The sequence below is a fragment of the Streptomyces sp. NPDC031670 genome, assembly GCF_055580545.1.
Genome location: NZ_JBVILC010000003.1, coordinates 451,598 through 509,268 on the forward strand (window position 1 = coordinate 451,598; position 57,671 = coordinate 509,268).

Annotated in this window: 41 protein-coding genes (1 of these 41 cut by a window edge); 24 read left to right on the top strand and 17 right to left on the bottom strand. The window is 73.5% G+C overall.

Annotated features, from left to right (window positions below):
* Positions 1–101 precede the first annotated feature (101 nt).
* From ACZ5ID_RS09160 to ACZ5ID_RS09175, 4 genes are read left to right on the top strand one after another with little or no spacing between them, the layout of a single operon-like run.
* The gene (locus ACZ5ID_RS09160) at positions 102–842 is read left to right on the top strand and encodes a nuclear transport factor 2 family protein (RefSeq protein WP_468894949.1); all 741 of its coding nucleotides are present in this window, start codon (positions 102–104) and stop codon (positions 840–842) included.
* Positions 843–847: 5 nt separating this feature from the next.
* On the top strand, positions 848–1,426 hold the full coding sequence (locus ACZ5ID_RS09165) for a hypothetical protein (RefSeq protein WP_468894951.1): 579 nt from the start codon (positions 848–850) through the stop codon (positions 1,424–1,426).
* The gene (locus ACZ5ID_RS09170; RefSeq protein WP_468894953.1) at positions 1,416–2,102 is read left to right on the top strand and encodes a DUF5819 family protein; all 687 of its coding nucleotides are present in this window, start codon (positions 1,416–1,418) and stop codon (positions 2,100–2,102) included. Before ACZ5ID_RS09165 ends, ACZ5ID_RS09170 begins: the two co-directional genes overlap by 11 nt.
* Positions 2,099–3,322, top strand: a complete 1,224-nt coding sequence (locus tag ACZ5ID_RS09175; protein WP_468894955.1) for an HTTM domain-containing protein — start codon at positions 2,099–2,101, stop codon at positions 3,320–3,322. The genes ACZ5ID_RS09170 and ACZ5ID_RS09175 overlap by 4 nt, the downstream gene beginning before the upstream one ends.
* Here ACZ5ID_RS09175 and ACZ5ID_RS09180 read toward each other — a convergent pair.
* The 3 genes from ACZ5ID_RS09180 to ACZ5ID_RS09190 all read right to left on the bottom strand — a co-directional run bounded on the left by ACZ5ID_RS09180 (position 3,294) and on the right by ACZ5ID_RS09190 (position 7,380).
* A complete protein-coding gene (locus tag ACZ5ID_RS09180; RefSeq protein WP_468894957.1) occupies positions 3,294–4,634 on the bottom strand; it encodes a DUF6801 domain-containing protein in 1,341 nt (446 codons plus the stop codon). The genes ACZ5ID_RS09175 and ACZ5ID_RS09180 overlap by 29 nt on opposite strands.
* 434 nt (positions 4,635–5,068) lie before the next feature.
* Positions 5,069–6,049: a COG1470 family protein gene (locus ACZ5ID_RS09185; RefSeq protein WP_468894959.1), complete on the bottom strand. Its 981-nt coding sequence runs from the start codon at positions 6,047–6,049 to the stop codon at positions 5,069–5,071.
* An 80-nt stretch (positions 6,050–6,129) separates the two neighbouring features.
* Entirely contained in the window at positions 6,130–7,380 is a 1,251-nt protein-coding gene (locus tag ACZ5ID_RS09190; protein ID WP_468894961.1) for a DUF6801 domain-containing protein, read from the bottom strand.
* An 830-nt stretch (positions 7,381–8,210) separates the two neighbouring features.
* Here ACZ5ID_RS09190 and ACZ5ID_RS09195 point away from each other — a divergent pair.
* From ACZ5ID_RS09195 to ACZ5ID_RS09220, 6 genes are read left to right on the top strand one after another with little or no spacing between them, the layout of a single operon-like run.
* Positions 8,211–15,005, top strand: a complete 6,795-nt coding sequence (locus tag ACZ5ID_RS09195; protein WP_468894963.1) for an SDR family NAD(P)-dependent oxidoreductase — start codon at positions 8,211–8,213, stop codon at positions 15,003–15,005.
* Between the two features lie 31 nt (positions 15,006–15,036).
* Positions 15,037–19,491 carry a beta-ketoacyl synthase N-terminal-like domain-containing protein gene (locus ACZ5ID_RS09200; protein ID WP_468894965.1) on the top strand — a complete coding sequence of 1,485 codons (4,455 nt, stop codon included), beginning with the start codon at positions 15,037–15,039 and terminating at the stop codon, positions 19,489–19,491.
* On the top strand, positions 19,488–19,841 hold the full coding sequence (locus tag ACZ5ID_RS09205; RefSeq protein WP_468894967.1) for an acyl carrier protein: 354 nt from the start codon (positions 19,488–19,490) through the stop codon (positions 19,839–19,841). Before ACZ5ID_RS09200 ends, ACZ5ID_RS09205 begins: the two co-directional genes overlap by 4 nt.
* Entirely contained in the window at positions 19,835–20,713 is an 879-nt protein-coding gene (locus ACZ5ID_RS09210) for an alpha/beta fold hydrolase (RefSeq protein WP_468894969.1), read from the top strand. The genes ACZ5ID_RS09205 and ACZ5ID_RS09210 overlap by 7 nt, the downstream gene beginning before the upstream one ends.
* The gene (locus ACZ5ID_RS09215; protein WP_468894971.1) at positions 20,710–21,894 is read left to right on the top strand and encodes a glycosyltransferase; all 1,185 of its coding nucleotides are present in this window, start codon (positions 20,710–20,712) and stop codon (positions 21,892–21,894) included. The genes ACZ5ID_RS09210 and ACZ5ID_RS09215 overlap by 4 nt, the downstream gene beginning before the upstream one ends.
* Positions 21,895–21,922: 28 nt before the next feature.
* Positions 21,923–22,981, top strand: coding sequence for a class I SAM-dependent methyltransferase (locus tag ACZ5ID_RS09220; protein WP_468894973.1), 1,059 nt, complete (start codon positions 21,923–21,925; stop codon positions 22,979–22,981).
* A gap of 9 nt (positions 22,982–22,990) precedes the next feature.
* On the opposite strand, the gene ACZ5ID_RS09225 is transcribed toward ACZ5ID_RS09220, so the two are convergent.
* Positions 22,991–24,061 (bottom strand): ATP-dependent DNA ligase, encoded by a 1,071-nt coding sequence (locus ACZ5ID_RS09225; protein ID WP_468894975.1) that lies wholly within the window; start codon positions 24,059–24,061, stop codon positions 22,991–22,993.
* Positions 24,062–24,126: 65 nt separating this feature from the next.
* Between ACZ5ID_RS09225 and ligD the strand changes: the two genes are divergently transcribed.
* Positions 24,127–25,152 carry a non-homologous end-joining DNA ligase gene (gene ligD, locus ACZ5ID_RS09230; RefSeq protein WP_468894977.1) on the top strand — a complete coding sequence of 342 codons (1,026 nt, stop codon included), beginning with the start codon at positions 24,127–24,129 and terminating at the stop codon, positions 25,150–25,152.
* Between the two features lie 16 nt (positions 25,153–25,168).
* Here ligD and ACZ5ID_RS09235 read toward each other — a convergent pair whose 3' ends face one another.
* Both ACZ5ID_RS09235 and ACZ5ID_RS09240 read right to left on the bottom strand, forming a co-directional pair.
* On the bottom strand, positions 25,169–26,821 hold the full coding sequence (locus tag ACZ5ID_RS09235) for a serine/threonine-protein kinase (protein WP_468894979.1): 1,653 nt from the start codon (positions 26,819–26,821) through the stop codon (positions 25,169–25,171).
* Between the two features lie 158 nt (positions 26,822–26,979).
* Positions 26,980–27,726 carry an IclR family transcriptional regulator gene (locus ACZ5ID_RS09240; RefSeq protein WP_468894981.1) on the bottom strand — a complete coding sequence of 249 codons (747 nt, stop codon included), beginning with the start codon at positions 27,724–27,726 and terminating at the stop codon, positions 26,980–26,982.
* A gap of 226 nt (positions 27,727–27,952) precedes the next feature.
* On the opposite strand from ACZ5ID_RS09240, the gene ACZ5ID_RS09245 reads away from it, so the two are divergent.
* Positions 27,953–28,219: a WhiB family transcriptional regulator gene (locus ACZ5ID_RS09245; RefSeq protein ID WP_406554872.1), complete on the top strand. Its 267-nt coding sequence runs from the start codon at positions 27,953–27,955 to the stop codon at positions 28,217–28,219.
* Between the two features lie 220 nt (positions 28,220–28,439).
* Positions 28,440–30,050, top strand: coding sequence for a GMC family oxidoreductase (locus ACZ5ID_RS09250; RefSeq protein WP_468894984.1), 1,611 nt, complete (start codon positions 28,440–28,442; stop codon positions 30,048–30,050).
* Positions 30,051–30,053: 3 nt separating this feature from the next.
* Here the strand turns inward: ACZ5ID_RS09250 and ACZ5ID_RS09255 are convergent, their stop codons facing one another.
* The 3 genes from ACZ5ID_RS09255 to ssgD all read right to left on the bottom strand — a co-directional run bounded on the left by ACZ5ID_RS09255 (position 30,054) and on the right by ssgD (position 33,550).
* Positions 30,054–31,028 (bottom strand): acyl-ACP desaturase, encoded by a 975-nt coding sequence (locus tag ACZ5ID_RS09255; RefSeq protein ID WP_468894986.1) that lies wholly within the window; start codon positions 31,026–31,028, stop codon positions 30,054–30,056.
* Positions 31,029–31,203: 175 nt separating this feature from the next.
* Positions 31,204–32,844 (bottom strand): ABC-F family ATP-binding cassette domain-containing protein, encoded by a 1,641-nt coding sequence (locus tag ACZ5ID_RS09260; protein ID WP_468894987.1) that lies wholly within the window; start codon positions 32,842–32,844, stop codon positions 31,204–31,206.
* A gap of 289 nt (positions 32,845–33,133) precedes the next feature.
* On the bottom strand, positions 33,134–33,550 hold the full coding sequence (gene ssgD / locus ACZ5ID_RS09265) for a spore wall synthesis regulator SsgD (RefSeq protein WP_468894989.1): 417 nt from the start codon (positions 33,548–33,550) through the stop codon (positions 33,134–33,136).
* A gap of 245 nt (positions 33,551–33,795) precedes the next feature.
* On the opposite strand from ssgD, the gene ACZ5ID_RS09270 reads away from it, so the two are divergent.
* A complete protein-coding gene (locus ACZ5ID_RS09270) occupies positions 33,796–34,890 on the top strand; it encodes a WD40/YVTN/BNR-like repeat-containing protein (RefSeq protein WP_468894991.1) in 1,095 nt (364 codons plus the stop codon).
* Between the two features lie 2 nt (positions 34,891–34,892).
* On the opposite strand, the gene ACZ5ID_RS09275 is transcribed toward ACZ5ID_RS09270, so the two are convergent.
* The gene (locus tag ACZ5ID_RS09275) at positions 34,893–35,192 is read right to left on the bottom strand and encodes a YciI family protein (RefSeq protein ID WP_468894992.1); all 300 of its coding nucleotides are present in this window, start codon (positions 35,190–35,192) and stop codon (positions 34,893–34,895) included.
* 54 nt (positions 35,193–35,246) lie between these two features.
* On the opposite strand from ACZ5ID_RS09275, the gene ACZ5ID_RS09280 reads away from it, so the two are divergent.
* Positions 35,247–35,960, top strand: coding sequence for an endonuclease V (locus ACZ5ID_RS09280; protein WP_468895093.1), 714 nt, complete (start codon positions 35,247–35,249; stop codon positions 35,958–35,960).
* Here ACZ5ID_RS09280 and ACZ5ID_RS09285 read toward each other — a convergent pair.
* Positions 35,957–37,180 (bottom strand): saccharopine dehydrogenase family protein, encoded by a 1,224-nt coding sequence (locus ACZ5ID_RS09285; RefSeq protein WP_468894994.1) that lies wholly within the window; start codon positions 37,178–37,180, stop codon positions 35,957–35,959. The genes ACZ5ID_RS09280 and ACZ5ID_RS09285 overlap by 4 nt on opposite strands.
* Before the next feature lie 211 nt (positions 37,181–37,391).
* Between ACZ5ID_RS09285 and ACZ5ID_RS09290 the strand changes: the two genes are divergently transcribed.
* The 4 genes from ACZ5ID_RS09290 to ACZ5ID_RS09305 are packed head-to-tail and all read left to right on the top strand — an operon-like array spanning position 37,392 to position 43,162.
* Complete coding sequence (locus tag ACZ5ID_RS09290; RefSeq protein ID WP_468894996.1) at positions 37,392–38,546, top strand: CaiB/BaiF CoA transferase family protein; 1,155 nt, start codon at positions 37,392–37,394, stop codon at positions 38,544–38,546.
* Positions 38,543–39,685 (top strand): acyl-CoA dehydrogenase family protein, encoded by a 1,143-nt coding sequence (locus tag ACZ5ID_RS09295; RefSeq protein ID WP_468894998.1) that lies wholly within the window; start codon positions 38,543–38,545, stop codon positions 39,683–39,685. The genes ACZ5ID_RS09290 and ACZ5ID_RS09295 overlap by 4 nt, the downstream gene beginning before the upstream one ends.
* A gap of 19 nt (positions 39,686–39,704) precedes the next feature.
* A complete protein-coding gene (locus ACZ5ID_RS09300) occupies positions 39,705–40,919 on the top strand; it encodes an acetyl-CoA C-acetyltransferase (RefSeq protein ID WP_468895000.1) in 1,215 nt (404 codons plus the stop codon).
* 50 nt (positions 40,920–40,969) lie between these two features.
* Complete coding sequence (locus ACZ5ID_RS09305; RefSeq protein ID WP_468895002.1) at positions 40,970–43,162, top strand: 3-hydroxyacyl-CoA dehydrogenase NAD-binding domain-containing protein; 2,193 nt, start codon at positions 40,970–40,972, stop codon at positions 43,160–43,162.
* 61 nt (positions 43,163–43,223) lie between these two features.
* Here the strand turns inward: ACZ5ID_RS09305 and ACZ5ID_RS09310 are convergent, their stop codons facing one another.
* Together ACZ5ID_RS09310 and sph are read right to left on the bottom strand one after the other, a co-directional pair.
* Positions 43,224–43,967, bottom strand: a complete 744-nt coding sequence (locus ACZ5ID_RS09310) for a MerR family transcriptional regulator (protein WP_468895004.1) — start codon at positions 43,965–43,967, stop codon at positions 43,224–43,226.
* A gap of 109 nt (positions 43,968–44,076) precedes the next feature.
* Entirely contained in the window at positions 44,077–45,060 is a 984-nt protein-coding gene (gene sph, locus ACZ5ID_RS09315; protein WP_468895006.1) for a sphingomyelin phosphodiesterase, read from the bottom strand.
* Between the two features lie 222 nt (positions 45,061–45,282).
* Here sph and ACZ5ID_RS09320 point away from each other — a divergent pair, with 222 nt between their 5' ends.
* Positions 45,283–46,179: an oxygenase MpaB family protein gene (locus ACZ5ID_RS09320; RefSeq protein WP_468895008.1), complete on the top strand. Its 897-nt coding sequence runs from the start codon at positions 45,283–45,285 to the stop codon at positions 46,177–46,179.
* A gap of 120 nt (positions 46,180–46,299) precedes the next feature.
* Here the strand turns inward: ACZ5ID_RS09320 and ACZ5ID_RS09325 are convergent, their stop codons facing one another.
* Positions 46,300–47,790, bottom strand: a complete 1,491-nt coding sequence (locus ACZ5ID_RS09325; protein ID WP_468895010.1) for a M1 family metallopeptidase — start codon at positions 47,788–47,790, stop codon at positions 46,300–46,302.
* A gap of 192 nt (positions 47,791–47,982) precedes the next feature.
* Between ACZ5ID_RS09325 and ACZ5ID_RS09330 the strand changes: the two genes are divergently transcribed.
* Together ACZ5ID_RS09330 and ACZ5ID_RS09335 are read left to right on the top strand one after the other, a co-directional pair.
* Positions 47,983–49,977: a Xaa-Pro dipeptidyl-peptidase gene (locus ACZ5ID_RS09330; RefSeq protein WP_468895012.1), complete on the top strand. Its 1,995-nt coding sequence runs from the start codon at positions 47,983–47,985 to the stop codon at positions 49,975–49,977.
* Positions 49,974–51,248 carry a M14 family metallopeptidase gene (locus ACZ5ID_RS09335; protein WP_468895014.1) on the top strand — a complete coding sequence of 425 codons (1,275 nt, stop codon included), beginning with the start codon at positions 49,974–49,976 and terminating at the stop codon, positions 51,246–51,248. Before ACZ5ID_RS09330 ends, ACZ5ID_RS09335 begins: the two co-directional genes overlap by 4 nt.
* A gap of 9 nt (positions 51,249–51,257) precedes the next feature.
* Here ACZ5ID_RS09335 and ACZ5ID_RS09340 read toward each other — a convergent pair whose 3' ends face one another.
* Complete coding sequence (locus ACZ5ID_RS09340; RefSeq protein WP_468895016.1) at positions 51,258–52,190, bottom strand: FAD-dependent oxidoreductase; 933 nt, start codon at positions 52,188–52,190, stop codon at positions 51,258–51,260.
* Between the two features lie 65 nt (positions 52,191–52,255).
* On the opposite strand from ACZ5ID_RS09340, the gene ACZ5ID_RS09345 reads away from it, so the two are divergent.
* Positions 52,256–53,272: an oxidoreductase gene (locus tag ACZ5ID_RS09345; protein ID WP_468895018.1), complete on the top strand. Its 1,017-nt coding sequence runs from the start codon at positions 52,256–52,258 to the stop codon at positions 53,270–53,272.
* A gap of 124 nt (positions 53,273–53,396) precedes the next feature.
* Positions 53,397–55,034: an ABC-F family ATP-binding cassette domain-containing protein gene (locus ACZ5ID_RS09350; protein ID WP_468895020.1), complete on the top strand. Its 1,638-nt coding sequence runs from the start codon at positions 53,397–53,399 to the stop codon at positions 55,032–55,034.
* Positions 55,035–55,141: 107 nt separating this feature from the next.
* Here the strand turns inward: ACZ5ID_RS09350 and ACZ5ID_RS09355 are convergent, their stop codons facing one another.
* Complete coding sequence (locus ACZ5ID_RS09355) at positions 55,142–57,517, bottom strand: Tex family protein (protein ID WP_468895022.1); 2,376 nt, start codon at positions 57,515–57,517, stop codon at positions 55,142–55,144.
* Positions 57,518–57,584: 67 nt separating this feature from the next.
* Positions 57,585–57,671 carry the end of an SCO6745 family protein gene (locus ACZ5ID_RS09360; protein WP_468895024.1) on the bottom strand. The gene runs 777 nt beyond the window's last position, so 87 of the gene's 864 nt are visible here — the last part of the coding sequence; its start codon lies off the right edge, out of view; its stop codon occupies positions 57,585–57,587.

Below are 57,671 nucleotides of genomic sequence, written 5' to 3' on the forward strand. Positions count from 1 at the left end.
AACCCCTCCGACAACCCCTCCGGCACCCCCTCGAACACCCCGGCCACCACCCCGCCCGCCGGTACGCCCACCCCCAGCGGCAGCTGACCCGGAGGCCCGCCATGTCGACCACCCGCCACCTCGTCAACCGCCGGCGCCGCCTGGCCGCGGCCCGCCCGCCCACCGCCCGGCCCCTCGATCGCGCCCGCAGTAAACCCGGACCGGGGACAGCACCCGAATCCAAGCCCGAACCCAAGCCCGAATCCAAGCCCGAATCCGAGTCCCGGTTCGGCCGTGCGGTCCGGCCGGCCAGGGAGAGGTTCCCGACCTGGCCCTCGGCCCTCGCCGCCCTGGCCGTGCTGCTCACCGCGTTCTCCGTCCTCGCCCACATCCAGGGCGGACACGGCGACAGGGGCGGCGCCGGACGCAACACCGCGCTGGCCGACACCGCCCGGACCAGCGAGGTGAAGGGCGCCGTCGAGGAGGCCGTGCGGGGGATCTTCTCGTACGACCACACCGACCCGGCCAGGACCGAGGCGGCGGCCAGAGACCGGCTGACCGGTTCGGCCGTCACGCAGTACCGGAGCCTGATGGAGCCGGTCCGCGAACAGGGGCCGAAGCAGAAGCTCGTGCTGACCACCACGGTCACCGACAGCGGCGTCGAGGTCATCGACGGGGACCGGGCCCGCGTCCTGGTCTTCGCCGACCAGACCAGTACCCGTACCGGCAAGGGCGGCTCCACCACCGTCGCCGCCGCGATGTTCGCCGTCGACGCGGTCCGCCGGGACGGCACCTGGCGGATCGCCTCCCTCGACACCTTCCAGCGGGCACCGGGCACCCCGACCGACCAGGGCAAGGAGTGAGAGCCGTGTTTCCTCGACAGACGAAGCGGGCCGCGGCGAGCCTCGCGCTGCTCGCCGCCGTCACCACACCGGCCATCGCGTGCGGCTCCTCGGCGCAGCCACCGCCCGAGGTGGACTGGGCGGGCGGGGTCTGCGCGCACCTGACGGACAGCGGCGCCGGACTGGCGGTGCCCACGGTCGACCGGACCCAGCCGGTACGGGCCAAGGGGCAGTTGCTCACCTTCCTCACCGCCCTCTCCCAGCGGCTCGGGGCGCTCCGCACGGACCTCCAGAGGGACGGGGCCCCGCCGGTCGCCGGCGGCGCCGGTGCGCTGGGCACGGCCCTGGCCCGGCTGGACACGGCGCGTACGTCGGTGGGCGAGGCGGTCACGACGCTCTCCCGGGCCGAGGTCACCGACGAGAAGTCGCTGAAGTCCGCACTGGACGCCGCGGGTTCGTCCCTGCGGGCGGTCAGCGCCTACAAGGGCCCCGCCGACGACCTCCGGGCGGATCCGAGGCTGCGGAAGGCGTTCGACGACAACCCGGACTGCGCGGCGGCCGTCAAGGCGGCCGGGGGCGGGGAGGGGACGCGCGATGGCTCATGAGCCCGCCCCGCGTGCCGAGCGTCCCGGACCCGGTCCGCACCAGAGCCTGCGGGAGTTGACGCCGGGGCAGCGGCTGGCCGTCGTCGTCGCGGCGGGCGCCGTCGCCGCCGGACTGCTCGTCCACACCGGCGCGACCTTCCTGCACCTCGCCCCGCGCAACGCGGCCACCGACGCCGTCGGCGACACCGTCAACGCGTATATGGCGCCCGAGTTCTCCCAGAGCTGGCAGCTCTTCGCGCCCGACATCACCCGCACCATGACGGCGGTCTCCGCCCGCGTCGAACTGCGCACGGCGGACGGCACCATCCGCACCGGCCCCTGGCGGGACCTGACCGCGCGGGACCTGGCCGAGCTGCGCGGCAACCCCCTGCCCAGCCGCGTCCGCCAGCAACTCGCCACCGCCTGGACGAAGATGCTGGCCGCGCACGATCCCCAGCAGCGGCCCATCGGCCCGGCGGGGCTCGACAGCGAGCAGTACCTCAAGCGTCTCGCCCTGTCCCGGATGCCCGCTGCCCCGGACGGCGCGCACGTCGAACGGATCCAGTTCCGCTCGACCGACACCACCGTCCCGCCGCCACCGTGGAAGACGCGCACCGCCCGCTCCGCGCCGGTGGTGCGCGTCTACCCCTGGTGGCCGGTGAGCGCCGCCGACTTCGCCGAGGGGCGTACGTCATGAGACCCCAACGGGGCGCCGAGAAGGGCGAGTCGACGCTCGACCGCGTTCTCGGCAGGGCCTGCGACCCGCGGGTATGGGCCCATCAGAGCGCGGCCGTACGGATCGGCATGGCCGCGATCTGGCTGCTGCTGCTCGTCCACGAGTTCTGGCGCCGCGAGAGGATCTGGGGCCCGGACGCACCCTGGAGCTGGCACCTCGCGGAGCACGCGCTCGACCGGAGCCACGGGTTCAGCGTGCTGCGCTGGTCCGGGAGCGAGCTGTGGTTCGAGGTGTTCTACCTGCTCTCGGCGGCCGTCGCGGTGGCGCTCCTGGTCGGCTGGCGCACCCGGACGGCCTCGCTGCTCTTCCTCGTCGGCGTCCTCTCCCTCGACCACCGCAACGAGAACGTCCTCAACGCCGGCGACACCATCTTCCGCATCACCGCGGTCTACCTCGTCTTCACGCGGTGCGCCCAGGTGTGGTCACTGGACGCCCGCCGACGCGAGCGCGCCCCGGCAACGGGCGACCGGGACCGTACGGGCGTGGTGCTGTGGTCCTGCTGCGGCCTGGTCCTCACCTGGGCGACGCTCCCGGGGCTGCTCGGCGGCGGCTGGGCGCTCGTGCTGTGGGGCTGCTGGGCCGGGCAGGGAGTGTGGCGCGGGGTGCGCGGCCGTCCGGGGGCGCGCCGCACCCTGGAGTTGATCGGTCATCTGCTGCACAACGGCGCGGTGGCGATGATGATGATCCAGCTCTGCCTGCTGTACGCGTCGGCCGGCTGGTACAAGATCCAAGGTGCGCCCTGGCAGGACGGCACCGCCGTGTACTGGTCGGCCGGACTCGACTGGCTGGAGCCGTACCCCGCGCTCTCCCACGCCCTCACCTCGCACGCGCTGACCGTCCTCGCCCTGACGTACGGAACCGTGCTCGTCCAGGTCGCCTTCCCGTTCAGCCTGCTCGACCGGCGGGTCAAGAACGTCCTGCTGGCGCTGCTGTTCGCCGAGCACATCGGCATCGGGCTGCTGCTGGGACTGCCGTACTTCTCGCTGTCGATGATCGCGGCCGACCTGGTGTTCCTGCCGACCGGGTTCCTGGTGGCGGCGGGGGAGCGGGCCGACGGGCTGCGGCGGCGGCTGACCGGTGACAGACGGCCGGCCCCCGACGCCTGGGGCGCGGAGGCCGGCCTGGCGGCCCGCTCGGAGGAAGAGGAGGGGGTCACCCCTTCTTGGCGAGCGTCATGTTGATCGTGTTGCCCGGGCCCGAGGTGAAGGCGCTCAGGATGTCGTTGAGCGCGCCGCAGCTCTTCAGCGGCGGCAGGATGTACGTCCCCTTGAGCTTGCCGCCGCTCAGCGGGTCGAACCGGCCGTCCGAGGTCAGGTTGACGTCGGCGGGGCTACCGGACTTGCAGTCGGCGCCGCCGCCCAGCGGGATGCCGAAGACGGCTATCTCGGGCAGTTTCACGTACATGCTCGACTTGGTGGTGAGGTCACCGGCGGTGCTGAGCGTGCCGTTCGTCCGGCCCACCTGCTGGAACTCGATCTTCGCGGTCGCCGGGAGGAACCCGAGGATCGAGAACTTCCCGGAGGTCGGGTTCAGCGTGAGATCGGCGTTGTAGGTGCCCGAGGCGAGGTCGAAGTCGGCCTCGATGCCGCCGGCCAGGGCGGTGGTCCCGTTCGCCGCCTTGATGGTCGAGCTACCGGTGAGGCCGTAGCTCAGGTGGATGGGTGGGTTGGGGGTGGTGGGGGTGGTGGGGTTGGTGGGATTGGTTGGGTTGGTGGGGTCGGTCGGGTTGGTCGGGTTGGTCGGGTTGGTGGGGTTCGTGGGGTCGGTCGGGTTCGTGGGGCTGGTTGGGTTGGTTGGGTTGGTCGGGTCCGTGGGGTTCGTCGGGTTCGTCGGGTTGGTTGGGTTCGTGGGGGTGTCTTCCACGACCTTGAAGCGGTGCAGGGTCTTGTCCGCCGACGTCAGGGTGCACGCCGCGTCGAACGTGTCCTTGCCCGTGACCAGTTGAACCGGCTTGCCGTTCGCGTCCCGCGCGATCATGTCGTGCAGCGAGATGTTGTTGACGTCGATGCTGCCGTCGCCGGTCCGGTCGAAGGTCAGCGGGGGCGCATGGCCGGTGGCCATCACCGCGAAGTCGGCGGGCGGGCTGGGGATGTCGCCCTTGGCCACGTCGTTCTCGACCTTGATCCCGGAGAGCGGCCCCGACGGGGTGTTCACCGTGACGTCGGCTGTCGCCTTGCCCTCCAGGGTCCTGGCGCCGACCAGTCCGAGGCCCTGCGCGGCCCGGGAGCTCACCAACGTGTTCGCGTCGATTTCGAAGGCCGGGGTCGCCCGGCCCTTCGGGATCTCGGCCGGGATGTCGGCCGAGATGGTGATCTTGATCGGGTCGGCGCCGATCAGGGGGAAGACGCAGGAGTAGTCCTGTACCAGCTTGGCGGGCACCGCCGTCGCCGTACCGGCCGCGGTGACCGACACCGTGGTGGTGACCACGCCGATGGCCGCGGTGACGGCCAGGGCGGACAGCGTCCCCTTGGTCCGCTTTCTCTGAATTCCCATGAGCTGCCTCTCGCAGTGGTGAAACCATCGTTTCCGGACCGGAAACTACTGAGCGGTAAGGTGGGGGTCAAGGTGAAAATCAGGTCCGGGCGAACCGAGAATTGCGAATTGGCAGTGACCGATGAATCGGAGGGTCTTTTTCGTTGTCCGGTGCGCACTTCACTCCGTGTGCGGACGGGATTCGGACGTATGCGGAACGGCCCTGAAGCGGCCGTTGACCGCAGTTCCCGGCATCAGTACTTTCCGGGGAGTACGGGAGTCCCCGAAAACAGATACAGGGTGAAATGCGTGTTCGCCGCTCGGCCGCTCTCGCACTGGCCGGTGGTGCGCTCCTCTCGTACGGCGTGGGGGACGCCACGGCCGGGCCGGGGCCGACGCGGCCGACCCCGGCCGGCCCGACCCCGACCGGCCCGGGCGGCTTCCCCGTCACCCCGTCACCCTGTCCGGCCCGCCGCGCGGCGCCGGAGCACCAGCCACACCGCCCCGCCGGCCAGGACGAGCCCGGCGAGGGCGACGACCGTCCAGTTCACCGTGGCGTAGCCGACCTCGGCGCTCTCGACCAGGTCGCCCGCCGTGTCGGCGGCCGTCACCTCGACGTTCCCCCAGTCCACCAGGGGTGGCCCGACCCACTTCTGGGTCACCTCGACGCGCTGGCCCGGCAGCAGTTCGGCGGGCAGACGCCGGCCCGGCGGCTCGAAGGCGGTGTGGCCGAACACCCCCTTCGCGCGCAGGGTGACCTGCGGCGAGAGCATCACGTTGCCGCTGTTGACGAGCGCGTACGAGATGGTCGCGGCGCGTCTGGCCCCCGGCACCAGCGGCGCGGTGTAGCGGAAGCGGACGTCGTCGATCCGCAGCCCCCGTACTCGGGCGCCGTTCACCTTGAGATACAGGCGGGCACCGACGGCCTGCTGGACCGCGACGCCGTTTCCGTCGGAGCGACCCAGACGCGTGTCCAGGGCGACGATCGCCCCGGGGTGGTCGCCGGGCTCGGCGCCCGCCGGCACGGTGAGCGTGAAGGGAACGGTGACCTGGCCGCCGCCGGGAACGGTCACCTCGGTGCGGTCCAGCCGCGTCCAGGCCCCGACGCCGGTCATCCGCTCGGCCTTGTTCCGTACGGCGAAACCGCCGTCGCGCGGGGTGTTGTACCCGTCCGTCCCATACAACTGGAACGTCGCTGTCCGGGCGTCGAGGTTCTTGACCGTCACCTTGTCGTGGACGGTCCCCCCCCGGTCGGCGGTCATCCGGAAGTACGCCCGGGCCGGTGTGTCCGGTGCGCCCTGGTGCACCGGGAACACCGACCAGCGGCCGTTGTCCGCGGCGTGCGCCGGTGGCAGGGGAAGGGCGGCGAGCGCCGCGAGCAGCCCGAGGACGACGAGAAGCGGCGCCGGGCGCCGCGAAGTGGTGCGGTGGCTCATACGGTTCCCCCTCATGGGGCCGGACGTGGGGACGGAAGTGGGCCGGTCGCTGGGTGCGACCGGCCCGGGGGAGGCGCGACTCACGTCAGGGTGAGGGTGAGCACGGCCTTGTAGTCGCCCGCGGCGGCCGTCGCGGGGATGTCGAGGGAGAGTGCGCTGTCCACGCTGAACCGGCCGCCGGTGGCGGGGGCGTCGGGCGCTCCGGCCAGGGTGGCGCCCACGGTTCCGACGGGGCCCTCGGTCCCGGCCACGCAGTTGCTCCTGGAGCCAGGCGCGGAGACGCACGAGGGCTTCCAGCGGAGCTTGTCCGCGGTGATCGATCCCGCCGTACCGGTGAAGTCGGTGACCTTGCCGGTCAGCGACCAGCCGTTGGCGCCGTTGCGGTCGTCCTTGACGGTGACGGTCTGGAGGTTGCCGCTGGAGACGCCGCCCACGCCTTGGTTGACGGCGGACAGGGCCACGTTGTCACCGGGCTGGCTCATGGAGAGCGTGCCGGCCGCGGCCTTCACCTGGGTGCTCAGGTTCTGCTGAGCGGTCGAACCGGAGGGGGCGGTGGGGTTGGTCGGGTTGGTCGGGTCAGTGGGGTTCGTAGGGTTGGTTGGGTTGGTCGGGTTCGTAGGGTTGGTGGGGTTCGTCGGATCAGTCGGGTTCGTCGGGTTGGTTGGATTCGTGGGGTTGGTGGGGTTGGTGGGGTTCTTCGGTACGACTTTGAAGCTCGCGAGGACCTTCTCCGTCGACTTCAGCGTGCACGGGGCGTCGAACGTGTCCTTGCCCGTGACCAGTTGGATCGGCTTGCCGTTGGCGTCGCGCACGATCATGTCGTGCAGACCGATCCCGTTGACCTCGATCCGTGCGTCACCCGGGGTATTGAAGGTGAGCGACGGGGCGTTGCCCTTGGCGTTGACGGTGAAGTCGGCCGGCGGGCTGGGAATGGTGGTCTTCTCGACCGTGTTCTCCACGCCGATTCCGGAGAGCGGGCCGTCCGGCGTGTATACGGTGACGCTTGCCCGCGCCATGCCTTCGAGTGTCTTGCCGCCGACCAGACCGAGCCCCTGAGCGGCCCGTGAACTGACCTTCGTGGCCGCGTTGACCGCGAATGCGGGGGACGGCGTCCCCGCTTCGATCTCGGTCGGAATCTCGGCCGTGATGGTGGCCTCGATCGGGTCGTTGCCGATCAGCGGGAATACGCAGTCGTACTGCTGGACGAGTTTCGCCGGTGCGGCCTGTGCGGCCCCGGCTCCCGCGAAGCCGAGAAACCCCGCGACGACACCGCCGACCGCGGTGGCGGCCAGGGCTGTTCGCGCCCCGGACTTCCTTTGCCGAGCTCCCATGAGGTACCTCTTGTGTGTTGTACGGACAGGGAAGTTCCGCGTTTCGGATGCGTAAACTACTTGTGAGTAGGGGGACGGTCAAGGCGCCGGATATGCAAGGGTGTCCAAGGTCCCGGTCATTCCTGTTTCTTGTCACCGCGGTGAGTATGTCCGTGCCCTTTCTTGTCTCCGCCGCACACATGCTCACCTGTGTGACAAATTCTGAAATGCGGGCGGAATGGAAAGAGAATGGGAAAACGGGACTCCGGAATTCCGCGCCCCTGCGGGGTTCTGTCCGAACCCGGCGCGGGCACGTCGTGGCGGTGTCCGGTGGTACTCGCGGTGGTACTCGTGGCGGTCCCGGGACGATTGCAATATGACGGCACGTCAGATATGACGGAACGTCAGGGAAGGTGGAGTCCATGGGGAAGCCGGGACGGCCGAGGAGGGCGCGGCGGGGCGCGAGGCGCCCTGGCAGCCGCTCCCCGCGGTCGGTATGGTCGGCCCCGGCCGAACGGCAGCCGACCGCGTCGGCCCGCAAGAGACCACGCCTGCCCTCAGTGCCCGGCGGCGCCTTCGAGCGCCCCCGTCCCACCGTGCGACCCGGCCCCACCGCGCGAACCCGCACCACCGCAACCCCCGGCAGCGGCACGAACTCCGGCACCAGCGCACGACCCCGCCCCGTCGCACCACCCCGCCCCAGCGCACCTCCGGGCAGTGGTACGAGCCTCGTCGGCGGCCCGTCGCCGTCGGACGGCCCACCCCCCGGCCGTCCGGCGGCCCCGCCGCCTTTCGGGCTCGCCGCTGCCGTCACCCCCCTCGCGGCACCATCGGTCTGATTCGGAGTGTTCATGACGCCCGTAGCGCCGAACCCTGAACTTGTCATCGGAGTGAGCCCGTTATGCCTGCCCGACCCGCGTCCGGTCGCCGCGGTCCGTCGAGCGGGCGGACTCGGAGTGCTGGATATCGGGACGGGCGACCGCCGGGCCAGAGAAGCCCTCGTGTGCGCAGACCGCTGGACGTCCGGTGTCTTCGGCCTCCGGGTCGGACCCTCCTGCGCGCTGACGCCCGAGGAGGTGGCCGAGGAGTGCGGCGGCACCCTTCCGCCCGTGGTGCTGCTCGCCCCCGGCGTCGACTGGAAGATCGGCCAACTGGGCGGCCGGACCCGGGTCCTGGCCGAGGTCGGCGACCGTGACGAGGCGCGCCGGGCCGCGGCCGACGGCGCGTACGGGATCGTGGCACGCGGGAGCGAATGCGCCGGCCGCGGCGGCGAACTGGGCACCTTCGTCCTGCTCCAGGCGCTCCTCGCCGACCCGGCGTACGAGCTCCCCGTGTGGGCCTGCGGGGGCATCGGCCCGCGTACGGCGGCGGCGGCCGTGGCGGGCGGTGCCGCCGGGGTCGTCCTCGACACCCAGCTGGCCCTGCTCGCGGAGTCGGGGATCACGGACGAGGCGGCAGCCGCGCTGCGCACGATGGACGGGGCCGAGACGACCGTCATCGACGGGGTGCGGGTCCTGCGCAACGCCCGCACCGGCCTCCAACTGCCGGTCGGCCAGGACGGGTTCCTCGCCTCGGTGTTCGCCGACCGGTGGGGCACCGTGGCCGGTGCCGTACGCGGGGTGCGCGAAGCGGTCCTCGACGCGGTGGGCGATCCGGCCGCCGCGCGGATCATGGCGGCGGGCTCCCCCCTGGCGCGGGCGCTCGGCACCCGGCTGCCCCTCGTGCAGGGCCCCATGACCCGGGTCAGCGACCGGGCGGGCTTCGCGGCGGCCGTGGGGCGCGAAGGGGCGCTGCCGATGCTGGCGCTCGCCCTGTCCGACGGCGCGCAGAGCCGCACCCTCCTCGAACGCACCCGCGACGAACTGGGCGAGCGCCCCTGGGGCGTGGGCATCCTCGGCTTCACGGACAGCCGTCTGCGGGCTGAGCAGCTCGCCGCCGTACGGGCCGTCCGGCCCACCCACGCCATCATCGCCGGGGGCCGCCCCTCCCAGGCGGCCGACCTGGAGGCGGCCGGCATCCGGACCTTCCTGCACGTCCCGTCGGCCACCCTGCTCACCCAGTTCATTGACATGGGCATGCGTAAGTTTGTCTTCGAAGGCGCCGAATGCGGCGGCCATGTCGGGCCGCGCAACAGCTTTCCGCTCTGGGAGGCGCAACTGGCGGTGGTCGAGGAGTACGTGCGGCGCGCGCCCGGCGCCGCGGGCGACTTCCAGGTGCTGCTCGCGGGCGGCATCCACGACGAGCGCTCCTCCGCCATGGCCGCCGCCGTCGCCGCCCCGCTCGCGGCGCGCGGGGTCGCGGTCGGCGTCCTGATGGGCACCGCCTACCTGTTCACGGCCGAGGCGGTCGAGTGCGGTGCGATCCAGCCGGTCTTCCAGCGCCAGGTGATCGCCGCCGGGGCCACCGCGCTCCTGGAGAGCGCCCCGGGCCACGCCACCCGCTGTGTCGCGAGCCCGTACACCGCCGACTACGCGGCCACCCGCGCCCGGCTGCGCGCCGACGGCACCCCCGACCGCCGGGTCTGGGAGGAGCTGGAACGGCTGAACATCGGGCGGCTGCGGATCGCCAGCAAAGGTGTCGAGCGCGAGGGCGCCGAGCTGCGACCCGTCTCCGAGCAGCGCCAGCTCGACGCCGGGATGTTCATGGCCGGGGAGGTGGCCGTGCTGCGCTCGGCGGCCACGACCGTGGGCGCGCTGCACGACGCCGTGAGCCGGGGCGCCGCCGCCTTCGCCGAGCGGCGCGCGGCCGAGCTCAGCGAAACCCCGGACACGTCCGGGGAGAGGGCCGAAGAGCCCGGCGCCCGGCCGCTCGACATCGCTGTCGTCGGCATGGCCTGCATGTTCCCCCAGGCCCCCGACCTCCCCACGTACTGGGCGAACGTCGTCGGCGGTGTCGACGCGGTCACCGAGGTCCCCGCCGACCGCTGGGACCCGGAGATCTACCACGATCCCAGCGGTGAGCGCGCGGGCACCACCGCGTCACGGTGGGGAGGCTTCCTGCCCCCGATCCCCTTCGACCCGTTCGCCTACGGCATCCCGCCCGCCTCGCTCGGCAGCATCGAACCCGTACAGCTCCTGGCCCTCGAAGCCGCGCGGCGGGCCCTGGACGACGCCGGGTACGGCGACCGGCCCTTCGACCGCTCCCGTACGTCCGTGGTCTTCGGCGCGGAGTCCGGCAGCGACCTGTCCGGTGCCACCACGCTGCGCACGGTCCTGCCCGCCTATCTGGGGGAGATACCGCCCGCCGTCGAGGAGCAGTTGCCGAAGCTCACCGAGGACTCCTTCCCCGGCATGCTCGCCAACGTCATCGCGGGCCGGATCGCCAACCGCCTCGACCTGGGCGGCGCCAACTACACCGTCGACGCGGCCTGCGCCTCCTCGCTCGCCGCGCTGGACGTGGCCTGCAAGGAACTCGCCTCCGGCACCAGCGAGATGGTGCTCTGCGGCGGCGCCGACCTGCACAACGGCATCAACGACTACCTGCTCTTCTCCTCCGTCCGCGCCCTCTCCCCGAGCGGCCGTTCCCGTACGTTCGACGCCTCGGCCGACGGCACCGTGCTCGGCGAGGGCGTGGCCTGCGTCGCGCTGAAACGCCTGGCCGACGCCGAGCGGGACGGCGACCGCGTCTACGCCGTGGTCAAGGGCGTCGGCAGCGCCAGCGACGGCCGCTCCCTCGGCCTCACCGCGCCCCGGCCCGAGGGCCAGCGGGCCGCCCTGGAGAGGGCCTACCGGGCGGCCGGGATCTCACCCGCCCGGGTCGGTCTGGTCGAGGCGCACGGCACCGGGACCGTGGTCGGCGACCGTACCGAACTGGCCACGCTGACCGAGGTGTTCACCGAGGCGGGCGCGGCGGCCGGCGGCTGCGCCCTCGGCTCCGTCAAGTCCCAGCTGGGCCACACCAAGTGCGCGGCGGGCCTGGCGGGCCTGATCAAGGCGGCGATGGCCCTGTACACCGGGATCACCCCGCCCACCCTCCACCTCCAGGAGCCGAACGCCGCCTGGTCGCCCACGACCAGCCCCTTCGCCTTCCACGCCGAGGCCCGGCCGTGGGCGGCCCCGGCGGCCGAACGCATCGCCGGGGTGAGCGCGTTCGGCTTCGGCGGCACCAACTTCCACGCGGTGCTCACCGCCCACACCGAGGGCGCGCCCCCGGACCGGGGGTACGAGACGTGGCAGGCCGAACTGTTCCTCTTCCGCGGCGCGGACACGGCGGCGGCCGGCCGGGAGGCGCGGTGGCTGCTGGAGGAGCTGGGGGAGCCGGACGCGCCGGGCGCCGGACCGCGACTGCGGGACGCGGCGCTGACGGCGGCCCGGCGCGCCGCGGGCCGGCCGGGCGCGGTGCGGATCGCGGTCGTGGCGGAGAGCGTGGCGGACCTGCGCGCGCTGCTGCGGAAGGCGGCGACGGGGGAGCGGGGACGGGGGGTGTACGCGGCGGACGAGGTGATGGACGGCCTCGGCGCCGAGCCCGAAGTCGCCTTCCTCTTCCCCGGTCAGGGCAGCCAGCGCCCCGGCATGCTCGCCGAGCTTCTGGTCGCGTTCCCCGAGGCCGCACATCCCGTGCGGCGGGGCGGGGCGTACGCCCCGGCGCTCTACCCGCCGAAGGCCTTCGGCCCGGGCGCCGCCGAGCGGCAGCGGGAAGCGCTCAAGGACACCAGGATGGCCCAACCCGCCCTCGGAATCGTCGGACTGACGGCCGGGCGCGTGCTGGAATCGGTCGGGGTCCGCCCCGCCATGGCGGCCGGGCACTCCTACGGCGAGCTGGTGGCCCTCGCCGCCGCCGGGGCCCTCACCCCGGACGCGCTGCTCGACCTCAGCGCCCGCCGGGCCGAGTCCATCCTCGACTCGCTCGGCTCCGACCCGGGCACCATGGCCGCGGCGGCTGCTTCCCCGGCCGACGTGGAGCGCGTCCTTACGACGGCCGGGCTCGGCGGCCGGGTCGTGGCCGCCAACCGCAACGGCCCCCGCCAGACCATCGTCTCCGGCCCCACCGCCCTGGTCGACGAGGCGATGGACCACCTCCGCGGCGCGGGACACGACGTCCGGCGCATCCCGGTCGCCTGCGCCTTCCACAGCCCGCTGGTCGCGGGCGCGGGCGAACGGTTCGCCCCGGCCCTGGCCCGGCACACCGTCAGGGCCCCGGAGTTCCCGGTGTGGGCCAACCGGACGGCCGCCGCGTATCCGGCCGAGCCCGACGGCGTACGCGCCGAACTGGCCGCGCAGATCGGCTCCCCGGTGCGCTTCGCCGAGCAGATCGAGGCGATGTACGCGGCGGGGGCGCGGATCTTCGTCGAGGCGGGGCCCGGCACGGTGCTCACCGGTCTCGTCGGCCGGATCCTGGGCGACCGGCCGCATCTTGCGGTCGCCTGCGAACCCCGGCCGGGCGCCGGGCTGCGCGGACTGCTGGAGTCGCTGGCCCGGCTCGCGGTCGCCGGTGTGCCGGTGGACGCCGGGCGGCTCCTCCACGGCCGGGGCGCGGTGACGGAGCGGCCCGAGCCGCCCGGCTGGACCGTGGACGGCCAGCTCGTCCGCACCCGGTCCGGCGAACTCCTGCCCGGAGCCCTGCAACCGGCCCGACGGGTCAGTCTGGAGACGACCACGGTGACGCGAGACGGCGACGCACAGCACGAGCTCATCGCGGACTTCCTGCGCACCACGCGCGAGCTGGTCGCCGCGCAACGGGACGTCCTGCTCACGCACTTGGGAGCGACCGGCGCCGGGGTGTCCCCGCCGCCCGTTCCCCCGCGTACGGATACCGTCGCACGGACCGTGCCCCCGGCCGTGGCCGAGGAGCCCGCACCCGTCGACGCGCCGCTCGCGGCGGTCGTGGACATCGAGCAGGCCGTGCTCACCGTCATCAGTGAGCGCACCGGCTACCCGGTCGACATGATCGAACCCGATCTGGACCTCGAAGCGGACCTGAGCATCGACTCCATCAAACGCACCGAGATCGTCGGTGAGCTGGCCCGCCATCTCGCCGGGACCCGCACCTTCGACGACGCGGAGATGGAGGAGCTGTCCCGGGCCCGGACGGTCGCCGCGATCACGGAGTGGATCACCGGGCACGAGACGCGCGCCGAGTCGCAGGGTCCCGCCCCGGCGCCCGCGCCCACCGTCGCGGCCGGGGCCCGGCCCGAACCCGAGCCCGAGCCCGGGCCCGTCCACGGCGTGCCCCCACGCCGCTTCCTGCTTGAGGAGACCCCTCTCGCCCTGCCGCCCACCCCACCGGACCCCTCCCTCGGCGGCAGGCGCTTCGCGCTGCTCGGCGGCGGCGCGACCGCCGAGGAGCTGACGGCACGGCTGGTGGACCGGGGTGCCGAGGTCGTCGCGTACGACACGGACCGGCGGCTCGACGCCGCCGACGGCCCCCTGGACGGGGTCTTCCACCTCGGCGCCGTCGTCCCCGCAGTCCCCTGCGACAGCGGTCCGCCGCTGCTCCCCGGGGCCTTCGAGGTCGTCCGCGCCGCACTGCGCCTCCGGCCGCGCACACTGATCTGCGCCAGGACCGCGCCCGGCGCCGGAGAGGAGGCGGGGGCCGGGCTGCCCGGGCTGTTCCGGACCATCGGGCGGGAGTACGACGACGTCATCGCGCGTGTCGTCGACCTCGACCCGGCGGAGACGGCCGCGCGGCGCGCCGACTTCCTGCTGGCCGAGCTGTACGCCGAGGACCGCGCCCCCGTCGTCGTGCGCACCGCCGCCGGGCGGTACGGCCACACCCTCGTGGAGCGCCCCCTCGGCGCTCTGGCACGGACCGGTGCCGGGCCCGCCGGGGACGGGGCCGCCGAAGCCGCGGCCCTCGGGCTCGACCGCGACAGCGTCGTCCTGCTCGCCGGAGGTGCCCGGGGCATCACCGCGGACTTCGCGCTGACGCTCGCGGCTGCCTCCCATTGCCGGATCGAACTCCTCGGCAGGACCCCGCTCCCCGCCGGGCCCGAGGACCCGGAGCTCGCGGGCGCCGCCGACGCGACCGCGCTGCGGGCGCTGCTCGCCGCCCGGGGCGACCTGGCCCCCGCCGCGATCGAACGCGAGGTCGCGAACCTGCTCGCGGCCCGCGAGGTCGCCCACACCCTGGACCGGCTGGAGCGGCTCGGCAGCCCCGCCGCGTACCGCGTCGCCGACATGCGCGACGGCGCGGCCGTGGCCCAGGCCGTCAAGGAGATCCAGGCCGAGCACGGCCGTATCGACCTGGTGGTGTACGCGGCGGGCGTGATCGAGGACCGGCTCATCGAGGAGAAGGACCCCGAGTCCTTCCGGCGGGTGTACGCCACGAAGGTGGACGGCGCCCGCGCGCTGCTCGACGCCGCGTCCCAGCTCGCCCACGCCCCCCGGACGGCCGTGCTGTTCGGCAGCGTCTCCGCCGTACTCGGCAACCGGGGGCAGGGCGACTACGCCGCCGCCAACGACGCGCTCGCGGGCCTCGGCGAACGGTGGGCGCGGCGCACCGGACGGCGGGCGCTGACCGTGCACTGGGGGCCGTGGGCGCCCTCGGCGGAGCACGCCGGCATGGTCAGCCCGCATCTCGCCCGGGAGTACGCCCGGCGCGGGGTGGCCCTCATCGACCGCGAGGAGGGGGCGCTCGCCCTGCTGCGGGAGCTGGCCTGGGGCGACGAGTCGGCCACATCCGTCGTCTACACGGCGTCGGGCTGGTGAGATGGCCGACCGGACGTCAGCCGCTGACGAGATGACGGGACGTCAAGTCCCGGTGGCCATCGTCGGTATGGCCGTCCTGCTGCCGGGCGCCGAGGACCTGGACGCGTACTGGCGCAACCTCGTCGACGGCGTCGACGCCGTACGGGAGGTGCCCGAGGGGCGCTGGGACCCGGTGTACTACCGGCCCGGCGACCCGGGCGGAGCCGCCGACCGGATCTACTGCCGGCGCGGCGGCTTCGTGGACAGCCTCGCCGGGGTCGACGCCGCCCGTTTCGGCATCATGCCGAGCTCGGTGGCGGGCACCGAACCCGACCAGCTCATCGCGTTGACGGTCGCGGCCCGCGCGCTGGCGGACGCGGGCGGCGAGGAGCGGCTGCCCGACCGCGGCCGGGTCGGCGTGGTCCTCGGCCGGGGCGGCTACCTCAATCCGGGACTGGTCCGCCTCGACCAACGAGTGCGCACCGCCCACCAGTTGACGCGCACCCTGGGCGAGCTCCTGCCGCACCTCGGCCCCGGCCAGCTCGACCGGGTGCGGGCCGCCTTCACCGAGACGCTGGGACCCGAGCACCCGGAGTCCGCGATCGGGCTCGTCCCCAACCTGGCGGCCTCCCGTATCGCCAACCGCCTGGATCTGCGGGGACCGGCGTACACCGTGGACGCCGCCTGCGCGTCCTCGCTGATCGCGGTCGACCAGGCGGTGGGCGAACTGGCCTCGGGCCGTTGCGACCTGATGCTGGCGGGCGGGGTCCACCACTGCCACGACATCACCTTGTGGAGCGTCTTCACCCAGTTGCGCGCCCTCTCGCCGAGCCAGCGCAGCCGCCCCTTCCACGCGGCGGCCGACGGCATCCTCATCGGTGAGGGCACGGGCGTGGTCGCCCTCAAACGCCTCGCGGACGCCGAACGCGACGGCGACCGCGTCTACGCCGTCATCCGCGGCACCGGAGTGGCCGGCGACGGCCGCGCCGCGGGGCTGATGAACCCCGACCCGGGCGGCCAGGCCCGCGCGGTCCGCCAGGCCTGGCGGGCGGCGGGTCTCGACCCGCGCGACCCGGACTCCCTCGGCCTCCTGGAGGCCCACGGCACCGGCACCCCGGCGGGCGACGCGGCGGAACTCGCCACCTTGGCAGAGGTGTTCGGGGCCGGCCCGGACGGCCCGGCCGCCCCCGTCATCGGTTCGGTGAAGTCGATGATCGGCCACTGCATGCCCGCGGCGGGTGTCGCCGGGCTGGTGAAGGCGGCCCTCGCCGTGCACCACGCGACCCTGCTGCCGACCCTGCACTGCGAGGACCCGCACCCGGCCCTCGCCCGTACCCGGTTCCGCCCCGCGTCCGCCGCCCGCCCCTGGGAGGGTCCGCTGCGCCGGGCCGCCGTCAACGCCTTCGGGTTCGGCGGCATCAACGCCCATGTGGTGCTGGAACAGGCGCCCGGCGCCGTGCCCGCCCCCCGCCGCGCGGCCGTGCGCGAACCGGAACGGGTGCTGCGCCTGACCGCCGGCACTCCGCAGGACCTGGCACGCCTGCTGGACGCGGACGACACGGCCGTACTCGCGCGGAGCGCGGCCATCCCGTACGCGCCGGACACACCCGCCGCCACCCGCCTCGGCATCGTCGACCCGACCGCGAAACGGCTCGCCCTCGCCCGCCGCGCGGTGGCCCAGGGCCGCCCTTGGCGGGGTCGCGGCGACGTGTGGTTCGCCCCGCGCCCCCTGCTCGGGGAGGCGGGCGGCGGCAAGGTGGCGTTCGTCTTCCCCGGCCTGGAGGCCGAGTTCGCCCCCCGGGTGGACGAGGTGGCCGAGCACTACGGGCTGCGGCTGCCCGGCCGTACGTACACCGGGGCGACCGACGTAGCCCGGCACGGCCTCGGCGTGCTGCGCGTCGGCCGGGTCCTCGACGAGGCCCTGCGCGCGCTCGGCGTCCAGCCCGACGGGGTGGCCGGGCACAGCGTGGGGGAGTGGACCGCGATGATCGCGGGCGGGATGTTCGCCGCCGACAAGGCCGACGAATTCTTCGCCTCCTTCGACCCCGACTCGCTACGGGTGCCGGGCCTGGCGTTCGCGGCGGTCGGCGCACCGGCGGCCGTGGTGGACCGGGCGCTCGCCGACTGGCCCGAGCTGGTCCTCTCGCACGACAACTCGCCCAGCCAGTCGATGGTGTGCGGACCCGAGCGGCCCGTCGAGGAGTTCGCCGCCAAGCTCCGGGCCGAACGCGTGCTCTGCCAGGTGCTCCCCTTCCGCTCCGGCTTCCACACCCCGATGCTCGCCCCCTACCTCGGCCCCATGAAGCGGGGCGTGGACGCGGCGGAGATCCTTCCGCAGCGGGTCCCGGTCTGGTCCGGCACCACGGCGGCCCCGTTCCCGGCCGACCCCGACGCGGTCCGCGCCCTGTTCGTCCGCCACCTCCTGGAGCCGGTGCGGTTCCGGCCGCTCGTCGAGGCGCTGTACGCGGCGGGCTTCCGCGCCTTCGTGCAGGCCGGTACCGGCCGGCTCACCTCCCTGATCGACGACACCCTCAAGACCCGCGACCACCTCGCCCTCTCCGCCAACTCGCCCCGGCGCGGCGGACTGGCGCAACTGCTGCGGGTGGAGACGGGGCTGTGGGCGGAGGGGTACGCGCTGCGGCCCCGCCGGACCGACGGACCGCACGGCGCCACCTCGCCGGACAGGCCGCGCCCCGCCCCCGCCCCGATCCCCCTCGACCTCACCGCCGCGCTGGTCCCGCTGGACCCCCGCCGCCTGGAGGAGTTGCGCGCCGAGCTGCGCCCTCGTACGGAAGCCGACGGCGAACGCCGGCGACCGGCACACGGGTTGGGGGAGGCGGTCATCCGCCGCCACCCCGTCGCCGCCGAGCTGGACGCGCTGCTGCGGGAGACCGCGGACAGCGTCACCGCCGTGCTGGCGGCGGCGGGCACACCGGCGGCGGCCGGAGTTCCGGGCGCCGCGCCGCCCGCCGAGCACCGCACCCAGCTGCGCGTCTCGACCGACGCCATGCCCTACCTCCTCGACCACTGCTTCTTCCCGCAGCGGCCGGGCTGGCCCGAACCCGCGGACCGGCACCCGGTCGTCCCGGCCACCACCGTCCTGCACCACCTGATGGCCGCCGCCGAGCGGGCCGCGCCCGGGCAGCGGGCCGTCGCCGTGCACGACGTCCGGCTGGAGAAGTGGGTCAACGCCATCCCGGCCGTGGACGTCACGGTCACCGCCCGGCCGCAGGGCCCCGGCCGATGGGCCGTCGCCTTCGGCCCGTACGCCCACGCGACCGTCGAACTCGCCCCCGCCCACCCCGCCCCGGCGCCCGCCCCGCCGCTGGACACCGCCGACGAGCGCCCGCCGGACCACGCGGCAGCCGAGCTGTACCAGGACCGGTGGATGTTCCACGGGCCCGCCTTCCAGGGCGTCACCGCGCTGAAGGGGATCGGGCCCCGCCATGTCCGGGGCACCATCACCACGCCGCCCGCGCCGGGCGCGCTCCTCGACAACGTGGGCCAACTCCTCGGCTACTGGCTGATGTCGACCCACGCCTCCCGGACCGTGATCTTCCCGGTGGCCCTGGCGCGGGCCCGCTTCTTCGGTCCGCACCCGCCCCTCGGCACGCCCGTCGACTGCCATGCGGTGATCACCTCGCTCACCGAGGACACCCTCCTCGCCGACGCCCGGCTGACCCTGCCCGACGGCACGGTGTGGGCGGAGCTCACCGGCTGGCGCGACCGCCGCTTCTCCGGACTCGACGCCCGCAGGTCCGGCGGATACCCCGAGCACCTGGCCCTCGCCGAGGCCCGGCCCGGCGGCTGGTGCCTGCTGCGGGACCAGTGGCCGGACCTGGCCTCCCGCGACCTGCTGATGCGGATGCAGCTGGGCCGGGCCGAGCGGGAGGCGTACGAGGCGAAGCCGCCGCGCGGCCGGCGGCAGTGGCTGCTCGGCCGGATCGCCGCCAAGGACGCGGTACGGCGGTGGCTGTGGGAGCGCGGCGAGGGCGCGGTGTTCCCGGCCGAGATCGAGATCGTGAACGAGGCGTCGGGACGGCCGCGCGCGGTGGGAAAACACGGCCGTACCCTCCCGCCGCTGGAGCTGTCCCTCGCCCACCGGGGCGATCTGGCGGTCGCGCTGGTACGCCCCGCGGGGCCCGGCCCGTATCCCAGCGGCGTCGGCATCGACGTCGAGGAGATCACCGACCGCACCCCCGAGACGTATCGCGTCGCCCTCGGCCCGCGTGAACTCGCCCTGCTGGGGCGGCTCGTGGCGACGAGCGGAGAGCCCGAGGCCCGCTGGTTCACCCGTTTCTGGACGGCCAAGGAGGCCGTCGCCAAGGCGGCGGGGACCGGGCTGGGCGGCCGGCCGCACGCCTTCGAGGTGACCGGCGCGACCGCCGACGCCCTCACCGTCACCGTCGACGGCCGCCGCCACCACGTCCCCTGCGCCCTCGTCACCGACACCCATGTCGTGGCCTGGACCGAATCCGCGCCGCCCACCGAGGAGAGTGCCCCGTGACCACCAGCGAACGGCCGCCCGCCCCCGCCCCGCTCGCCCCGCCCCCCGACGAGGAGACCGTCCTGGCCGAGATCGCCCGCGCGATCGTCACGGTGCTCGGGGACTACGCCCTCGACCCCGCCGACATCCGCCCCGACACCCTCTTCGGCGACGACCTGGAGCTGGAGAGCATCGACCTCGTCATGCTCTCCGGACATCTGGAGGAGCGGTACGGGGAGCGGGTCAACTTCGCCGAGTTCGTCGCCGGTCTGGAGATCGACGAGATCATCGCGCTCACCGTCGGCCGGCTCGTCACCCATGTGGTGGACTGCCTCGGCCGGGCACCCGGACCGGGAGCCGCCCGATGGTGATGATCCACGCCAACGGGCTCGGCCTGCACGTCCAGCGGCTCACCCCCAGGAGCCGCCGGCCCCGGGGGACGACCGTGTTCATCCACGGCGCCTTCATCGACAGCCTCGCCAGCTACTACTTCACCCTCGGACCGGTCTTCGCCGCCGCCGGGTACGAGGCCGTCATGTACGACCTGCGCGGGCACGGCCGCAGCGAACGCCCGCCCTCCGGCTACACCCTGGAGCACTTCACCGCCGACCTCGACGCCCTCCTCGACGAGCTGGGGATCGACGGCCCGGTCCATCTCGTCGGCAACTCCTTCGGCGGCACCGTCGCGCTCGACTACGTCGTGCACCGGCCCGAGCGCGTCGCCACCGTCACCGTGATCGAGTCCGGGCCCGCCAGCCGCACCTGGTCGGACACCATGACGGCCGCGCTGCGGCACGCCGTGGGAATGCCGGAGGACGACGCGCTGCTGTGGTTCACCGAGCAGTACGGCACGCTCTCCTCGACCCGGACCGGCGACGCCCGCCACGACGCCCACATCCGCCGGCTCGGCCAGGCCGCCGGGCGCCTGGTGCGCTCCACCACCATCGCCGAGGACATCCCCGGCGGGCGGGTCCTCACCGACGAGCAGTTGGGCCGGGTGCGCTGCCCGGTACTGCTGATCAACGGCCAGGAGGGGCTGGTGGCCGCCGAGGCCGCCCGGCTGCGGTCGCTGCTGCCGTGCTGCCGCGTCGCGGTGGTGCCCGGGCAGAAGCACTCGGTCCTGGTCGAGGCGTCCGACGCGGTCGGTGAGCTGGCCCTGAGCTGGATCCGCGACCATACGGCGGCCCTGCCCGAGCCCACCGCGGCGGCCCCGGGGCCGGGCGGACCGGGGCCGGCCCGGTGAGCCGCTTCCTGTTCGTGGTGCCGCCGCTGACGGGCCACGTCAACCCGGCCGCGGCCGTCGCCGCCGAACTCGGCGCCCGGGGCCACGAGGTGGCCTGGGCGGGCCGCCCGGAGGTCGTGGGGCGGCTGGTGGGGGAGCGGCCCCTGGTGTACGCGTGCGCGGGCCCCGACGGGATCGGCGGACGGCCGCCCGAACTGCGCGGGGTCGCGGCCCTGAAGTTCCTCTGGGCACGGTTCCTCGGGCCGCTCGCCGAGGCGATGGCGCCCGGGGTGGCGGCGGCGGTCACCGACTTCCGGCCGGACGTGGTGGTCGCGGACCAGCAGACCGTGGCGGGCGCCCTGGTGGCCGAGCGGCTCGGGGTGCCCTTCGCGACCTCCTCGACCACCTCCGCCGAGCTCACCGACAGCATGGCGGGGATGCCGGGCGTGCACAGCTGGCTCACCGGGCTCCTCCACGAGCTGCGGCAGCGCATCGGAGACCCGGGCGCCACCCACGATCCGCGCTTCTCCCCGCTCCTCACCCTCGCCTTCACCACCCCCGAGCTGACCGGCCCGTACACCACTCCCGACACCGATCTGCGCTTCGTGGGCCCGGCGCTGGCCGCCCGGCGCTCGGCCACCGGGGACTTCCCCTGGCCGTGGCTGGACCTGGCGCCCGGGACACCGGCCGTGCTGATCACCCTGGGTACGGCGAACACCGACGCGGGCGGGCGCTTCCTCGCCGAGAGCGTCGCGGCGGTGCGCGCCCGCGCCGGGCGGCTGCGGGCGGTGGTCTGCGACCCCGGCGGGCTGCTCGGGCCGGTGCCGCCGGAACCCGGCCTCCTGGTCGCCGCGGAGCTGCCGCAGGTCGCCCTGCTGGAGCGGATGGCGGCGGTGGTCTGCCACGCGGGCCACAACACCGTCACCGAGGCGCTCTGGCACGGGGTACCGCTGGTGGTCGCCCCGATCCGGGACGACCAGCCGGTCGTGGCGGCCCAGGTGGTGGGCGCCGGGGCCGGGGTGCGGGTGAAGTTCGCGCGGGCCGGGCGCGAGCAGATCGGCGCGGCCCTGGACGCGGTGGTGACCGGGCCGGGCCACCGCAACGCGGCCCGGCGGATCCGGGACGCCTTCCGCGCCGCCGGGGGCGAGTCGGCCGCCGCCACGTGCCTGGAGAAGCTCGCCGCCGCGGAACAGCCCCGATAGAGCCCCCACCCCGTAGAGAGGGACGCACATGCCCGACAGCGAACGGATCGCCGGCCTCCGCCCGTCGTACCAGGAGGAACTGGCCCGTGGCACGGCCCGCTTCTACCTCCCGCCGCGCCCCGACTGCCCGTGGTGCCTCGGCCGCGACCTGCGCCGCAAGTTCCGCACCACGGACCTCATCCAGGGCAAGCCCGGCCACTTCGTCCTCGAGGAGTGCCGGAGCTGCGGGCACGTCTTCCAGAACCCGCGCCTGAGCCCGGAGGGCCTGGACTTCTACTACCGGGACTTCTACGACGGCCTCGGCGCGGAGACCACGGCCAAGATGTTCGAGGGCAACGGCAGCAAGAAGCGGTTCCGCCGCAGCGCCCGCGCGCTGCGGCGGGTCGCCCTGCCCCGCCGCTGGCTGGACGTCGGCACCTCGCTCGGCCACTTCTGCGCCACCGCCAAGGAGGTCCTGCCCGACACCGAGTTCGACGGCCTGGACATGGGCGAGGGCGTCGAACTCGCGGCCAAGGAGGGCCGCGTCAAGGAGGCCTACCGAGGGCTGTTCGTGGAGCTCGCCGCGGAGATGGCTGGCCGTTACGACACGGTCAGCATGTTCCACTACCTGGAGCACACCCCCGACCCGCACCGGGAACTCGCGGCCGCGCACACGGCGTTGGCGCCCGGCGGACGGCTGCTGATCGAGGTGCCCGACCCCGAGTCGCTGTCGGGACGCCTGCTGGGCCGGCGCTGGCTGCCCTGGTTCCAGCCCCAGCACCTCAACATGGTCCCCATGGGCAACCTCTGCCGACGGCTGAGCGAGCTGGGCTTCACCGTCGAGGTGGCCGAGCGGCGCGACGCCCACATCCCCGCCGACCTGGCGTGCGCCACCTGGTTCCTGTTCGACCGGCTCCTGCCGCGCGACGACGCGCCCTGGCGGCCCCGCAGACCCGGCCGCGCCGCACGGGCCGCGCGGTTCACCCTGGTGTGGGCGGCCGTACCGGTGCTGATCGCGGTGTACGCCCTGGACCAGCTGCTCAACCCGCTGGCGCGGCGCACCCGGTTCTCCAACGCGTACCGGGTCATCGCCCGCCGGGACGGCTGAGCGGACCGGTCACCCGCCCGACAGCACCTGCGCCAGGTCGTAGGAGACCGGTTCCTCCAGCTGGGTGTACGTACAGCTGTCGGGGGACCGGTCCGGGCGCCAGCGGCGGAACTGGGCGGTGTGGCGGAAGCGGTCGCCCTCCATGTGGTCGTAGGCCACCTCGCACACCCGCTCCGGCCGCAGCGCCACCCACGACAGGTCCTTCTTGCCGGTCCAGCGGCTCTGCGCGCCCGGCAGCCGGGCGCCCGCGTGGGCGGCCTCGTCCAGCCACGCGGCCCACGGGTGCCCGCCGCCCACCGGGTCGTCCATCAGGAGCGGCGCCAGCTCCTCGATCAGATCGGCCCTGCGTTTCATCGGGAAGGCCGCGCAGACACCCACGTGCTGGAGGGCGCCGGCGCCGTCGTAGAGGCCCAGCAGCAGCGAACCGACGACGGGGCCGCTCTTGTGGAAGCGGTAGCCCGCCACCACCGCGTCGGCCGTGCGCTCGTGCTTGATCTTGTACATCAGCCGGGCGTCCGGGCGGTAGCGCAGGTCGAGCGGCTTGGCCACCACCCCGTCGAGCCCGGCGCCCTCGTACCGCTCGAACCACTCCTGGGCCCGCTCGACGTCCGTGGTGGCGGGCGCCAGGTGCACCGGCGGCCCGACGCCCTTCAGAGCCCCGGTCAGGGCGGCCCGGCGCTCGCTCAGCGGGGTGTCGAGCAGCGAGTCGTCCCCCAGCGCCAGCAGGTCGAAGGCGACGAAGCTGGCCGGGGTCTGCTCGGCCAGCAGGTTCACCCGGGAGGCGGCCGGGTGGATGCGCTCGGTGAGCCGGTCGAAGTCGAGGCGGCCCCCGTGGACGATGACGATCTCCCCGTCCACCACACAGCGCCCGGGCAGCCGCTCCTTGAGGGCCCGGGCGAGCTCGGGGAAGTAGCGGGTGAGCGGCTTGCCGTTGCGGCTGCCGATGACGATCTCGTCGCCGTCGCGGTGCACGATCGCACGGAAGCCGTCCCACTTCGCCTCGTACTGCATCCCGGGCGGAATCCTGGCGACCGACTTGGCGAGCATCGGCTTCAGGGGTGGCATCACCGGCAGATCCATACCGTTGATTCTCGCCGGACTGTGCCGATATGCGCCATTTGCGGCTCGCGCCTACCGTGGCCTGCATGGGCACGAGCAAGGGTGAGGCCGTGGAACTGGACGTGGCCGGACGGTCCGTCCGCCTGTCCAACCCGGACAAGGTGTACTTCCCGGAGCGCGGCTACACCAAGCTGGACGTGGCCAGGTACTACCTGACCGTCGCCGACGGGATCACCCGCGCCCTGCGCGACCGCCCCACCACACTGGAGCGCTATCCGGACGGGGTGGACGGCGAGTCCTTCTTCCAGAAGCGGGCCCCCAAGAACCTGCCCGAGTGGATCCCGACCGCCCGGATCTCCTTCCCCAGTGGCCGCCACGCCGACGAGATCTGTCCGACCGAGGCCGCCGCCGTGCTGTGGGCCGCCAACCTGGGCTGCCTCACCTTCCACCCGTGGCCGGTGCGGCGCGAGGCCACCGACCACCCGGACGAACTCCGCATCGACCTCGACCCCCAGCCCGGCACCGGGTTCGACGACGCGGTCCCGGTCGCCCACGAACTGCGCGCCCTGCTGGAGGAGTCCGGCATCCGGGGGTGGCCCAAGACCTCCGGCGGGCGGGGCATCCACGTCTTCGTCCCCATCGAGCCCCGCTGGACCTTCACCGAGGTGCGCCGCTGCGCCATCGCCGTCGGGCGGGAGCTGGAGCGGCGCATGGCGGGGAAGGTCACCACCGCGTGGTGGAAGGAGGAGCGCGGCGAGCGGATCTTCGTCGACTACAACCAGACGGCCCGCGACCGCACCATCGCCTCCGCCTACTCGGTCCGCCCCAAGCCGCACGCCCCGGTCTCCGCGCCGCTGCGCTGGGAGGAGCTGGACGACATCCGGCCCGAGGACTTCGACCTGAGGACCATGCCCGAGCGGTACGCCGAGGTGGGGGACGTCCACGCGGACATGGAGGACCACGCCTTCGGCCTGGAGCCGCTCCTCGAACTCGCCGCCCGGGACGAGCGGGACCACCGGCTGGGCGACATGCCGTATCCGCCGGACTATCCCAAGATGCCCGGGGAGCCCCTGCGGGTGCAGCCGAGCCGGGCCAGAAAGAAGGAGTCCTAGGGCGTGTTGTGGCGCGTCACTGCGTGTCGACGTCGGCCGTGACGATGGCGCCGTTGCCGACGGTGTACGTCCCGGCGAAGAGCTTGTGCGTGCCGTCCGCCTGCAGCGCGTCGAGCCGCACGGTCACGGTGTCCCCGGAGACCGAGTCGACGGTGACCGTATCGGAGACGGTGGTGGCCAGGCCCTTGACGTAGGAGTCGTAGGTGCCGCCCAGGTTCTTCCCCCCGAGCTCCCACGCGCGCGCGTAGTCCTTGGCGTTGATGGCGGCGAAGTAGTCCTCGACGACCTGCTGGGCGGGTGCGGTCGCGGCGGTCGTGGCGTTCGTGGTGGCCGCGGTGGTCGGCGTGGTCGGTGGGACCGATGTCGGTGCGGCGCTGGACTGTGCCGGTGCCGGGACCTCTCCGGCCCGGCTGGGAGAGGCCGGTGTGGCCGTCCGGGTGACAACGCTCTGCGAGACGGCGGGAGCGGCCGGCTGCGGGGTGTCCCGGGAGCTCAGGGTCATCACCGCGGCTGCGCCGCCGCCCGCCAGTACCGCGGCCAGTGCTGCCCCGGCTATCAGCAGCGACCTGTGCCGTCTCCGTCCGCCGTCGCCCGCGCCGCCCGGATGGTCGTCGTGGTCGGCCGAGGCCACCCGTGCGGTCGGCGGGGTGGCCACCCGATGGTCGTCGTACGGCGCCCGACCGGACCCGGCCCCGCCGCCCGGCGCGTAGGGCGGCGGAAGCGGGGTGTGCGGTGGCGTCCGCGTCGCGTCCGGGACGAAGCGCTCCTCGCTGCCGCTGCCGCTGCCGGTGTCCGTCGGGGGCGCCACCTGCGTGGGCGGATGCTCCGCCGCCCCGGGCGCGCTCACCGGCAGCCCGGCCGCCACCTCGTCCAGCATCCGCCGGGCCTGCTCGGCGGTGACCCGCTCGTTCGGGTCCTTGCGCAGCAGCGCTTCTATGACCGGGGCGAGCGGGCCCGCGTGCCGGGGCTCCGGAAGCTCCTCGGCGACCACCGCCTGCAAGGTGCTCATCGTCGTGGTGCGGCGGAACGGTGACTGGCCCTCCACCGCGGCGTACAGCGTCACACCGAGCGACCACAGATCGGACTCCGGGCCCGGCCGGTGGCCCATGGCACGCTCCGGGGCGAGGTAGTCCGGCGAACCGACGACGTCGCCGGTGCGGGTCAGACCGCTGGAACCCCCCATGACGGCGATGCCGAAATCGCCGAGCACCACCCGGCCACCGCGCTCCAGCAGCACGTTGGCCGGTTTGACGTCCCGGTGCAGAACCCCGAGCTGATGCGCCCGGTCCAGCGCCGACAGCAACTGTGCGCCGAGCCGGGCCGCGTCCCGTGGCAGCAGCGTCCCCTCGGTGGCGATGACGTCGGCGAGCGACTGGCCGTCGATCAGCTCCATCACGATCCACGGCCGGCCGTCCTCCTCCAGCACATCGAATACGGTGACGACGCCCGGGTGTTTGACCCGCGCCGCGGCCCGTGCCTCCTGCTCCATCCGGGCGTGCAGCACCGCGAGTTCCTCGCGCGGGAGGCCGCTGACCGTCAGCTCCTTCACCGCCACCTCACGGCTGAGCACCTGATCCTGCGCCCGCCACACGGTGCCCATCCCGCCGTGGCCGAGCTGTTCGACGAGGAGGTACCGGCCGGCCAGCAGCCGCTCGGCATCGGCACTCATGGCGCTCCCGAGGCGTGACCGAGCGGGCGGGGGCACCGTGCGGAGGGGGTGTGCGTCGTCATGGTTCCTCACTTCCGCCGTCGTGCGGTCGAGGATCCCGCCCCTTTCCATGCTGAGCCGCCTGCCGGGCGTTGTCGCGCCGAACCGGACCGCCGCCGCTAGGCCAGGGGCGGCCGGCGCTCGGCCGGGGGCAGCAGGAGTATCTCCAGCGCCTGGGCGCACGCGCGCGCCTGCGCCAGGAACCAGACGGCCCGCTCGTCCGTCATCACCACCGGCGCGGCCCGCAGCGACAGGGCGAAGCGGGCGTGGCCGGCGCGGTCGAGGACCGGCACGGCCAGAGTGCGCGTCCCGTACGCCGTGCCGTACGCGCCGGGGACCGCCTCGCTCTCCTCGCGCGCGAAGCCGTCGGCCCGTACGTCCGCCAACTCCCCGTCCAGGTCCGACGGTTCGTCCGGCCCGGGCCAGGCGAGCAGCACCCGGCCCGGCGCCGTGGAGCGCAGCGGGCGGCGCAGCCCCGCCATCGGGGGGACCGGGCCGCCCGCCACGATCACCGCGTGCGGTCCGCTGCGCAGCGCGAGGTCGGCGACGGCGCCGGTCCGCGCGCCCAGGTCGGCGAGCTCGGGGGCGGCCAGATGGAGTCCGCGCTGGTGGTACGAGAGGCGGCCGAGCTCGGTCATGGCGGGGCCGAGCCGGTAGCGCGCGGTGCGCACGTCCTGCTCCAGGAAGCCCGCCCCGACGAGGGTGCGGGCCAGCCGGTGGGCGGTGGAGACGGGTAACCCCAGGCGCCGGGAGAGATCGGACGCGCTGAGGTCGGGGCCGTTGTCGTGGAAGGAGTGCAGCACCTCCAGGGCGCGCTGCACGGCCTGCGCGCCGGTCGGTGTGCGCACCGTGGTGGCCTCGGTCATATCGGCTCCCTGACGGGTCGTGATCGACGAAGGGCTCCACACTACGGCCGGGTGTTCTGGTCGCTCAGGGCAACGGCGAAGGCGGCCGGAACCACTCCCGTCCCGTGATCGACAGGCTGGAACCGGCCAAAGAGCGGGCGGCGCGCGAAGATCGCTTGACGCGGGCGGCGGAAGGCGTTCAACGATCATTGACCGGACGTTGATCCGGCCCGGCCAGCATGGAGGCATGTCGATCAACACCACCATCGCCGGGCCGGAACTCGCCTGGCAGGAGACCGCGTTGTGCGCCCAGGCGGGGCCCGAGTTCTTCTTCCCCGCCCCCGGCAGCTCGACGCGCGAGGCCAAGCAGCTCTGCGGCGGCTGCGAGGGACGCCAGGCCTGCCTGGAGTACGCGCTCGCGAACGACGAGCGGTTCGGCGTCTGGGGCGGCCTCTCCGAGCAGGAGAGACTCCAGCTCCAGCGCAGCCGCGGGCTGCGGCGCGGCCGGGCCTGAGGGGTAGAGCCACGAACCCGGCCGGCTCAGGAACGGCCGGGTTCCTCCGGCGGACGCGCGTGCCCTTTTCGGGGGTGGGCCGCGCGTCCGCACCCCCCGCTCCCGCCCCCCCGGGGCCGCCCACCGGATCCGGACGGTTCCGGTGCAAGGTGCCCCACAAGCCCTGGCACGTCCCGCCCCGGCGGGTCATGCTGTGCGGGTCCAGGAGCGACGTCACGGCATGGGGGGCGTGGTGAGGAGAGCGGGCAGGGGGGCGCGCACATACGACTACATCGTGGTGGGAGCGGGTTCGGCGGGCTGTGTGCTCGCGGCGCGGCTCTCCGAGGATCCCGGCGTCCGGGTCGCGCTCGTCGAGTCCGGGCCGCCCGACCGCCATCCGCACATCCGTGTCCCGGCCGCCTTCCCCAAGCTCTTCAAGACGGCGTACGACTGGGACTTCACCACCGTCGAGCAGAAGGCGCTGGGCGGGCGCGAGCTGTACTGGCCGCGCGGCCACACCCTCGGCGGCTCCTCGTCCATCAACGCCATGATGTGGGTCCGCGGCCACCGCGCCGACTACGACGCCTGGGGCGAGGCGGCCGGGCCCGAGTGGGGCTACGACGCGTTCGTGCGGTACTTCCGCCGGGCCGAGCGCTGGACCGGCCCGGCGCCCCAGGACTGCGTCTACGGCACCCGGGGACCGCTGTGGATCTCGCCGCTGCGCGACCCCGCCCCGCTCACCCTCGCCTTCCTCGCCGCCTGCCACGACCGCGGCCTCACGGGGCTCAGGGAGCTCAACGGACCGGACCACTCCGGATATGCGACGACCCCGGTCAACCAGCACCGGGGGCGCCGGTGGAGCGCCGCCGACGGCTATCTCCGGCCGGCCGCGCACCGCTCCAACCTGGACGTGTTCACCCGTACCCGGGTGCGGGGGCTGGAGTTCGAGGGCAGCAGGGTCACCGGAGTCCTCACCCAGGGCTCCCCGGGCGCCCTCACCACCCGCCGCGAGGTGATCCTCAGCGCGGGCGCCATCGGCTCGCCGCAGCTGCTGATGCTCTCGGGAATCGGTGACCCGGAGCGCCTGCGGGAGGCCGGGGTGGAGGTCAGGGTGGCCTCCCGGGACGTCGGCCGCCATCTGAAGGACCATCTCGCGTACGCGGTGACCGTGCGCTGCCCCCGGCCCGTCACCCTCACCGGCGCGGACACGCTCCCCAACCTCGGGCGCTTCCTGCTGCGCGGCCGGGGCCCGCTGACCTCCAACCTGGCGGAGGCGGTCGCGTTCGTGCGCACCCGGCCCGGCCTGGTGGCGCCCGACATCGAGCTGGTCTTCGCCCCGGTGCCGTTCGTCGGCCACGGGCTGACCCCGCCCACCGAGCACGGCCTCACCGTCGGGGTGGTCCTGCTCCAGCCCGACGGAGAGGGGCGTGTCGAGCTGAACGGCCCGGCCGCCACCGCCCCGCCGCGGATCGACCCCGGCTATCTGACCGCCGAGGACGATCTGCGCCGGCTGCTGGTGGGGGTGCGCCGGGCGGAGCAGTTACTGGCCACCCCGGCCCTGGCCGAGCACACCTCGGGGCCGCTGGCGCCCTACCCGGGCGTGGTCGACGACGAGACGCTGGCCGCGGCGGTGCGCGCGTCCGCCGAGTCGCTGTACCACCCGGTGGGCACCTGCCGGATGGGCGCCGACGAGGGCTCGGTCACCGACCCCCGGCTGCGGGTGCGCGGCACCGAGGGGCTGCGGGTGGCCGACGCCTCCGTCATGCCGGGCATCACCCGCGGCCACACGCACGCCCCGACGGTCGCCCTCGCCGAGAAGGCGGCGGAGCTGATCCGCCAGGACGCGCGGTAGCCGTCAGGCCTTGCCGCGGGCCACCATCCGGGCCTTGCGCGCGGCGAGCTTCTCGTCGAACTTGCTCGCCTCCGCGTCCAGACCGCCCATGTAGAGGCCGAGCTCCTCCTGCGCCTTCAGGCCCTCCGGGCCGAGCCCGTCGATGTCCAGGACCTTCAGGAAGCGCAGCACGGGCTGGAGCACGTCGTCGTGGTGGATGCGCAGGTTGTAGATCTCGCCTATCGCCATCTGCGCGGCGGCCCGCTCGAAGCCGGGCATGTTGTGGCCGGGCATCCGGAAGCCCACGACCACGTCGCGTACCGCACACATGGTGAGGTCGGGGGCGAGCTCGAAGGCCGCGCCCAGCAGATTGCGGTAGAAGACCATGTGCAGGTTCTCGTCGGTCGCGATCCGCGCCAGCATGCGGTCGCAGACCGGGTCGCCCGACTGGTGGCCGGTGTTGCGGTGGGAGATGCGGGTGGCCAGCTCCTGGAAGGCCACGTACGCCACCGAGTGCAGCATCGAGTGGCGGTTGTCGGACTCGAAGCCCTCCGCCATGTGCGCCATACGGAACCGCTCCAGCTGGTCCGGGTCCACGGCGCGCGAGGCGAGCAGGTAGTCGCGCATCACGATGCCGTGCCGGCCCTCCTCGGCGGTCCAGCGGTGCACCCAGGTGCCCCAGGCGCCGTCCCGGCCGAAGAGGCTGGCGATCTCGTGGTGGTAGCTGGGCAGGTTGTCCTCGGTGAGGAGGTTCACCACCAGCGCGATCCGGCCGATGTCGGTGACCTTGGACTGCTGCGGCTCCCAGGCCTCGCCGTCCTCGAAGAGGCCGGGGAAGTTGCGCGCGTCCGACCACGGCACGTAGTCGTGCGGCATCCAGTCCTTGGCCACCTTCAGGTGGCGGTTGAGCTCCTTCTCGACGACCTCTTCCAACGCGTACAGCAGCCGGGCGTCGGTCCACACGTCCGAATTGCCGAGGTGGGGAGAGGTGATCGTCACGAGGGTGCTCCAGGGGGACGGGGAGGGGGGACGGGTACCTACGCCTACGTAGGTTACGAGACCGTAGGTTACGCGCGCGATAAGGCCGCAGCCAAGTCCCGTCCTCCACCCATACCGCTACTCTCCGTGACTTATGCTGGTCACAGCGGTTCAGAGAGAGACAAGTCGGACATCCTCACAGCCCCTCGCGCACCTCCTCCGCCGTGGTGTCGCGCAGCTCACCGTCGAGCACCAGCCATCGGGTGATCCCGATCGACTCCAGGAACGGCACGTCGTGGCCGGCCACGATCAGCGCCCCCTCGAAGGCGGCCAGCGCCTCGGTGAGCCGCCGTACGCTCGCCATGTCCAGGTTGTTCGTCGGCTCGTCCAGCATCAGCAGCTGCGGCGCGGGCTCGGCGAGCAGCAGCGCGGCGAGCGAGGCCCGGAAGCGCTCGCCCCCCGAGAGGGTCCCGGCCGGGCGGTCGGCGCGGGCGCCCTTGAACAGGAAGCGGGCGAGGCGTGCCCGGATCGCGTTGGCGGTGGCGCCGGGCGCGTACCGCGCCACGTTCTCCACCACGCTCAGCCCGTCGTCCAGCACATCCAGACGCTGCGGCAGGAACCGCAGCGGCACCTGCGCCACCGCCTCCCCGGCCGCCGGGGCGAGTTGCCCGGCCAGGGTGCGCAGCAGGGTCGTCTTGCCGGCCCCGTTGCGTCCGACGAGCGCGATCCGCTCCGGGCCGTGGATGTCCAGGCTGCCCAAGGCCCCTTCCGTGTAAGGCAGTCGCAGATCACGCAGGCTCAGCACGCCCCGGCCCGGGTGGACCTTGGTGTACGGGAGCTCGACGCGGATCTCCTCGTCGTCCCGGACCGCCTCGACGGCCTCGTTCAGCCGGCCCTGGGCCTGGGTGAGGCGCTCGGTCTGGAGGATGCGGTGCTTGCCCGCCGACACCTGGGCCTCGCTCCTGCGGCCATTGGCGATGATCTTCGGCACCCTCTTGTTCTCATAGCTCTTCTGGGCGAAGCGCTGCCGCCGCGCCAACTTGACGTGCGCGTCGCTCAGTTCGCGTTTCTGGCGCTGGACATCGGCCTCGGCCGTGCGCACCATCCGCTCGGCCGCCTCCTGTTCCACCGCCAGCGCCTCCTCGTACGCCGAGAAGTTGCCGCCGTACCAGGAGACCTCGCCCTCGCGCAGATCCGCGATCTGGTCGACCAGGTCGAGGAGTTCGCGGTCGTGGCTCACCACGACCAGTACGCCGGGCCAGGCGGCGACCGCGTCGTAGAGCCGTCGGCGGGCCCGCCGGTCGAGGTTGTTGGTGGGCTCGTCGAGCAGCAGGACCTCGGGGCGGCGCAGCAGCAGCGCGGCGAGGCGCAGCAGCACCGACTCGCCGCCGGAGAGCTCGCCGATGGTCCGGTCGAGCCCGACGCCGTCGAGGCCGAGCTGTCCGAGGACGGCTCGCGCCCGCTCCTCCACGTCCCAGTCGTCGCCGACCGCCGTGAAGTGCTCCTCGGCGGTGTCACCCGCCTCGATGGCGTGGAGCGCGGCCCGTACCCGGTCGATGCCGAGGGCCTCGTCGACCCGCATCCCGGTAACCATCGTCAGGTTCTGCGGCAGATAGCCGATGTCGCCCGTGGTGACGATCCGGCCGCCGGTCGGCGTGAGATCACCGGCGAGCAGCCGCAGCAGGGTGGACTTCCCGGAGCCGTTGAGGCCGATCAGTCCGGTGCGGCCGTGGCCGACGGCGAGCTGGAGGCCGTCGAACACGGAGGTGCCGTCGGGCCAGGCGAACGAGAGGTCGAAGCAGCTGATGTGCGTCGAGGACGCGGAGTAAGCAGACATGGGTGTCTCCCTGTTGCGCGGAAGAGGGGCGGGGCAACGGGAACTGAGACACCGGTGTCAGGGCAGCGAAGGAAAAGAAGAAGGGCCCTGGTCGTGGAGGACGGCTCGGAGGCAGGTCACACCGCGCGCGCGACACGGAAGGGAGTGCGCGAAACGGTGTCTCAGGTGCCTCAGACGAGCAACGTCCTACTCCGATCGACGACAACAGGGCCGAGAATACGGTACGACGGGGCGCAGGCCCGTCGCAAACGATTAAACGCGGGCCTTCGCCGCGCCCCGGCGGACGCGGTCAGCAGGCGTCGCGCAGCAGGGCGGTGAGGTCGCCGTCGAGGTCGAGGTAGTGGTGCTCGTGGCCCGCGGGCACCATCAGCTGGGTGCGCTTGAGGAAGCGGCGCAGCTCGGAGGTGCGGATGTGCACCATCGCGGTGCCCTCGGGGGCGTGGAACTCCACCACCGTGCGGTCGAACCCGTACGGCCGGACCCGCACGTCGCCCATGCCCGCGGAGGTCTCCACCCCCGTCTCCAGGAGTTCGCGCGAGAACGCCCAGCAGACCTCGACCCCTTCGAGGGTGGCGGGCGCGGGGAAGACCATCCGCACGGCGAATGGATCGTCGCGGTCGTAGCTCAGCGTCGCGGGAACGGTCTGGACCCGCGGGTCGGAAGCGATCAGGCGGGCCTCGACGGCTTGCTCGATGACAGTGGACAAGGCCCTGTTCCCCTAACCTCACGACCGGGTACTTCTCTTCCTGCTGCTCAGGAAGACGGCAGAAAACACGGGTGCGTGCACCCGGGGCGAGGGTGAGCTGTGTCACCTGATCGCTACGTGTGCGTCACTTTCCGCTGCGTCACCGCTCGCTCCCCACGCGGTGCTTAACGGCTCCGGGTTGATGGCGATACGGTCGAATTTCGCCCTCTGGACGGCCCTCCCGGCGTCGGCTAGCTTCCAGCGCCATGAAGCCCATGGGGAAGACGAGACGCATGCTGTCGGTGGGGCTGGGCGCGCTGGCGCTGGCGACCGCACTGACCACGCCCGCCGAGGCGCACGGCCACCACGAGAGCGGCCCGGCACCGGCCTGGCAGCTCACCGGGACCGGTACGGACGCCCGGTTCCGGGGGCTCTCGGCGGTCAGCCGGAACACGGCGTGGGTGGCCGGGTCCAAGGGCACGGTCCTGCGCACCTCCGACGGCGGGCGCACATGGCGCGATGTGTCGCCCGAGGGCGCGGCCGGACTGGAGTTCCGGGATGTGGAGGCCTTCGACGGGCGGCGGGCCGTGGTGCTCGCCATCGGAGAGGGCGACGCGTCCCGGATCTACCGGACCGAGGACGGCGGCGCCACCTGGAAGGAGTCGTTCCGCAACCCCGACCCGCGGGCCTTCTACGACTGCCTCACCTTCTTCGACCACCGCCACGGCCTGGCGGTCGGCGACCCGGTCGACGGCAGGTACCGCGCCCTGTCCACGGCCGACGGCGGCCGTTCCTGGCAGGTGCTGCCGTCCACCGGCATGCCGGAGGCGCTGCCGGGCGAGGCCTCGTTCGCGGCGAGCGGCCAGTGCCTGGTCAGCTCCGGCCCGCGCGATGTCTGGCTCGCCACCGGCGGCGCCACCACCGCCCGCGTCCTGCACTCCGCCGACCGCGGCCTGACCTGGACGGCGGCCGACTCGACGATCCCGGCCGGCGACCCGGCGCGCGGGGTCTTCGGGCTCGCCTTCCGCGACCGTACGCACGGGATCGCCGTCGGCGGCGACTACCGGGCCGGACAGCTCTCGCCCCGGGCCTCCGAGGTCACCGGCAACGGCGGCCACACCTGGTCCCCGGCGGCGGCCCCGGTCGCCGCCTACCGTTCCGGCGTCGCCTGGCTGCCGCACAGCCGGTCGGCCGCGCTCGCGGTGGGGCCCACCGGCACCGACGCGACCGCCGACGGGGGCCGCACCTGGCGGACCGTCGACACCGGCTCGTACGACACCGTGGACTGCGCGCCCGACCTCGGCTGCTGGGCGGCGGGCGAGAAGGGCCGGGTGGCCCGGCTCGTACGCGGGGCCCGCTGAAGCTATGCCGGCAACTCCTCCCGGAAGGAGTCGAGTCCGGGCGCCACCTTGGTCGCGAAGAACTCGGTGATCCGGTACGCGCACACACCGTTGACGCTGAAGGGGTCGGTCGCCGTGAGCTCCTCGATCGCCGCGCGGTCGTCCCCGACGGCCAGGATGATCCCGCCCTCGCGGGGCTCCTTGCGGCCGGAGGCGATGAACACGCCCGCCTCGTAATGCCCGTTCAGCCAGGCGACATGCGCGTCCAGCAGCTCGTCGACGCGGGCGAGGGGAGCGGTGTAGGTCAGGTCCAGTATGAACATGATCGGCAGGCTACTCGTGGCGCCTTCCCCGCGAGACCCTAGGGTGAGGGCATGGTGACGCTCACAGAGATCCCCCGGGGCTGGCCCGCCGACGAGGCCGGGGCGCTGGCCGTGCAGGACGAACTGCGCGGCCGGGTCGTGCTCGACGAACCCGGCCCGCCGCCCGGCACCGGTCCGGTCACGGGTGTGGACGTGGCGTACGACGACGAGCGGGACGTCGTCGCGGCGGCTGCCGTCGTCCTGGACGCGGCCACCCTGGAGGTCGTCGAGGAGTCCACCGCCGTCGGCCGGGTCGCCTTCCCGTACGTGCCGGGGCTGCTGGCCTTCCGGGAGATCCCCACCGTCCTGGCCGCCCTCGGCGCGCTGAGCGCCGACCCGGGCCTGGTGGTCTGCGACGGGTACGGACTCGCCCACCCGCGCCGCTTCGGCCTCGCCTCGCATCTCGGCGTGCTCACCGGGCTGCCGGTGATCGGCGTCGCCAAGAACCCGTTCGCCTTCGCCCACCAGGAGCCCGGCGCCCGGCGCGGGGACGCCACGGCGCTGGTGGACGCGGACGGCGAGGAGGTGGGCCGGGCGCTGCGCACCCGGGACGGTGTCAAGCCGGTGTTCGTCTCCGTCGGCCACCGCGTGAGCCTGGACAACGCCTGCGCCCACACCCTGCGGCTCACCCCGCGCTACCGGCTGCCGGAGTCGACCCGGCGCGCGGACGCCCTGTGCCGCGAGGCACTGCGCACGGCGCTCGGGCCCGCACCGGAGCCGGCCGGCTAGCGGGCGTCCGCCACCCGGAAGCGGATGCCCGCCTTCTGGACCCGGGCCAGCAGGGCGTCACCCATCGCGGTGACCGTGGTCAACTGCCCGGCGCGATCCGGGAGTTCGTCGAAAGCGAGGCTCAGGGACCCCTCGGCGAGGATCTTGGCCGTCTCGTCGTACCCCGGGTCGCCGCCGGAGACCTCGGTGAACACCCGGCGTCCGCCGCCCTCCCCGACGAAGCGCAGGGAGAACCAGCTGCGGTCGCGGCGCTCCTGGCCGGGGCCGCTGCCCGGCTCGTAACGGCTGATCAGCAACCGCCGCGCGGCGGGCACTTGGGCCACGCCGAGCGCCGCGCCCGCCCCGGCCACCGCGCCCAGCGCCATCGGCAGCCGCCGCACCGCCGCGAAGTGGCGGTAGCGGAAGTCGGGGCCGTAGCGCTCGCTCGCCGCGGCCGAGCGGGCCACCACCGCCGGGTCCAGGACCGGCAGCGGCAGCGCCCAGGCGCCGGTCTCGCGGCTGAAGTGCGGGGTGCCGAGGGGAGCCCTGGCCCGCCGTCCGACCAGGCGCGGCTCGTGCAGCCGCCGCTCCCGGGCCGCCTTGAACTGCTGCGGGCCCCGGCCCATCGCGGTGAGCGCGGAGGCGAACGTACCGCCGGAGAACATGGCGTTGGAGCGTACGAAGCCGTCCACCCGCAGCGGTACGCCCTCGGGGAGCCGCTGGACCGTGTAGTACACGCCGAGGTCGCACGGCACCGAGTCGAAGCCGCAGGCGTGCACCAGCCGCGCGCCGGTCTCCCGGGCCCGCGCGTCATGGCGTACGTACATGGTGTCCACGAACTCCGGCTCGCCGGTGAGGTCGAGGTAGTCGGTCCCCGCCTCGGCGCACGCGGCGACCAGGCCCTCGCCGTACCAGACATAGGGGCCGACCGTGGTGGCCACCACCCGCGCGGACCCGGCCAGCGCGCGCAGCGAGTCGGGGTCGGCGGAGTCGGCCGTGATCAGCGGCAGCGAGGCGCACGCCGGGTCGATGGCGGCGAGCTCCCCGCGCAGCGCCTCCAGCTTGGCGGCCGACCGCCCGGCCAGCGCCCAGCGGCACCCCTCGGGCGCGTGCGCGGCCAGGTACTTCGCCGTGAGGGCACCCACGAACCCGGTGGCCCCGAACAGCACGATGTCGTACGGCCTCGCCGCCCGCTGTGCCCGCTGCCCCGCCGCCCGCTGTGCCCGCTCCGCACGTTCCAAGGGGATGCCCTCCGCTCTGCCCGGCCGCGCTCCCGCGCCGATGTCGGTCGCTGAGGCTAGCGTGAGACGCGGTGCCGTGGGTGATCAAGGACGGGAAGAAGTCCGTTCGGCGAAAACCAAGCGCTTGCTCGCGCAAGGGGCTTGTGCGGAGTGGAACGTGTTCTTAGCATCACTGCTGTTACATCAGTTGTGTCACAGTGCTGGGGGCTCGATGACAGGTTCGGGGAACGGCCCGCTCGCCGGGGTGCGGGTGGTCGAGCTGGCGGGGATCGGACCCGGCCCCTTCGCCGCCATGCTCCTGGCCGACCTCGGCGCGGACGTGGTGCGGGTCGACCGCCCCGGCGGGGCCGGCCTGGGCATCGACCCGGCGTACGACCTGACCAACCGCAACAAGCGCTCCGTACTGATCGACCTGAAGGCGCAGGACGGCCCCGCGCGCGTCCTGGACCTGGTGGAGAAGGCCGACATCCTCGTCGAGGGCTACCGCCCCGGTGTCGCCGAGCGCCTCGGCGTCGGGCCCGGGCCGTGCCTGGCCCGCAATCCGCGGCTGGTCTACGGACGGATGACCGGCTGGGGCCAGGACGGCCCGCTCGCCGCCCGCGCCGGGCATGACATCGCGTACATCGCCGTCACCGGCACCCTCGGCATGATCGGCGCACCGGACGAGGGGCCGACCGTCCCCGCCAACCTGGTGGGCGACTACGCGGGCGGCTCGCTCTATCTCGCCGTCGGTGTCCTCGCCGCCCTCCAGCACGCCCGTGCCACGGGCGAGGGGCAGGTGGTGGACGCCGCGATCGTGGACGGCGCCGCCCACCTCGCCACCATGATCCACGGCATGCTGGCGGCCGGCGGCTGGCAGGACCGGCGCGGCGCCAACCTCCTCGACGGCGGCTGCCCGTTCTACGGCACCTATGAGACCGCCGACGGCCAGTACATGGCGGTCGGCGCCCTTGAGCAGCGGTTCTACGAGGAGTTCAGCCAGCTGCTCGGGCTCGATGCCGTCGCCCCGGCCCGCAAGGACCTCGCCCGCTGGGAGGAGCTGCGCACCGCCATCGCCGAGCGGTTCCGCACCCGTACCCGCGAGGAGTGGACGGCCGTCTTCGCCGGGTCGGACGCCTGCGTGGCGCCGGTGCTCTCACTGCGCGAGGCCCCCGCCCATCCGCATCTGGCCGCCCGTGCCACCTTCGTCGAGCACGGCGGCCTCACCCAGCCGGCCCCCGCGCCCCGGTTCTCGGCCACCCCCGGCGCCGTCCGCCGTCCGCCCGCCCTGCCCGGTGCCGACACCGCCGAAGTCGCCCGCGACTGGGGTGTGCCGGAGCTCGCCGGGGCCGGGGACGCCAAGCCCACCAAGGAGAACGACCGTTGAAGCGGCAGATCTTCACCGCCGAGCACGACGCCTTCCGCGAGACCGTCCGCGCCTTCCTCGCCAAGGAGGTCCTGCCGCACTACGAGCAGTGGGAGAAGGACGGCATCGTCGCGCGCGAGGCCTGGTCGGCCGCCGGACGCCAGGGCCTGCTCGGGCTCGCCGTGGACGAGGAGTACGGGGGCGGCGGCACCGACGACTTCCGCTACAGCGCCGTCCTCTCCGAGGAGTTCACCCGCGCGGGCGTCCCGGGCCTGGCGATCGGGCTGCACAACGACATCATCGGGCCGTATCTGACCGGGCTGGCCACCGAGGAGCAGAAGCGGCGCTGGCTGCCGGGCTTCTGCGACGGCTCACTGATCACGGCGATCGCCATGACCGAGCCGGGCGCCGGGTCCGACCTCCAGGGCATCGCCACCCGCGCCGAGGACAGGGGCGAGTACTGGCTGCTGAACGGCTCCAAGACGTTCATCTCCAACGGCATCCTCGCGGACCTGGTGATCGTCGTCGCCAGGACGACGCCCGAGGGCGGCGCCCACGGTCTGTCCCTGCTCGTGGTGGAGCGGGGCATGGAGGGCTTCGAGCGGGGCCGCAACCTCGACAAGATCGGCCAGAAGTCCCAGGACACGGCCGAGCTGTTCTTCCACGACGTACGGGTCCCCAAGGACAACCTCCTCGGGGAGCTCAACGGCGCCTTCGTCCACCTGATGACCAATCTGGCGCAGGAGCGCATGGCCATCGCCGTCGCCGGAATCGCCGCCGCCGAACACCTGCTGGAGATCACCACCCAGTACGTGAAGGAGCGCGAGGCCTTCGGGCGCCCGCTCGCCACCAAGCAGCACATCCGCTTCGAGATCGCGGAGCTGGCCACCGAGTGCGCCGTCACCCGCGCCTTCCTCGACCGCTGCATCGAGGATCACTCGAACGGGGAGCTGGACGCCGTGCACGCCTCGATGGCCAAGTGGTGGGCCACCGAGCTCCAGAAGCGCACCGCCGACCGCTGTCTGCAACTGCACGGCGGCTACGGCTATATGAGCGAGTACCGCGTCGCCAGGGCTTTCACGGACGGACGCATCCAGACCATCTACGGCGGGACGACCGAGATCATGAAGGAGATCATCGGCCGTTCCCTGCTCGGCTAACCCTCTGAAAGGCTTTTCCGTGAGCACCGAAGCGTATGTGTACGACGCGATCCGCACGCCGCGCGGGCGGGGCAAGGCCAACGGCTCCCTGCACGGCACCAAGCCGATCGACCTGGTCGTCGGACTGATCCACGAGATCCGCGGGCGCTTCCCCGGCCTCGACCCGGCGGCGATCGACGACATCGTCCTCGGCGTGGTCGGCCCGGTCGGCGACCAGGGCTCCGACATCGCCCGGATCGCGGCGATCGCCGCCGGGCTGCCGGACACCGTCGCCGGAGTCCAGGAGAACCGCTTCTGCGCCTCGGGTCTGGAGGCGGTCAACATGGCCGCCGCCAAGGTCCGCTCGGGCTGGGAGGACCTGGTGCTCGCGGGCGGCGTCGAGTCGATGTCGCGGGTGCCGATGGCCTCGGACGGCGGCGCCTGGTTCGCCGACCCGATGACCAACTTCGACACCAACTTCGCCCCCCAGGGCATCGGCGCCGACCTCATCGCCACCGTCGAGGGCTTCACCCGCCGCGACGTCGACGAGTACGCGGCGCTCTCCCAGGAGCGGGCCGCCGAGGCCTGGAAGGACGGGCGGTTCGCCCGGTCCGTGGTTCCCGTCAAGGACCGCAGCGGCCTGGTCGTCCTCGACCACGACGAGCACATGCGCCCCGGCACCACGGCCGACTCGCTCGCCTCCCTCAAGCCCTCGTTCGCCGCCATCGGCGACATGGGCGGCTTCGACGCGGTGGCGCTCCAGAAGTACCACTGGGTGGAGAAGATCGACCACGTCCACCACGCGGGCAACTCCTCCGGCATCGTCGACGGCGCCGCCCTGGTCGCCATCGGCTCGCGCGAGGTCGGCGAGCGCTACGGCATGACCCCGCGCGCCCGGATCGTCTCCGCGGCCGTCTCCGGCTCCGAGCCGACGATCATGCTCACCGGTCCCGCCCCCGCCACCCGCAAGGCGCTCGCGAAGGCCGGGCTCACCATCGACGACATCGACCTCGTGGAGATCAACGAGGCGTTCGCCGGCGTGGTGCTGCGCTTCGCCCGGGACATGGGCCTGCCGCTCGACAAGATCAACGTCAATGGCGGCGCCATCGCCATGGGCCACCCGCTGGGCGCCACCGGCGCGATGATCCTCGGCACCCTCGTCGACGAACTGGAGCGCCGCGACCGGCGCTACGGCCTCGCCACGCTCTGCGTGGGCGGCGGCATGGGCATCGCCACCGTCGTCGAGCGTCTCTGACCGTCCTCTTCCCGGCCAATCCCGTTACGGAGCACCATCACATGGCAGTCATGTCGACGAGTACCACCATCCGCTGGGAACAGGACGAGACCGGCGTCGTCACCCTCGTCCTGGACGATCCCGACCAGTCCGCCAACACGATGAACCGGGCCTTCAAGGACTCCATCGCGGCCGTCGCGGAGCGCGCCGAGGCCGAGAAGGACTCCATCCGGGGCATCATCTACACCTCCGCCAAGAAGACGTTCTTCGCGGGCGGCGACCTCAAGGACATGATCCAGGTCGGCCCCGAGAACGCCCGGCAGGCCTTCGACACCGGTATGGCGATCAAGAACTCGCTGCGCCGCATCGAGACCCTGGGCAAGCCGGTCGTCGCCGCCATCAACGGCGCCGCGCTCGGCGGCGGTTACGAGATCGCCCTCGCCAGCCACCACCGGATCGCCCTCGACGCCCCCGGCTCCAAGATCGGTCTGCCCGAGGTCACCCTGGGTCTGCTCCCGGCGGGCGGCGGCGTGACCCGTACCGTACGGCTGATGGGCATCGCGGACGCACTGCTGAAGGTGCTGCTCCAGGGCACCCAGTACTCCCCGCTCCGGGCGCTGGAGAACGGTCTGGTGCACGAGGTCGCCGCCACGCCCGAGGAGATGCTCGCCAAGGCCCGCGCCTTCATCGACGCCCACCCCGAGTCGCAGCAGCCCTGGGACGTGCCGGGCTACCGCATCCCGGGCGGCACCCCGTCGAACCCGAAGTTCGCCGCCAACCTCCCGGCCTTCCCGGCCAACCTCAAGAAGCAGCTCAACGGCGCCCCCTACCCGGCGCCGCGCAACATCCTCGCCGCCGCCGTCGAGGGCTCCCAGGTCGACTTCGAGACCGCCCAGACCATCGAGGCCCGCTACTTCACCGAGCTGGTCACCGGGCAGACCGCGAAGAACATGATCCAGGCGTTCTTCTTCGACCTCCAGGCCGTCAACTCCGGCGCCAACCGCCCCCAGGGCATCCCCTCGCGCCCGGTCCGCAAGGTCGCCGTCCTCGGCGCCGGCATGATGGGCGCGGGCATCGCCTACGCATGCGCCCGCGCCGGTATCGAGGTCGTCCTCAAGGACGTCTCGCTCGACGCCGCCCGGGAGGGCAAGGCGTACTCCGAGAAGCTCCTCGCCAAGGCGCTCTCGCGGGGCCGCACCACCGAGGCCCGGCGCGACGAACTCCTCGCCCGCATCACCCCGACCGCCACCGCGGGGGACCTGGCGGGCTGCGACGCGGTGATCGAGGCGGTCTTCGAGAACACCGAGCTCAAGCACAAGGTGTTCCAGGAGATCCAGGACATCGTCGAGCCGGACGCGCTGCTCTGCTCCAACACCTCGACCCTGCCGATCACCGGCCTCGCCGAGGGCGTGACGCGCCAGGACGACTTCATCGGGCTGCACTTCTTCTCGCCCGTCGACAAGATGCCCCTGGTCGAGATCATCCGGGGCGAGCGCACCGGCGACGAGGCCCTGGCCCGCGCCTTCGACCTGGTCCGCCAGATCAACAAGACCCCGATCGTGGTCAACGACTCGCGCGGCTTCTTCACCTCGCGGGTCATCGGCCAGTTCATCAACGAGGGCGTCGCGATGCTCGGCGAGGGCGTCGAGCCCGCCTCCATCGAGCAGGCGGCCGGCCAGGCGGGCTACCCCGCCAAGGTGCTCTCGCTCATGGACGAGCTGACCCTCACCCTGCCCCGCAAGATCCGCGACGAGACGCGGCGGGCGGTCGAGGAGGCCGGTGGCGTCTGGCCCGGCCACCCGGCGGACGCGGTCATCGACCGTATGGTCGACGAGTTCGGCCGCACCGGCCGCAGCGGCGGCGCGGGCTTCTACGAGTACGACGGCGACGGCAGGCGCGTACGGCTGTGGCCGGGGCTGCGCGAGCACTTCGGCAAGCCGGGCGCGCACATCCCCTTCGAGGACATGAAGGAGCGGATGCTCTTCGCGGAGTCGCTGGACACCGTACGGCTCTTCGAGGAGGGCGTCCTCACCTCGGTCGCCGACGCCAACATCGGCTCCATCATGGGCATCGGCTTCCCCGCCTGGACGGGCGGCGTGATCCAGTACATCAACGGCTACGACGGCGGCGCCGGGGGAGAGACCGGTCTGCCCGGCTTCGTGGCCCGCGCCCGCGAGCTGGCCGAGCGCTACGGCGACCGGTTCCTGCCGCCCGCGCTGCTGGTGGAGAAGGCCGAGAAGGGCGAGAAGTTCACCGACGCGTGAGGGAGGCGACGGGCGGGGGAGCGGATCCCCCGCCCGTCGCCCCTGCCCGTACCCCCGCCCGTCACCCCGCTTCGTCCTCCGCGCGGAACGCCGCCCGCAGCTCCTCCTTCAGCGAGCGCTGGAAGGCGGTGACCAGCGCCTGCACCACCATCGGCTGCATATGGGCGGACAGCGACCGCATCGCCGCCACATGGTCGGGGTCCGACTCCCGCTCCCGGTAGGGGTTCCACACCTCGTCCCGGAACAGCCGCGTCAGCTCGTGCGCGGCCGAGCGGGTGTGTTCCAGGAGGACGGTCCGGGCCGCGAGGATCGTCTCGTGCGCGATCGGTACGTCCAGGAGCTGCACCCCCAGCGCCAGCAGAGCGGGGTCGACCAGGAACGCGTCGCTCTTCCCCTCGGTCCGCTCCAGGACGCTCATCGCGGCGAGCCGGTCGAGGTCGGTGTCGGAGAGCGCCCGCCCGGCCCGGCGCTCCAGCTCGGCCCGGGTCGTCTCCTCGGCCGCGTCCGGCGCCCAGGAGGCGACGACGGCCCGGTGGATGGCCAGGTCGTGCGCGCTGAGGCCGGGCGGCAACTGCTCCAGATACCGTTCGATCGCGGCCAGCGTCATCCCGTGGTGCTGCAACTCCTCGATCAGCGCGAGCCGGGACAGATGCGCCGGGCCGTAGTGGCCGACGCGCCGGGGCCCGATCGCGGGGGGCGGCAGCAGTCCGCGGGTGCTGTAGAAACGGATGGTGCGTACGGTGACCCCGGCCCGCGCGGCCAGTTCGTCGACCGTGAGGGTCGGCTCCTCGGTCTCCGTCGCCATGGCGGTGCCTCGTTTCCCCGGGGTGCGCGGACTGCGACGCAACAGTATTGCTGTCTCACCACTGTTGTCACCACTGTCGCCACCCGCCCGGGAAGGGCCGCCCGGCGGCTCAGCCGCCCGCGACCAGCGGATAGTGGTCGGAGAGGTCGGTGTAGGTGTAGCTCTTGCCCCAGCTGCTCACCGTCCAGGGCGCCGACGCCGCCTTGACCACGGTGTTGTTCCAGTCGGCGGGACGGGCGTGCCCCTGGTAGTGCAGGACGTGGTCCAGGTCCTCGCGCGGCTCGCCGGGGTAGCGGTAGGCGGCGATCGAGTTGTCGACGGTGTCGAACGAGTACGGGTGCCCGGTGCGCGAGTCCGCCGCGGCCAGCCCGCCGTCGGCGAGCATCGAGGCGTACTCGGAGCTGTGCGAGTCGACGTTGAGGTCCCCGGCGAGCATGACCTCCTCGCCGGCCGGGATGTTCTTGGCGTCGAGGAACGCCTTGACGGCCTTGAGCTGGAGCGAGCGGTCCCCGGCCGCCTCGCCCGCCCCGCACCCGGAGTCGGTGGACTGCAGGTGTGTGCCGACGACGTGCACACGGGCGCCGTTGACGTTCAGCACGACGTAGGCGATGCCCTTGTTGGACCACCAGTCCGCGCCGCAGGCGTCCTTGAAGATCACCTGCTCCTTGCGCAGGATCGGCCACTTGCTGAGCACGGTGACGCCCCCGTCCTCGGGGGTGGTCGAGGAGTAGGAGCCGCTCGTCGCGTCCCAGCCGTCCTTGCTCCGGCCGACCACCGGCGTCTGGTACGGGTACTGGGCGGCGGCCGTCCGCTTCAGCGCGTCCGAGGCGGAGTTGTCGAACGCCTCCTGGAGGACCACCACGTCGTTGCCCTGGAAGACGGGCGCGGCCGGTATCGCCCGGGCCCGGTGCTCCTGGCCCCAGTTCGGGTAGAGGCCGGTGCTCATCAGGAAGGTGTTGTAGGTGAGCACCTTCAGCCGGGGCGCGTCCGCGGCGGCGGCCGACGCCGACGGGGCGGTGGCGGTCAGCGTGGCGGCGGTGAGCGCGGCGGCGAGGGCCGCGCCGGGGACACGGCGGAGCGCGGAGTGCGGCACTGGAACTCCCGTGGGTGGAGTGGGGGTTGGACTGGCGCGCACATCAAACCAGCCACGGTTACTTCGGGGTAACCGTCCGGTGGCGCCTTTCTTGCCGGGGCCGGAACGTGTGAACGATCATGCTCCGGCGCCCACCCGGCCTCCCCGTCTTCGCCGTGGCCCCCGGTCACCCCGGTGACAGATGGGAAAATATGTGATCTGTCATCTGGTAATCCTGGATACGTGATCGAGAGCCGTACGCCGTCCGACCCCGCCCCGCCTCCGCCCGGCGGTGTCCTGTGGAGCCTCGCCGGCGACGTGCGGATGCTGCTGACCCTGCCCTCCGCCCTCACCCTCCAGGTCGCGCACCCGGCCGTGGGCGCCGGGGTCGACGAGCACTCCGTGTTCCGCACCGACCCCTGGGGACGCGGCGAGCGGTCCCTGCGCTCCCTCCAGCTGTGGGTGTACGGCGGCGAGGCGGCCGTCGAGGAGGGGCGGCGGCTGCGCCGGCTGCACCGGACCATCCAGGGCACCGACACCCGGGGCCGCGGCTACCACGCCCTGACCCCCGCCAACTACGCCTGGGTGCACGCCACCGGCTACCCCGTCTTCGCCCACTCCCAGAAGTATCTGAACCGCCCCCTCACCGAGGCGCAGGAGCGGCGGATGTACGCGGAGTGGCTCCAGGTCGGACGCGTCCTGGGCATCCACGACCGGGACATGCCGCAGACCATCGAGGAGTTCTGGCCGTACTACCGCAAGGTGCTGGGCGAGGAGATCGCCACCAACACGGTCGTCGAGGAGCTCCTGTCCGTCGACGCGAAGGTCCCCGCCCCCGACCGGGGCCCGCTGCCCCTCCGGCTGCTGCTCCGGCTTCTCTGGCCGGCGCTCCTGCCCCGTATCGCGCGCTTCCGGCGGTTCGTGACCATCGGGTTCCTGCCGCCGGACGCCCGCGCGGCGCTGGGCCTGGAGTGGACCGACGCGCAGGAGCGCGGACTGCGCCGCTTCGGGCGCGTGGTGCGGGCCGTCGTGCCCGTACTGCCCGAGCGGCTGCGCTATCTGCCCCTGGCCCGGGAGGCGAGGGCGCGCTCGCGGGCCCGGGGCACCCGGCCGCGACGGCTCAGGCCGACGCCCCTCTGACCAGCGAGGTTCCCGTGACGATCGACGTCCGAGGGTGCGCGATCCGGTCCGGGGGACCCCGCGCCCCCGAAGGGACGCGGGGAACCGCGGGGCCGGACCGCCGTGGGTGCGGCGGCGTGCTCAGCGGTGGTCGTGGAGGCCGTTCGTCGCCGCGATCTTCTTCCAGGACTTCGGCTGGGCGAGCGGCACACCGGCAGCCACCCCAGCCTTCCTGGCGGCCGGGGCCGCGGGCTTAGAGGGCTGGTACAGCCAGGTGTCGAAGAGCCCGGCCAGCGGCTTGCCGGTGATCTTCTCCGCGTACCGCACGAAGTCGCCCACCTTGGCGTTGCCGTACCGGTGGGCCGTCGGCCAGCTCTTCAGGAGCGCGAAGAAGCTCTGGTCGCCGACCGCGTTGCGCAGCGCCTGGATGGCGAGCGCGCCCCGGTCGTAGACGGCCAGGTCGAACTGGTTCTCCGGGCCCGGGTCGCCCGGCGCGACCTTCCAGAACGGGTCGTCCGCCGGGTGCTGCGCGTACACGTAGTCCGCGAGCTCCTGCGCGGTGCCCTCGCCCTCCTTCTCCGACCAGAGCCACTGGGCGTAGCGGGCGAAGCCCTCGTTGTTCCAGATGTCCTTCCAGCCGTCCACCGAGACGCTGTCGCCGTACCACTGGTGGGCCAGCTCATGGACGACGACCGAGGCGTTGGAGCCGTTCGCGAACTGCTTGGGGCTGTAGTACGGCCGGGTCTGCGTCTCCAGGGCGAAGCCGGTGGTCACGTTCGGCACATAGCCGCCGACCGAGTCGAACGGATACGGCCCGAAGACGCCGCTCAGCCACTCGGCGACCTCCTTGGTGCGCTCGACGCTGGCGCGCGCGGCGCCGTCGTTGTCACCGAGGTCCTTGCTGTACGCGTTGATCACCGGCAGGCCGCCCGCGGTGGTGTCGGTCGTGATGTCGAACCGGCCGATCGCCAGCGTCGTCAGATAGGTCGCCTGCGGCTTGTTGGAGCGCCAGTTGTAGCGGGTCCAGCCGAGCTTGGAACTCTGCGACTGGAGCGTGCCGTTGCTGATCGCCTGGGTGCCGTCCGGCACCAGCACCGACACGTCGTAGGTGGCCTTGTCCAGCGGATGGTCGTTGGACGGGAACCACCACACGGCCGAGTCGGGCTCCTGCGCCGCCACGCCGCCGTCCGGGGTGCGGTGCCAGGCGGTGTACCCGTCGATGCTCAGCTCGGACGGCTTGCCCGCGTACTTCACCACCACCGAGACCGATTTGCCCCGGGGCAGCGGCGCGGCCGGGGTGATCTCCAGCTCCTGGGTGCCGGACCGGGCGTACTTCGCGGGGGTGCCGTTCACCCGCACCTCGCTCACCGCGAGCCCGAAGTCCAGGTTGAAGCGGGAGAGGTCCTGGGTGGTGGTGGCGAGGATGGTCGCCGTGCCCTCCAGGAGGTCGGTCGCCGGCTGGTACTTCAGCCGCAGGTCGTAGTGGGAAACGTCGTAACCGCCGTTGCCGCTGCTCGGGTAGTAGGGGTCACCGATACCCGGCGCGCCCGGAGTGAAGTCGGTGGCCGATGCCGGGATCGCCAGCAGCAGCGACGCGGCGAGCACGCTCGGGGCGAGGATTCTGCGGTGCACGGGAGCTCCAAGTCGTCGGGGTGAACGATCTCTTGGGACCCTATTCAGCGCATGCCCGGCAAGTCATGTCCATGGCCCCTGCTGTCACACGATCGCCATTGCGCCGACATGGAGACCTGCTCGCCCCGGACCACTTCCCGACCGTGCCCGCCCCCTTTTGCACGGGAGTTGACGGGAGTACCGTCCGCTTCCATGCCGATTCCCGCGCGCTCCAGCCGCACCAGGTTCAGATCGCTCCGGGCGCCCGGTCGGGCGCGCCTGCTCGTGGTGACGGTCGCGGCCACCCTGACGGCCCTGTTCCTCTCCCCGGTGGGCGCCCAGGCCGCCCGTGCCCGGGAGAGCACGCCCGTCTACTCGTACGAGAACGCGATACGCGAGTCCGTCTGGGTGGACACCCGGCTCGACGCGGACGGCGACGGCAGGAGCGACCGGGTCGCCGTCGACATCGTCCGCCCCCGTGAAGCCGCGAGCCGGGGCCGCCGGGTTCCGGTCATCATGGACGCCTCGCCGTACTACTCGTGCTGCGGACGCGGCAACGAGAGCCAGCTCAAGACGTACGACGCCCAGGGCCACATCGTCCAGATGCCGCTCTTCTACGACAACTACTTCGTACCGCGCGGCTACGCCTTCGTCGGCGTCGACCTGGCCGGAACCAATCGGTCGGACGGCTGTTCCGACATCGGTGGTCCCTCCGACATCCAGTCCGCCAAGGCGGTCGTGGACTGGCTGAACGGCCGCGCCCGCGCGTACACCACCCGCACCGGTGACCGGCGGGCGAACGCGGGCTGGAGCAACGGCAGGACCGGCATGATCGGCAAGAGCTGGGACGGGACGATAGCCAACGGCGTGGCCGCCACCGGCGTCGAGGGCCTGAAGACCATCGTCCCCATCAGCTCCATCTCCTCCTGGTACGACTACTACTTCGCCAAGGGCGCCCCGCTCTACGACTCCGGGCCCGACTGGCTCTCCCAGTACGTCGAGAGCCCCGCGGCACGGGCCCACTGCGACGCCGTGCAGCGCGAGCTCGTCGACGGGGCCCCGCGCACCGGCGACTGGACACCGCTGTGGAGCGCGCGCGACTACGCGGCGGACGCGGGCAGGGTGAAGGCGAGCGTGTTCGTGGTGCACGGCATGCAGGACCTGAACGTCCGCCCCAAGAACTTCGGCCAGTGGTGGGACGCGCTGGCGGCGCACGGCGTCGAGCGCAAGATCTGGCTCTCCCAGACCGGGCACGTCGACCCCTTCGACTACCGCCGCGCCGACTGGGTCCCCACCCTCCACAAGTGGTTCGACCACTACCTCCTCGGCTACGACAACGGCATCGAGCGTGAGCCGATGGCCGACGTCGAGCGCCATCCCGACCAGTGGTCCACCGACCGGACCTGGCCCCCGGCCGGCACCCGCGACGCCGTGCTGCGCCCGGTGGCGGGCTCCGCGCCCGGCGTCGGCGGCCTCGCCCTGAAGCCCGCGCCCGCCGGGGCGACCGAGACGTTCACCGACGACCCACAGCTGGGCGAGGCCGGGTGGGCGGCGGCCGTGGACCGCCCCACCCCGGAGAAGGCCGGGTTCGTGACCGGGCCGCTCGCCGCCGACCTGCGGCTCTCCGGCTCCTCCACGGTGACCGTCACCGCCACCCCGAGCACCACCAGCGCCCACCTCTCGGCGGTCCTGGTCGACCTCGGCCCCGACACCATCCGCGACTACGGCGGCGACGGCGAGGGCATCCTCACCGGCACCGACCGCACCTGCTGGGGCGAGAGCACGGCCGGGGACAGCGCCTGCTTCAAGGTCACCCGCGCCGACACCAAGGCCGTGGACATCACGGTGTTCAGCCGCGGCTGGGCCGACCTCGGCAACTACGCGGGCGGCACCGGACAGCCCCTCACCCCGGGCAAGGCGTACACGATCACCCTCGACCTGCACGCCACCGACCACGTCGTCCCGGCCGGCCACCGCCTCGCGCTGATCGTCGCGGGCACTGACAAGGACCTCATCGACCCGCCCGCGAGCCGCCCCACGCTCACCCTCGACCTCGCCCGCACCTCGGCGAAGCTGCCGCTCCTCGGCGGCACGGGAGCGTTCCGGCGGGCCACCTCCGGCGCCCCGCACTCGGTCGCGCCCAAGGCCCCGCACCCGGCCGGGGTCGCGGTGCGGCGCCCGGCGCACCCGGTCCCGGGGGCGCGGTGAGGGCCCGAACGCTCCTCGTCGGCCTCACCGGGGCCGCGCTCGCCGTGCCCCTGGTGACGGTCCCGGCGCGGGCGACCGCGAGCCCGCCCCGTACCGGCTTCGAGACGAGCGCCGGGGCGCGCTGGACCGGGGAGACGGAGGAGCGGGACTTCCTGGCGGCCGTCGCCCGGGGCGGCGACCGCGTCTCGGTCACCCGCATCGGCACCACCACCCGGGGCCGCCCGCTCCGGCTGGTCCGCGTCGGCACCGGGCACACCGCGAACCGGGTCCTGCTGGTGTGCAGCCAGCACGGCGACGAACCGGCGGGCCGGGAGGCCTGTCTGACCACCGTCCGCGACCTCGCCTACGCCAGGGACCGGGCGACCCGGCGGCTGCTGGACCGCACCACGCTCTACGTGGTGCCCACCGCCAACCCGGACGGCCGGGCCGCCGGCACCCGCGTCAACGCCGACGGCGTCGACATCAACCGCGACCACCTCGCCCTGCGGAGCGCCGAGGCGCGGGCCGTGGCCGCCGTGCTCCGCGACGAACAGCCCGACGTCGTCTACGACCTGCACGAGTACAGCGCCACGCCCGGGTACTACGACAAGGACCTGTTCGACCTGTGGCCGCGCAACCTCAACACCGCCCCGGCGGTGCACGAGGAGGCCCGGACCCTGTCCCAGGCGTACGTACGGCGGGCCGCCCGCGCGGACGGCTTCTCCACCGGCACCTACGGCATCTGGACCGACCCGGTCACCGGTGAGCCGGTCAAACAGGTCGCGGGCGACGGCCAGGAGCGCATCCTGCGCAACACCGCGGGCGTCAAGAACGCCGTGGGCCTGCTCATCGAGAGCCGCGTCGACCCGGCGAGCGACGCCGAGAGGGCCGACCCGGCGCTCAACAACCGGCGCCGGGTCGTCTCCCAACTGAGCGGACTGCGCGGCCTGCTGGACTTCACGGCCGAGCGCCGGGGCAGCGTCGAGGCGGCGACCACGGCCGCCCGCCGCGCCGGATACCGCGACCGGGGGCCCGTCTACCTCGGCGGCGCGGACAACGAACCCGCCACCCCCGCGCAGACCCTCGCCGACCCGCCCTGCGGCTACCGCCTCACCGCCGCCCGGTACGCCGAGGTGAAGGACCGCCTCGCCCTGCACGGCATCCGGGTACGGCGGTCCGGAGACGGCGCGTTCGTCCCGCTGCGCCAGCCGCTGCGGACGCTCGTGCCCCTGCTGCTCGACGCCCGCGCGCCGTACGGGCTGACGGCGGCCGAACCCGTACAGCGCTGCTGAGACGGGTTCTCACCGGAGGGGAGTGCGGGAGGCGGCCAGTGCCGCCGCCTCCCGCGCACACCCCCAGGCCACCGTGACCCCGGCGCCGCCGTGCCCGTAGTTGTGCACCAGCAGACCGCCGGACGCCGTGGACTCCGCCTCGATGCGCACCCCGGCGTCCCGCACCGGGCGCAGCCCCACCCGGTGGGCCAGCACCCGCGCCCCCGCGATCTCCGGCCGCACCCGCGCGCACCGCTCCACGATCCGGGCCGCGACGGCCGGGTCCGGGGTGAGGTCCCACACGTCGTCCTGCGCGGTCCCGCCGAGCAACAGCCCGTAGGGCTGCGGGAAGAAGTAGGTCGTCTCGCCCGCGGAGTGGTCGACGCTGGTGTACCACTCGCTCACCCCGGGGTTCTCCACGACCACCAACTGGCCGCGTACCGGCCGCACCAGGGGGTCGGGGACGAGCGCACGGGCGCCCAGACCCGTGCAGTTGACCACCACCGGCGCGTCGGGCAGGGCGTCCACCGCCCGGGTCTCGACCGTCCCGCCCGCCGCCTCCAGCCGTCCGCGCAGCCACGCCAGATGGACCGGCATGTCGATCAGGGGTATGCGGGCCCGCACGCCCCCCTCGGCCTGGTGCAGCCCCGCCACCTCGGCCGCCCACGGCCCCAGTTCACCGAGCCGGACGCCCGCCTGCACCCCCTCCACCAGCCGTACCCCGGTCCGGCCCGGATCGGCGGCCAGCTCCTCGTACATCCGCAGGGAGGCGAGGGCCCAGTCGCCGACGCGCCCGGCGGGCTCGATGCGGTACGGCCACCACAGCGCCCCCGCGACCGCCGAGGTCGTCCCCTCGGCCGGATCCCTGCTCCACACCCGCACAGTGCGGCCCGACTCCGCCAGGACCACCGCCGTGGTCAGACCGATGACTCCGCCACCCAAAACGATCATCTGCTCACTCATGAAGGGACGGTAGCGGACGGGTGACACCGGGCTCGGATCCGCGGGCGAAGGGGGATACTCGGCATATGTCTGCCGCGTACGCGACCTTCTCCCTCGCCCCCGCGATGCGGGCGGGCGATGTCGCGGGGACCGGCTCGCCCCAAGTGCACCGCGAATTCATGGACTTCATCGTCGACGGCCGGCCGCTGCTGCTCCAACTCGCCGACCTGGACGCCGTCTCCCCGCTCGCGGCGGACGTACCGCCCGCCGTCCTCGGCGCCCAGGTGCGCGGCCTGCTCCTGGAGACCGAACCGCCGCTGGCCCAGGGGCGGTACGTGGTCTACGGCTGCCCGGAGTGCGAGGACCTGGCGTGCGGGGCGGTCACCGCCGTGATCGAGCGCTCCGGGGACGCCGTCGTCTGGCGGGACTTCGCCTGGCAGACCGGACCCGTGCCCGATCTGGTGCTCAACGGCTACCACGGCATCGGGCCGTTCCGCTTCCGCGCCGAGGAGTACCGGGCCGCGCTGGAACGGCTGTTGAGCGACGAACCGCCCCGGCGCCGCGTCCTGCTGATCGGGGCCCGCGCGACCGTCCTGGGCAGGCTCGCCGCGGCCCTGCGCTCGATCGGCATCGGCGCGGACATCACCCACGACGTGACCGACGTGAGCGGCGAAGAACTCCGCGCGTACGGGGCGGTCGTCCTCGGCCGCACGGTCACCGAGGCCGAACGCGCGGCGGTGCGCGCCGCGTTCACCCGCGCCCGGGCGCACCCCGTGTACGTGACGGGGCTCGCCCCCATCACCCCGCTCCTGGTGGCCCAGGTGGAACAGGCCCTGGACCGCACCCCGCTCGCCCAGCGCCGGCTCACCTATCTGTCCGCCTCCCCGGACGAGGCCCGGCTCGCGGTCCGCGCGACCTGCCGTGTGCGGCTCACCGCCTACCGGCTGGACCGGCTGCGCCGCGTCCACGCCCAGAAGATATTGGACGCGGTCCTCGACCCCGGCCCGCACCGCATCCCGCTGGACGAGCGCGCCCTGCGCGCGGACGCCTTCCTGGTCGCCCGCACCAGCGGCGGAGTGATCACCACGGCGGTGGTGCGCTGAAAGCGGCCCGCTCCGAGGAGGGGGGAGCCGGTCCGCCGGTGAGCGGGACGGGGGCCCGGCGGCCCGGACCCCACCCGGTATCCGTCGGCCGGTGCCGGTGCGCCCCAGTAGGATCGGTGTCCTCATGACTGCCACTCTCGTCGCCAAGGACCTCGCCGCCGGCCACGGCGACCGCACGCTCTTCGCCGGGCTCGACCTCGTCGTCGCCCCCGGTGACGTCATCGGCCTCGTCGGGGCGAACGGGGCGGGGAAGTCCTCCCTGCTCCGTCTGCTCGCCGGACTCGACACACCGGAGGAGGGCGAGCTGCGGCTCTCGCCGCCCGGGGCCACCGTGGGGCACCTGCCCCAGGAGCCGGACCGCCGCCCCGGCGAGAGCGTGCGCGCCTTCCTGGCCCGCCGCACCGGCGTGGCCGCCGCCCAGGAGGCCATGGACGCCGCCACCCAGGCCCTGGTCGAGGGGGCGCCCGGCAGCGACGACGCGTACGCCGAGAGCCTGGAGCGCTGGCTCGACCTCGGCGGCGCCGACCTCGACGAGCGCGCCGAGGAGGTGGCCGCCACCCTCAACCTCACCGTCGGCCTCGACCAGCCGATGACCGCCCTCTCCGGCGGCCAGGCCGCCCGTGCGGGACTGGCCTCGCTGCTGCTCTCGCGCTACGACGTGTTCCTGCTCGACGAGCCCACCAACGACCTCGACCTCGACGGTCTGGAGCGCCTGGAGTCCTTCGTCAAGGGCCTGCGCGCGGGCACGGTCGTGGTCAGCCACGACCGCGAGTTCCTCACCCGCACGGTCACCAAGGTGCTCGAACTCGACCTCGCCCAGCAGCAGATCACCCTCTACGGCGGCGGCTACGAGGCGTACCTGGAGGAGCGCGCCACCGCCCGCAGGCACGCCCGCGAGGACTTCGAGGAGTACGCCGACAAGCGCTCGGCCCTGGAGAGCCGGGCCCTGATGCAGCGCGGCTGGATGGACAAGGGCGTCAAGAACGCCCGTCGCAAGGCGGGCGACAACGACAAGATCGGCCGCAAGTTCCGCAGCGACGCCAGCGAGAAGCAGGCCTCCAAGGCCCGCCAGACCCAGCGCATGATCGAACGCCTGGACGTCGTCGACGAGCCCCGCAAGGAGTGGGAGCTGCGGATGGAGATCGCGAGCGCGCCCCGCTCGGGCGCCGTCGTCGCCGCCCTCAGCCAGGCGGAGATCCGGCGCGGCGACTACACCTTCGGCCCCGCCACCCTCCAGATCGACTGGGCCGACCGCGTGGCCATCACCGGCGCCAACGGCGCGGGCAAGTCCACGCTCCTCGCCGCCCTGCTCGGCCGCATCCCGCTCGACGCGGGGCGGGCCACGCTCGGCTCCGGCGTCGTCGTCGGCGAGGTCGACCAGGCCCGCGGCCTCTTCGTCGGCGACGAGCCGCTGCTTGAGGCGTTCTGCGCGGCCGTCCCCGACACCGAGCCGGCCGAGGTGCGCACCCTCCTCGCCAAGTTCGGGCTGCGGGCCGACCATGTGCTGCGCCCCGCCGCCTCGCTCTCGCCCGGCGAGCGCACCCGGGCCGCGCTCGCGCTGCTCCAGGGCCGGGGCGTCAACCTGCTCGTCCTCGACGAGCCGACCAACCACCTCGACCTCCCGGCGATCGAGCAGCTGGAGTCCGCCCTCGACTCCTACACCGGCACCCTGCTCCTGGTCACCCACGACCGGCGGATGCTGGACGCGGTCCGCACCACCCGGCGCGTCGAGGTCGCCGACGGCAAGGTCACCGAGCAGTAGGAAAGCAGTAGGAGAGCAGCAGGGCAGCAGCGGGACACCACCGGCCGCCGGGGCGGCACGGGTGGAGCGGCGCCCCGCCCCGGGCCGCCGCTCCACCCGCCGACTCCCTAGCGACGGCCCTTCGGGTCCAGCAGGCCGGCCTTGCGCAGGGCGTCCGCCATCGCCCCGTTCGCCGGGGGCGGCGGCGTCTGGCGGCCACCGCGGTCCCGGCCGCCGCCGCCCTGGCGCTGCTGCCCGCGCTGCTGAGGGGGGCGTCCGGCCCGCTGCTCCCGCTTCGGGGCGCCGCCCGGGGCGTTCGCGGTCGCCTCGTCCTCCAGCCGCAGCGTCAGCGAGATCCGCTTGCGCGGCACGTCGACGTCCAGGACCTTCACCTTGACGATGTCGCCCGGCTTGACCACCTCGCGCGGGTCCTTCACAAACTTGTTCGACAGCGCCGAGACATGCGCCAGGCCGTCCTGGTGCACACCGATGTCGATGAACGCGCCGAACGCCGCCACGTTCGTCACCACACCCTCCAGGACCATTCCCGGCGCCAGGTCGCCGATCTTCTCGACGCCCTCCTTGAAGCTCGCCGTCCTGAAGGCGGGCCGCGGGTCGCGGCCGGGCTTCTCCAGCTCGCGCAGGATGTCCGTCACCGTCGGCAGACCGAAGGTCTCGTCCACGAAGTCGTCCGGCCGCAGCGACCGCAGCACCGCCGTGTTGCCCACCAGGGCCGCGACCTCGCTGCCGGTCGTCTTCACCATCCGGCGCACCACCGGATACGCCTCGGGGTGCACGCTGGAGGCGTCCAGCGGGTCGTCGCCGCCGCGGATCCGCAGGAAGCCCGCACACTGCTCGTACGCCTTCGGGCCCAGCCGCGCCACGTCCTTGAGCGCCTTGCGGGAGCGGAACGGGCCGTTGGCGTCGCGGTGCGCCACGATGTTGTCGGCGAGTCCGGCGCCGATACCGGAGACGCGCGAGAGCAGCGGCGCGGACGCGGTGTTGACGTCAACCCCGACGCCGTTCACACAGTCCTCCACGACCGCGTCCAGCGAGCGCGAGAGCTTCACCTCGGAGAGGTCGTGCTGGTACTGGCCGACGCCGATCGACTTGGGGTCGATCTTCACCAGCTCGGCGAGCGGGTCCTGCAGGCGGCGGGCGATGGAGACCGCGCCCCGCAGCGACACGTCCATGTCCGGCAGCTCCTGCGAGGCGAACGCCGACGCCGAGTACACGGAGGCGCCCGCCTCGGAGACCATCACCTTGGTGAGCTTCAACTCGGGGTGCCTGGTGATCAGTTCCCCGGCGAGCTTGTCGGTCTCGCGGGACGCCGTGCCGTTGCCGATGGCGATGAGCTCGACCGCGTGCTCCTTCGCGAGCCGGGCCAGCTTGGCGAGTGCCTCGTCCCACCGGTTCGCCGGGACGTGCGGGTGGATCACGTCCGTCGCCACGACCTTGCCCGTGGCGTCCACGACGGCCACCTTCACGCCCGTACGGAACCCGGGGTCGAGGCCCAGCGTCGCCCGCGTCCCGGCCGGGGCGGCGAGCAGCAGGTCGCGCAGGTTCGACGCGAAGACCCGCACCGCCTCGTCCTCGGCGGCCGTGCGCAGCCGCAGCCGCAGGTCGATGCCGAGGTGGACCAGGATGCGGGTGCGCCATGCCCAGCGGACGGTGTCGGCCAGCCACTTGTCGCCCGGGCGGCCCCGGTCCGCGACGCCGAAGCGGCGCGCCACCATGTTCTCGTACGCCGAGGGGCCGGGGATCTCCGCGTCCTGCGGGCCCTCGGGCTCCAGGACGAGGTCGAGGACGTCCTCCTTCTCGCCGCGCAGCATCGCCAGGACGCGGTGCGAGGGCAGCGCCGTGAACGGCTCGGTGAAGTCGAAGTAGTCGGCGAACTTGGCGCCAGCCTCCTCCTTGCCGTCGCGCACCTTCGCCACCAGGCGGCCTCTGGTCCACATGCGCTCGCGCAGCTCGCCGATGAGGTCGGCGTCCTCGGAGAACCGCTCGGTGAGGATGGCGCGGGCGCCGTCCAGGGCCGCCGCCGGGTCCGCGACACCCTTGTCCGCGTCGACGAACGCCGCCGCGGCGGCGAGCGGCTCCACCGACGGGTCGGTCAGCAGCCCCTGCGCCAGCGGTTCGAGGCCCGCCTCACGGGCGATCTGGGCCTTGGTGCGCCGCTTGGGCTTGAACGGCAGGTAGATGTCCTCCAGGCGCGCCTTGGTGTCGGCGGCGCGGATCTGCCGCTCCAGCTCCTCGGTGAGGCTGCCCTGCTCGCGGACGGAGTCGAGGACCGCCGTGCGGCGGTCCTCCAGCTCGCGCAGATACCGCAGCCGCTCCTCCAGGGTGCGCAGCTGGGCGTCGTCGAGCATCTCGGTCGCTTCCTTGCGGTAGCGCGCGATGAACGGCACGGTCGACCCGCCGTCGAGCAGCTCGACGGCGGCCTTCACCTGCCGCTCCCGTACGCCGAGTTCCTCGGCGATCCTGCCTTCGATGGACGTCGTCACGTTCCCGTACCGCCTTCTCGCAGAGCCTGAAGGCGCCATTGTGGCAGGCGGCACCGACAAAGGGCGGTCAGCCCTTGCCGACGAGGTCGGCCGGGAACGCCCCCGCGGCCACCGCCGTCATCAGCAGACCCCGGGCCAGCTCGGTCAGCCGCTC

Bases quoted from the DNA above. Each gene is read 5' to 3' on its own strand.
- ACZ5ID_RS09220 (WP_468894973.1), top strand. From the start codon at position 21,923: ATGCCCGACAGCGAACGGATCGCCGGCCTCCGCCCGTCGTACCAGGAG.
- ACZ5ID_RS09200 (WP_468894965.1), top strand. From the start codon at position 15,037: ATGACGGGACGTCAAGTCCCGGTGGCCATCGTCGGTATGGCCGTCCTG.
- ACZ5ID_RS09245 (WP_406554872.1), top strand. From the start codon at position 27,953: ATGTCGATCAACACCACCATCGCCGGGCCGGAACTCGCCTGGCAGGAG.
- ACZ5ID_RS09195 (WP_468894963.1), top strand. From the start codon at position 8,211: ATGACGCCCGTAGCGCCGAACCCTGAACTTGTCATCGGAGTGAGCCCG.
- ACZ5ID_RS09330 (WP_468895012.1), top strand. From the start codon at position 47,983: ATGCCGATTCCCGCGCGCTCCAGCCGCACCAGGTTCAGATCGCTCCGG.
- ACZ5ID_RS09160 (WP_468894949.1), top strand. From the start codon at position 102: ATGTCGACCACCCGCCACCTCGTCAACCGCCGGCGCCGCCTGGCCGCG.
- ACZ5ID_RS09180 (WP_468894957.1), bottom strand. From the start codon at position 4,634: ATGGGAATTCAGAGAAAGCGGACCAAGGGGACGCTGTCCGCCCTGGCC.
- ACZ5ID_RS09340 (WP_468895016.1), bottom strand. From the start codon at position 52,190: ATGAGTGAGCAGATGATCGTTTTGGGTGGCGGAGTCATCGGTCTGACC.
- ACZ5ID_RS09175 (WP_468894955.1), top strand. From the start codon at position 2,099: ATGAGACCCCAACGGGGCGCCGAGAAGGGCGAGTCGACGCTCGACCGC.
- ACZ5ID_RS09235 (WP_468894979.1), bottom strand. From the start codon at position 26,821: ATGAGTGCCGATGCCGAGCGGCTGCTGGCCGGCCGGTACCTCCTCGTC.
- ACZ5ID_RS09345 (WP_468895018.1), top strand. From the start codon at position 52,256: ATGTCTGCCGCGTACGCGACCTTCTCCCTCGCCCCCGCGATGCGGGCG.
- ACZ5ID_RS09240 (WP_468894981.1), bottom strand. From the start codon at position 27,726: ATGACCGAGGCCACCACGGTGCGCACACCGACCGGCGCGCAGGCCGTG.
- ACZ5ID_RS09170 (WP_468894953.1), top strand. From the start codon at position 1,416: ATGGCTCATGAGCCCGCCCCGCGTGCCGAGCGTCCCGGACCCGGTCCG.
- ligD (WP_468894977.1), top strand. From the start codon at position 24,127: ATGGGCACGAGCAAGGGTGAGGCCGTGGAACTGGACGTGGCCGGACGG.
- ACZ5ID_RS09210 (WP_468894969.1), top strand. From the start codon at position 19,835: ATGGTGATGATCCACGCCAACGGGCTCGGCCTGCACGTCCAGCGGCTC.
- ACZ5ID_RS09185 (WP_468894959.1), bottom strand. From the start codon at position 6,049: ATGAGCCACCGCACCACTTCGCGGCGCCCGGCGCCGCTTCTCGTCGTC.
- ACZ5ID_RS09310 (WP_468895004.1), bottom strand. From the start codon at position 43,967: ATGGCGACGGAGACCGAGGAGCCGACCCTCACGGTCGACGAACTGGCC.
- ACZ5ID_RS09275 (WP_468894992.1), bottom strand. From the start codon at position 35,192: ATGTTCATACTGGACCTGACCTACACCGCTCCCCTCGCCCGCGTCGAC.
- ACZ5ID_RS09350 (WP_468895020.1), top strand. From the start codon at position 53,397: ATGACTGCCACTCTCGTCGCCAAGGACCTCGCCGCCGGCCACGGCGAC.
- ACZ5ID_RS09225 (WP_468894975.1), bottom strand. From the start codon at position 24,061: ATGGATCTGCCGGTGATGCCACCCCTGAAGCCGATGCTCGCCAAGTCG.
- ACZ5ID_RS09270 (WP_468894991.1), top strand. From the start codon at position 33,796: ATGAAGCCCATGGGGAAGACGAGACGCATGCTGTCGGTGGGGCTGGGC.
- ACZ5ID_RS09290 (WP_468894996.1), top strand. From the start codon at position 37,392: ATGACAGGTTCGGGGAACGGCCCGCTCGCCGGGGTGCGGGTGGTCGAG.
- ACZ5ID_RS09305 (WP_468895002.1), top strand. From the start codon at position 40,970: ATGTCGACGAGTACCACCATCCGCTGGGAACAGGACGAGACCGGCGTC.
- ACZ5ID_RS09190 (WP_468894961.1), bottom strand. From the start codon at position 7,380: ATGGGAGCTCGGCAAAGGAAGTCCGGGGCGCGAACAGCCCTGGCCGCC.
- ACZ5ID_RS09250 (WP_468894984.1), top strand. From the start codon at position 28,440: ATGGGGGGCGTGGTGAGGAGAGCGGGCAGGGGGGCGCGCACATACGAC.
- ACZ5ID_RS09260 (WP_468894987.1), bottom strand. From the start codon at position 32,844: ATGTCTGCTTACTCCGCGTCCTCGACGCACATCAGCTGCTTCGACCTC.